Source organism: Chryseobacterium sp. (assembly GCF_045629545.1).
Lineage (GTDB): Bacteria > Bacteroidota > Bacteroidia > Flavobacteriales > Weeksellaceae > Chryseobacterium.
On the sequence record NZ_JAZQRK010000015.1, the window covers coordinates 1 to 57,671 of the forward strand.

The following is a 57,671-nucleotide window of genomic DNA, read 5'->3' on the forward strand; positions in this document are numbered from 1 at the left end:
ACGTTCTTTTAATGATTCAAGAGCTACTTTAGCCTTAAAGACTGAATCGAATTTACGTCTTCCTGTTTTCATAATTTTGGACTTGTTTAAAGTTAATATTTTTCAACTTAACTACTGGTCCAGTTTTGTAGGGGTATTATACATAAATATATATTTATACAAAAGTATGATAAGGTGTTGATGAACCCTTACGAGATTTGGAATCCATTTTGTTTTTATTTAAATGAGATCTAAACCATTCGTTAAAATGGTTAATAGTTTAAAGTTTGCTAAAACATACAATTTTGTAATAAAAGAAGGAAGAATCACCTTATTAAACCTCAATTTTAAGAATATTTTATAAGTTTTTCTGTTCAAGCATCTCGTTTGAGCAAGCGATTTTATTTATCTTTGCTATTCAAATTGAAGAATGAGTTTTTATTCTTTTATAATTTTTATATCAATGAAATTTAATCATAAATTTATCTTACTGCTTTTATTAGCAACTATTACCCTATATTCATGTGGTAAAATTACTCCAAAAGGCAATTTAGAAACAAAAGACATTACTGTAGAGGATTTTACGAGCTTAGAATTAGAAGGTAAATTTCGAGTATTCTATGCACGTGGTCCCAAAAATTTTGTTCAGATAGAAACCTATCCCAATATCGCCAAGAATCTTGATGTAGATGTGGATAATAAAATACTTTCCATTAAAGAAGATAGAAAAACACAAGGTGTAGATTTCTATAATGTTACCATTTATTCTAAATCTAATGTAGAGAAAATTTCGCTATCTGATTCTATAGAAATGAATATTTCTAGCGAAATAAAAACGGACAATTTTAGGCTCAACATGAAGAATAATACATCCTTTATGGGTTCTGTAAATACTAGAAAAGCTGAGATTGAAATGCTGAATAGAAGTAGAGCCAATTTTCTTGGAGAGACCAAAAATGCTTACATCAAAATATCGGATACGGCGAGCCTTATCGCGCCATATTGGAAAATTACTAACTTAGATTTGGATTCTAAAAATGGAAACTACGCAGAAGTTAACGTTAAAGATTCGTTGAAGGGTAAAATAATTAATACTGCAAAGTTGTTGTATTACAATGATCCCATTCGTCTCTTCAAAGCGGAAAAATCTACAAAAATTGATCAAAAAAATCTAAACTAGAATTCAAATATTTTTTGGATCTATATACAATTTAATAAAAACACTACACTATATGACTACATTAGAAAAAGCTCAACTTTGGCTGAGCGATACATTCGATAAAGAAACGCAAGACGCTGTACAAGCTTTGATAGACAGTAATTCTCCAGATTTGGAAGATTCTTTCTATAGAGAACTAGAATTTGGCACAGGAGGAATGCGTGGGATAATGGGTGTAGGAACTAATAGACTCAACAAATACACGCTAGGACAAGCTACACAAGGATTAGCTAACTATATGTTACAGCAATTTCCCGGTGAAGAAATTAAAGTAGCTATCGCATATGATGTAAGAAACAACTCAAAAGAATTTGGGAAATTGGTAGCTGATGTTTTAACGGCTAACGGAATCAAGGTTTTATTATTCAAAAATCACAGACCAACACCTGAATTATCATTTACAGTAAGAGATAAAAAATGCAACGGTGGTATTGTACTTACAGCGTCTCACAATCCGCCAGAATACAATGGTTACAAAGTTTATTGGAATGATGGAGCTCAGATTGTGCCACCGAATGACGAAGCCATCATCAAAGAAGTTTATTCTGTAAAGTTTGAGGAAATAAAATTCAACGGAAATGATGATTTAATCGAGTGGATTGGCGAAGAACAAGATGATGTTTATATCAACGCTTGTATAGAAAACTCTACATACCAAAATATCGGAAGAGAAAACCTAAATATTGTTTTTACATCTATTCATGGGACTACCTATACTACAGTTCCAAAAATCTTGGAAAAAGCTGGTTTCAAGAAAATAGATCTGGTGAAGGAACAAATGATTCCTAGTGGTAACTTCCCAACGGTAGATTCTCCAAACCCAGAAGAGCCAGCCGCGCTAGAAATGGCAATGGATCTAGCTAGAATTACCAATGCTGATATCGTTATTGGTACAGATCCAGACGGAGACAGATTGGGTATTGCAGTTAGAAATCTAGAAGGCGAGATTCAATTGCTAAACGGTAATCAATGTAATACAATTCTTACGTACTATATTCTAGACCAATGGAAAAAGCAAGGAAAAATTACTGGTAAAGAATTTATTGGTTCTACCATTGTAACTTCAGATATTTTCTTTGATATTGCCAAAAAGTTCGGTGTAGATTGCAAAGTAGGTCTTACAGGATTCAAATGGATTGGAAAAATGATTCGTGATTTTGAAGGAGAAGAGAAATTTGTTTGCGGTGGTGAAGAAAGTTTCGGATTTATGACAGGAGATTTTGTAAGAGATAAAGATTCTGGTGGAAGTATTGTTTTGGCTTGCGAAATTGCAGCTTGGTGTAAAGCCAATGGCAAAACAATGTACGAATACATGATTGAAATCTACCAAGAAACAGGAATGTACTACGAAGGTTTGATTAACTTGGTAAGAAAAGGAAGAGATGGCGCAGAAGAAATTCAGCAAATGATGAAAAACTTCCGTGAAAATCCTCCAAAAGAATTGGCTGGTTCATTAGTAGAAGAAGTTAAAGATTTCAAAGAGCAAACTTGTCTTAATGTTTTTAAAAATGAGAAAAACGTAATGGATGAAATTCCGAAATCTAACGTTCTTATCTATTATACTCAAGATGGCACAAAGGTCTGTGTACGACCTTCTGGAACAGAGCCAAAAATTAAATTTTATGTTTCTGTGAAGGATTCTATATCTTCACAAGCGGATTTTAAAGATAAATTAAGTGTTTTAGAAGCTAAAATTGCAGCTATTAAAACAAATTTACAACTGAATTAATATTCAGATATAATGATCAAACAAATTATAACAGTTTGCATGCTGTATATAGCTGTAGTTTCCTGTAAAAAGGAAACTACGGCTTCTGATATAAAACCAGTAAACGATTCTATTACGAAAATTAAAACACAAGAAGATCAGTATAAACCTGTTGATACTGCTTGTTCTTCTACACATAAAACTGAGGATTACATCAAATCTCTTCAATGGTATCAAAAAGATATTGAAAAGCAAGTTGCTCAAAATTCTCCTGAACAAAACAATCAATTATACGTAGATTATACGAAGATTCGTAGCAAATATATTGAGTGTTTAAGTGGAAATTTAGGTAAAATTTTAGATGAATACATCAATTACTATGATCCTGAAAGAAATGGCTATAAATTTCCTGAGAATATTAAAAAAGCAATAGGTGAACTTAAAACAGCAGATTTGAAATTTGTAGAAGTAGGTGAAGGTTACACCGAAATTTGGTCATTTCCTAAGCACTATTATTCTCTATTCAAAAATAAAGTTACTCCAGATTATAACACCTATCTCGAACAATTATCTAAAGAAAGTGAAAGTCTATATTCCGCAGATGCAGGAATCACAATTTCATGGAAAGAATTGGGAGATAGAGTTATTTTTTGGGAAGATTTTATTAAAAAGTATCCTAACAATTCTTTAGTGAATAAAGCTAAGGAAACTTATGATGATTATTTGTATGATTATCTATTTGGAATGGACAATACACCAACTTTCGAATATTCTACAGGTGTATTATATGATGAAAATAAAGAAGAATTTAAGAGAATAATTAAAAAATATCCTAACTCGAATGTAACCCAAAAAGCTAAAGAATTGATGAGTCTTTTGGAAGCAAAAGTTCCTCATGCAGACATTCGACAAAGACTGCATATTGCAAAAGAAAATTAAATAAATTTAAATAAAGTGAAAGTTTCAAAATTAGCAGCGAACCTTATTGGTTCGGAAATCGTAAAAATTGGTAATGAAGTAAATGATTTAAAGGCGAAGGGAGCAGAGATAGCCAATCTTACAATTGGGGATTTGAATTCTAATATATACCCGATACCTGCATTATTGAAGGAAGAAATACAGAAAGCCTATCAGAATAATTTGACAAATTATCCTCCTGCAAACGGACTTTTATCATTAAGAAATGAAGTCTCTAAAGACTTGAAAAAAAGATGGAATCTAGACTACGATGCCAATGATATTTTGATTACTGCTGGTTCTAGACCTTTAATCTATGCTGTTTACAAAACTATTGTTGACGCAGGCGATAAAGTAATCTATCCTACACCTTCTTGGAACAATAATCATTATGCTTACCTTACTTCTGCAGATGCTATCGAAGTAAGAACCAAACAAGAAAACAACTTCCTGCCTACAGCAGAAGATTTAAAACCTCATTTGTCTGGTGCAGTGATGGTTGCGCTTTGTTCTCCTCTTAATCCTACTGGAACAATGTTTACAGAAGAGCAATTAAGAGAAATTTGTGAATTGATTATCGCTGAAAACAAAAATAGAGGAGCAGATCAAAAACCTTTGTATCTAATGTACGATCAGATTTATTCTAATCTTACTTTTGGAGCAAAACATGTAGATCCAGTATCTCTATTTCCTGAAATGAGAGAATATACAATCTATATTGATGGTATTTCTAAATGTCTTGCAGCAACTGGAGTCAGAGTAGGTTGGGGATTCGGTCCTTCTCATATTATCGACAAAATGAAAGCACTTCTCACTCACGTTGGAGCTTGGGCACCAAAACCAGAGCAAGAAGCTACTGCAAAATATTTCCAAAATGCTGATGATGTAGATGCATTTATCACAGATTTCAAAGGAAAATTAGAAGAAAGCCTAAAAGTACTTCACGCAGGAATGCAAAATCTGAAGGAAAAAGGATTACCTGTAGATAGTATACAGCCAATGGGAGCTTTGTATCTTACCATTAAACTAGATTTTATTGGTAGAACAAAACCAGACGGAACTGTAATTAACGATTCTTCAGACTTGGTATTTTACTTAATTAATGAGGCTGGGGTAGCATTAGTACCATTCTCAGCATTTGGTGAAGAAAAATCTACACCTTGGTTCCGTGCTTCTGTAGGAGGACTTGCAACCAACGAAATTGATGCTATGATGCCAAAACTTGAAATAGCTCTACATAAATTGAAATAATTAAATTTTTATTTATAAATTTATACTAAGTTGATTCTTTTCTTAAGAATCAACTTTTTTTATGAAAAATTAAATCCAAACACACAAATGGAAAATTTAGAAAACGATTTAGAAAACAACAAAAAGCCAGAAATAGAAAATCAGATTGACGAAAATAATCACCTAGATGAAGTGGTAAAAGCAGATTCTAACATTGAAGAAAACAGTGAACCTATTTTTGAAGAGCCAAAAATTGTTGATACTCCAATAGAAGAAGTTAAACCAACTCCTATTTCAACTCCCGAAAAAAAGAAAAAAAACGGCTACAAAATAGCATTTTTTACGCTGGGTGGAATCGTTATTTTGGGGGCAGCGGGTTATTTTGGGTATCCTTATTTCAAAAAACCGGCAGTTGTGGCTACAGAAAATGTTTGTTTAGATAGTGATACCAAAATTTATGAAGCTTATAAAGATGCTGTAGTGATGGTAAAGCATCGTTATGCCTATTTCGCAAAGATAAATGGTAAAGAAATTCAACTTAATGTACCCGAAGCTACAGAACAAGTGCTCTACGGAACTGCTTTTTTTATTGATAAAAAAGGAAGTATGATATCTAATAGTCATGTTTTAAGACCTTGGACTAGCAATGAAGGAAATGAGGAAATATATACGAACATTTCTAATATGAGAAGAAAAATTGCTTCCATCCTTACCACAGATATACAACCAGACGGTTATGAAACTTTTATAGCATCCAATTGGGGGAATGCAAGTTCCGAATACTATGAGGAAGGAGGAGATTATCATGATGAAGGCAGCGAAGAAAACCATGGTGAAGATTTTGTAACCTCTGCAGATGCTACAGTAGATTCCACTGTTGTGAGTGTAGACGATATTGCAGCGTCTATACCGCACAAGAATTATGTTTCAGAGGATGATATAGAAGTGTATATGAAAACCGTTGATATTTCTGTGGCTCTACACAATTCTACAGACGAATGGTTGCCTTGTACAATAGGTAAATTATCAGAAGATCCAAGTGTAGACCTTGGCGTACTACAATTAGTAAGCAAAGAAACTCCAAACAGTGTTGTTAACATTATAGATTTGAAAAACGCAGTAGTCGATGATAGTTCTATTCAGCCTGGAGAAAAAGCAGTGATGATTGGTTATCCTTTGGGTGAAGATTTGGCACTGACGAGTTCTGGGGTAAAAGTGCAGTTGTACAACGGTCAAATCAGCAAAGAGACTGATGGTACAAAGATTCAGTATAGTGTAACTTCTACGAATGGAGCTAGTGGTTCGCCTATATTCAATCATTGTGGACAACTTATTGCAGTTAATTTTAGTGGAATTGAAAAAATACAAGGATATAATTTCGGAATTGTAACCAAAAAAATCAACTCTATTTATCCCTTTTTAGCTAGTAGAGTAGGTTTGCAGGAAGAAAAATTAACAGATAAAACACAATAGAATATGAATAAAATGGTTAACGCCTGCGCGCTCGTCTTATTTTCGGCAGCATATGCGCAGATTCCTACCTTAAAAATTGGGAATGAAAAAACGAATCCTGTAATTCTTCAAGAAGCAAAATTCGACACTAAAATATTAGGAAACCTTGCAACCACAACAGCAACCTATGTTTTTTACAATCCTAGCGATAGAATTTTGGAAGGTACACTTACTTTTCCACTACCTGAAGGGGTTTCGGTAAGTGGTTACGCTTTAGATATCAACGGAAAAATGCGAAATGCTGTTCCAGTGCCTAAGGAAAGAGCAAAAGAAGTCTTCGAAAGTATAGAAAGAAGAAATGTAGATCCCGGTATTATAGAAAAAGTGGAAGGTAATAACTTTAGAACAAGAATTTATCCGCTTCCAGAAAAAGGAACAAGAACAGTGCAGATTACGTATCATCAAGAATTGAAAAATACTTCATCAGATTATCAATACAATTTAAGCTTTGCAAATGCTACAAAAATTCCAAAATTTGCTTTAAAAGTTTGGATTAATGATGGTGCTAGCATTCCAAAGATTACAGAAAATCCTGATGGAAGTTTTGCTTTTCAAAAACAAGGAAAACAATGGGTTGCAGAAATCAACAAAGATAATTTTGCACCAAATGAAAGTTTAAAAATAACAATTCCAAAGGCAAAAGAAACTTCTAATGTAGTTTTGCAGAAGGCAACAGGCAATCAATTCTATTTTGCTACCAATTTGGCAACCGATTTTCCTATTAAAGAAAAACCAAAATCGCAGAAAATTGCCATTATTTGGGATAATTCTTTTAGTGGTTCAAAAAGAAATCGAGATAAAGAATTAGATTTCCTTAATGCTTATTTTCAAGACCATAAAAACGTGGCAGTTTCGCTTGTTTTGCTGAATAATACACTCGAAAAAGCAGAAGAATTCAATATTTCTAGTGGAGATTGGAGTAGTTTAAAATCAAAAATATTAAATTTAAAATACGACGGAGGAACAGATTTTGGTGCTCTAAAAGAAGTTGCGGGCGCAGAAGAATATTTATTATTTTCAGATGGAATTTCCAATTTTGGAGATCTTACCATGCGTTTCAAAAAACCTCTGAATAGCATTACCAGTACGCCAACTTCGGATTTTAATTTGCTTAAACTTTTATCTTCCCAATCTGGAGGTAATTTTATCAATCTCAACGAATCTGATACGCAATCAGCACTTAAAACTTATAAAAAGCTTCCCGTAAAATTTTTGGGTTTCAAAGAAAAAGTAGAGACCAAAGAGTTATATCCAAGCGTGGGTTCCGTTGTTTCTGAGCCTTTAAATATATTCGGTATTTCTGGTTCTAATCTAGGAAAACTAACTGCTATGTTCTCTGTTGGAAACAATAATTATGAGATTCCTGTAGATTTTAGCAATGCTTCACAAGTAGAAAATTGGCAAATTTCACAGTTTTGGGCGCAAAGAAAAATCAATGAATTAGAATTGAATTCCACTCAAAATCGTCAAGAAATCAAAAACTTAAGCGAACAATTTGGTGTTGTAAGTAAAAATACCAGTCTTATTGTTTTAGAAAACATTGATGATTATGTAAGATATAAAATCTCCCCACCACAAGAGCTTCAGGCAGATTATCAAAGAATTATTACTCTGAATAAAGGCAGAGCTTTAGAACAAAGAAGAAATCTTCTTTCCAAAGCATTCGATAAAACAAGAGAACTCAAAACTTGGTGGAACACAGATTTCAAGCCTGTAGAGAAAAAAGAATATCCAAAAGTGGTGAATCAGTCTGTATCAGAAGAAAGGAGTTCTGAAAGGATGAGCAACAAATCTGCTAGTGCATCAAGTGCTCCTATGGCTGATATGGCGATGGAAGTTTCTAGTGAGAAATCTATAGCAAGCAAACCTACTGGGAAAATTACTTTAGTTGATGTAGAAAGCAACGAGGAGTACATGAAAGATTTTCATAATCTTCAATCTGCGGAAGTTATTTATCAAAAATATTTAGAAAATCGTCCAAAACACGAGAAAGAAGTTTCTTACTATTTCGATATTTCCAAACTTCTTTTCAAAAAAGGCAACAAAGAGCTTTCTCTAAAGGTTCTAAGCACATTGGCAGAACTAGATTTGGAGAACGAAGAATTGTATAAAACTATTTATTACTTGCTAAAACAGCGCGGAAACTACGACAAAGAACTTTGGATTACACAAAAAATTCTAGAGTGGAGGCCGTTTGATGCGCAAAGTCATAGAGATTACGCATTGGCTTTGGTAGATAACAAAAAACCTCAAGAAGCGCTGAATATTTACAAATCTCTATTGTACCAAGAGTTTACAGACGAGATTTCTTCTAGAGATAACGGAATCGAGGAAATTCTGATCATGGAGATTAATAATATCCTCAAAATGAACAAAAATGTAGACGGAAGCAAGATAGACGATCGTTTGAAAGCCGATCTACCTGTAGATATTCGCGTTGTTATCAATTGGAACAAAGACAATACCGATATCGACCTATGGGTGACAGATCCTCGCGGCGAAGATTGTTCTTATAGTCAAAAATCCACTCAGATTGGCGGCAGATTGAGCAACGATTTTACGCAAGGATTCGGACCAGAGCAGTTTTTACTTAAAAATGCGGTGAAAGGTAAATACAAGATTAAAACCAATTTCTTTGGAGAAAGACAAAACCGCCTTTCGGGTCCTACCACGGTGATGGCGGAAGTATATCTTCATTATTCGGATGGCCGACAAGAACGCAAAATTGCCGTTTTCCAGAGTCAGAAAGAGAACAAACTAGAAAAAGACAGCAAAATTCTTATTGGAGAATTTGAGTTCTAGAAAAAATCCTATAAATTGCCGAAGTTTTGTACTTCGGCTTTTTTTATGGCAGACAATACCGCCTTCCGCTCCCAATCTTTTTTTTGTCGGCTTCGACTCCGTTCAGCCTACAGAAAAAAGGATTTCCGCTCAAGTCGGGCCGCATTTTCCACCTAAGTATCAATATTTAGTAACCCAAAGAATTTAAAACAATGAAAATTATAGCAGTAATTCCTGCAAGATATGAGGCAAGCCGTTTTCCAGGCAAATTGATGCAAATTTTAGGATATCAAACCGTCATTACCACAACGTATAAAAATGTGGTGGAAACAGGACTTTTCGACGAAGTTTTTGTAGCTACAGATTCAGAAATAATCTTTAAAGAAATAGAATCACATGGTGGTAAAGCCGTGATGACCGGACAACACGAAACGGGTAGCGATCGTATTGCAGAAGCAGTACAAAATATAGATTGCGATATTGTAATCAATGTGCAAGGTGACGAACCTTTCTTAAAACTAGAACCTCTAAAACAATTGATTCAGGTTTTTCATGAAGATCATAATCAAGAAATTTCTTTGGCTTCATTAAAGATTCAACTTACCGATAAAGAAGAAATAGAAAACCCTAATAATGTAAAAGTAATTACAGATAACAACGGATTTGCATTGTATTTCAGTCGTTCTGTAATTCCTTTCCATAGAGAAATTAATTATAATATTCAGTATTTTAAGCATATTGGCGTTTATGCTTTTAGAAAACATGCATTGCTTCAGTTTTCAAAACTCGAAATGAAACCTTTAGAAATTTCAGAAAAAATAGAATGCATCCGTTATTTAGAATATGGCATGAAAATTAAAATGATTGAAACCAATTTCGTTGGAGTAGGAATAGACACGCCTGAGGACTTGGAGAAAGCTAGAAAACTTTTGTAAAATCTATTATGCGATTTCGACGAAAGAGAAATTTCTTTTATTTGTAGAGATTCCTCAATACGCCTCGCTTCTTTCGGAATGACAATCGTTAATTTGTCATTTCGACGAAGGAGAAATCTCATTAATTTGTAGAGATTCCTCATTACGCTTCGCTACTTTCGGAATGACAATCGTTAATTTGTCATTCCGACGAAATAGAGATCTCATTTTTTCAAATGAAATATGGAAAGTTGTTAAAAATAACCCAACATCGTAGAAAATTAATATCCAAATCCTTTCTATTTGCCTTTAGATAGTATATTTTTTATGAATGTTAATCTAAAATAACTATATTTGAAATTATAAATTGTTTGAATGAAGAAATTAATCATACTATTTATCTTTCTTATTTCTTATATAATCCCTGCTCAGACGGCTAAAGAGATTATCGCTAAAAATATCGAACTTTCTGGTGGTCTTATCAATTGGAAACTTTTGAATTCTGTGCTATTGCAGGGAAAGGTGATATTAGGAGTGAAAGATGAATATCCTATCAAAATATATCAGCAAAGACCCAACCTTACAAAAACTGTGCTTACTATAGGAAGCAAAGAAACCGCAATAGAAGGTTTTGATGGAACCAAAGGTTACGCCATGAATTATGCAACCAACAAGTTGCAAGTATATCCAGATTATGTAGCCGAAAGCTTTGATAACGATTTTATAGATTGGGAAAACAAAGGTTTTGCTGCCCAATATTTGGGTAAGGAGAGAGTAGGTGAAATATATTGTCACAAAGTGGTTCTTACGAAAAACGTAAACAAGGTAACTTATTATTTTGATACCAAAACTTTTATGATCCTGAAAGAGGAGAAAAAAGATGATGTACTTACTTATTCAGATTACAAAAAAGTAGGTAACTTAGTGATGCCGTTCAGGATAGAATCTGCAAGTTCTAAGAGGGACGGAGATTATGTAATGTTACTCAATAAAATTGATATTAATAAGGCTTTTCCCAAGGAAATTTTTAAGTTTTAAGGCTTTTTAATATCAAAATAATACGTAGACTTATGAAAAATATAGGATTCGTGGTGCTCCTTTTTGTATTCTTTTTACAAAGTTGTTCCAATCAAAAAACAGAAATTTCAAAAGCTAATACTGTAGAAACTATGAATAATACAATTTACGACTATAAAGTAGAAGGTTTGGATGGTAAAGAAATCAACTTTGCCGATTTCAAAGCGAAAAAATTTCTGATCGTTAATACGGCTTCAGAATGTGGTTTTACGCCTCAGTATGCAGATTTAGAAAAATTATCTCAAGAATATAAAGATAAATTGGTAGTTATAGGTTTTCCTGCAAATAATTTTGGTGGACAAGAACCCGGAACTAATGTCGAAATTGGTGCCTTTTGCCAAAAAAATTATGGCGTTACTTTTCCTTTAGCCGCTAAAGTATCTGTGAAAGGAGATGATATTGCGCCTATTTTCAAGTATCTAACGGATAAAGACCTTAATGGTTATAAAAACACAAGCATTTTGTGGAATTTTACCAAGTTTTTGGTTGATGAAAACGGAAAGCTGATTGATACTTTTGTAAGTACTACAAAGCCAACAGATAACGCAATCACGAAACACTTAAAGTAAACTTTTATTTTAAAGATAATTATTCAGCTTTTTGAAAAATTTCAGATAACTGAATGATTTTGTAGCCATTAGATGGATCTTTTGAAGCTTTTATCATTGCTTTTGCCAATATTGAAGTTGGTAAAGGCTTTTGATTTTTAAGTAATCCTACACGATTTATTAATTTTAAAACTTTCAGTCCCAAAACTTCAGCAGTTCTCTTAGAATCTGTTCTATCCAACATGCCTGGACGGAAAATTGTGGTTTTGTCAAATTTAAGAAGTTTTACTGCATCTTCCAATGCTCCTTTTATTCTTGAATAGAAAACATTAGATTGACCATTGGCACCATAAGAGGAAACCAAAACATAATTTTCTACCAGATTTTGTTTCGCCATTTTTGCGAATTGATATTGATAATCAAAATCAACTTTCCTTTGTGCAGGTTTGCTTCCAGCGTCTTTTAAGGTAGTTCCGAGGCAAGAATAGGCAACATCACCTTTTACAAATTCTTTCCAATCTTCTGGATTATCAAAATTTACAATATGAGAAATAAGTTTTTCATGTTGAAAATTCAATGGCTTTCTTACAAAAACTATTACCTTTTCAAAATCATTATCATTCAATAAAAATTGAACTAAGTCTTTTCCGGTGGCGCCCGTAGCACCAATAATTAAAGCAATCATAAGAATTTGAAATTTATTTAAAAAGATGATTTCTGTGGTCTAAATGTACTACTTTTGAAATGATTACAAATTTAAATCAAAAAATAAGGTAATGGATGAAAATGATATCTTAGATTATGCACTGTCTAAAGTAGCTGTAATAGAGAGTTTTCCTTTTGATAATGAAACATTGGTGCTAAAAGTAGGTGGAAAAATGTTTTTTTTGATGGCATTAGAAAAACAACCACTCACTATTGCTGTGAAAACAGATCCAGATTGGAGTACAGAGCTGAGAGAGCAATACCATCAGATTTCGGGTGCCTATCATATGAACAAAACACATTGGAACTCCGTAGAAATAGAAGGTTTAAAGATAGATTTAGTAAAAAAACTGATTGATCATTCTTACGATTTGATATTCAAATCTTTAACGAAGAAAATGAGAGAGGAAATAACTTTTAATAACAATTAAAACTGAAATTCTTCCGTCAGCTTTTTATCCTCATCTAATCTTTCGATTAATTTTTCCAAACTTTCGAATTTTATCTCATCATGGAGGAAATCTCTGAATTTTACAGTAATATTTTGATCATAAAGATCTCCTTCAAATTCTAGAATATAAACTTCAACGGTTAATTTTTCTCCGTTAACGGTAGGATTGGTACCAACGCTCAGCATTCCTTTATAAAACTGATTGTCAACATAAACTTCTACAATATAAGCCCCTTTTTTAGGTAAAAGCTTAACATGGCCTGCTTCAATATTAGCGGTTGGATAACCAATAGTACGTCCTAGTTTTTTACCATGAGCCACTTTACCAGAGACAGAATAGGAATATCCTAACATTTCATTGGCATCTTTTATATTACCCAATAAAAGTGAATTTCTAATTTTTGTAGAACTGATATTATTTTCATGGATATTGATGGCTTCCATTTGTTCTACTTCAAAGTCTAATTCTTTTGATAATTTTTTTAGAAGTTCGAAATTTCCACTTTTATTTTTCCCGAAAGAATGATCGTATCCAATAATAAGGTACTTTACATTAAGTTTTTCAACCAAAATCTTGCGAATAAATTCTTCACCTGTAAGATTTCTAAAATTTTCATCAAATTCTTTAAGAAACAAGTTATCAATCCCATACAAATCGATGAGTTCTGTTTTCTCATCTATGGTATTAAGAAGTTTGAGATTTTCGTTAGGATTAAAAACAAATCTTGGATGTGGCCAAAAAGTAAGCAACGCAGTTTCCAAATTGTTTTTTGCTCCTTTTATAAGCAACTGATCTATAATATATTTGTGCCCAATATGTACGCCATCAAACATTCCTAAAGACATTGCTAAAGGCTTTAGTGAAGAATAGTCGGCGAAATTTTTGAAGATTTTCAAGATGAAAAAAATTTTAAATGCAAATATAAACTCTTTATAATGATGTTGGCGCTCTAGAATACTTTATTTTTTTACTACATAGGAATGGTGTAGTGTTTTATTTCTTACAATTTCTTTAAAGATTGATTTTTTGGTGAAAATTTCAGAATATTTAGGCTAAAAAAAAAAGTATAGTAAAATATTGGATAAGTTCCAAAATAGTAGGGTATTATATAAGAGGTGAAAATATGCATAAAGTATGATAAAAATCTTTTTTTTAACAATGGTAGGTTTGTTTAGATTCATTATATTTGCACCAAGAAAAAATTTAGCAATGGCAAACCAAATTAAAGGAAAAATTTCTCAAATTATTGGTCCTGTAATCGACGTAGTTTTTAATAATGTGGAAGCAATTCCAAGTATTTATGATGCGTTGGAAATTATTAAAGGAAACGGTGAAAAAGTAGTCTTAGAGGTAGAACAACATATTGGGCAAGATACAGTAAGATGTATCGCAATGGATGCTACAGATGGTCTTCAAAGAGGGCAAGAAGTAATTGGGTACGGTAATCCTATTACAATGCCAATCGGAGAGGCTGTCAACGGAAGACTATTCAACGTTGTTGGTGATGCTATCGACGGTCTTCAAAATATATCTAAAGAAGGTGGTCTACCAATTCACAGACCAGCTCCAAAATTTGATCAACTTTCAACTTCTGCAGAAGTTTTATTCACAGGTATTAAAGTAATTGACTTAGTAGAACCTTACGCAAAAGGAGGTAAAATTGGGCTGTTCGGTGGTGCTGGTGTAGGTAAAACAGTATTGATTCAGGAGTTGATTAACAATATTGCAAAAGGACATGGTGGTCTTTCTGTTTTTGCTGGTGTAGGTGAAAGAACGAGAGAAGGAAATGACCTTTTGAGAGAGATGTTAGAGTCAGGTATTATTAAATATGGTGACGATTTCATGCACTCTATGGAAAATGGAGGTTGGGATCTTTCAAAAGTAGATTTAGAAGCTATGAAAGAATCTAAGGCTGCATTCGTTTTCGGACAGATGAATGAGCCACCAGGAGCAAGAGCTAGAGTAGCACTTTCTGGTCTTACATTAGCTGAATATTATAGAGATGGTGGAGATAGCGGACAAGGTAGAGATGTACTTTTCTTCGTTGATAACATTTTCCGTTTTACACAAGCTGGTTCTGAGGTATCTGCACTATTAGGTCGTATGCCTTCAGCGGTAGGTTACCAACCAACACTAGCTTCTGAGATGGGAGCGATGCAGGAGAGAATTACTTCTACTAAAAACGGATCTATTACTTCAGTACAAGCGGTATATGTACCAGCGGATGATTTAACTGACCCTGCTCCGGCAACTACATTTGCTCACCTTGATGCAACTACAGTATTGGATAGAAAAATTGCTTCTCTAGGTATCTACCCAGCAGTAGATCCATTAGCATCAACGTCTAGAATCTTAGCACCAGAAATTATTGGTGAAGAACATTATAGTTGTGCACAAAGAGTAAAAGAAATCTTACAGAGATATAAAGCTCTTCAAGATATTATCGCAATCTTAGGTATGGAAGAACTTTCTGAAGAAGATAAATCAGTAGTTTACCGTGCTAGAAAAGTACAAAGATTCTTATCTCAACCTTTCCACGTTGCAGAACAGTTTACAGGTCTTAAAGGTTCATTAGTAGATATCAAAGATACTATCAAAGGATTCAATATGATTATGGATGGTGCTTTAGATCACTTACCAGAAGCTGCTTTCAACTTGAAAGGAACAATTGAGGAAGCTATTGAAGCTGGTGAAAAAATGTTAGCTGATAACGCTTAATAAGTTAGTTACAAGATTTTTAGACCTGAGATAAGAGACATTATTTGTCAAAAATCTTTTAATCTTCAATCTTTTAATCTTTTAATCTAAATTAAAATGAATATAAAAATTTTAACACCAGAATTCGTAATTTTCGAAGGAGATGTAGATTCTGTTTTGCTTCCAGGTAAAAATGGTGAATTTCATATTATGAATAACCACGCAGGAATCGTGTCTTCATTAGTCGGAGGTAAAGTAAAAGTATTTGTTAGTTCAATTAACGAAACATATGCTAAATATTTTACCAAAGAAGCAGACCAAGATTCGGTTTTTTCTTACGAAATTAAGAGTGGTGTAATAGAATTTAATAATAACAAAGGGATCATCCTTTGCGAATAATTAAATGAAAAGCTAAATATATTTTCAAAAAAGTGTAACTTTGGTTACACTTTTTTTTGTGCCTTACTCAAAAATTTTATCATATGACTTTAAGGTTGATTTTACTCTTTACATCTATTTCCCTATTTTTTAATGCTCAAAATATAAAAACACGTCGAGGAATTATTTCTTTAGACGGAATACATGTGGCTAAAATTTCAAATAAAGCAGGCGAGTACACTTTTTTTGACTTAAAGGAAACGCCCATTTATACAATGGAATTTGTAGATAAAGGTATAGTAGATTCAGTAAGAGATAGTTATGTAAAACTTAATAGAGTCTACAATAGAGAAAAAATATTGGATATTGATTATATATCGCCTTCTGCATTTTCTGGTGAGGAAAGTTCAGCAGTTTATACCTCCATAAAATCCTTAAAAATAATTGACGAAAGAGGCATAAATATTAAAAATTTGGATGAAATTTTTTCTTCAATGCCAAAAAGAAAGATGGATACCAAACTTAAAGATGCATACAGTATTAGAGCAAAAATAGATCAATTAGGAATTGAAGTGAATAATGTAGGTGAAATTCTCAGTAAAGGACAAAGAGTTGGGTACTTTAATAATTTGCCTGTGAGTTTTGGATCAGAAAGTACCATTACCGAAAAAACAATGCTCGATATAGAAATCTATGATGCAAATAGCAAATATATTGGCAAATACATTACAACAACCAAGCAACTGAAAACAGCTAACGGAAAAAGCTTCACATTATACAGAGAAATGTCGGGAAGAGCCTCAATACTAAAATTTCCAACCTACAGATCTCTCGTAGAAAGAGTGGTCATAATGGATCCTAATTTTATTAAAGGATAATTTTAAGCTATTAATTTCTCAAATTAATACTTAAGTCGTAGATATCATCTGATTTTTTTTATTAAATTTTAAAATTACGGTAAAAACAAACCTTTTAAAGTGTCTCTACAATTCAATATCCCTATACTTATATAAAAAATAATTTTTTAAGCGATTCTCAGCGATTAGAAAATTTGAAGCAGTATATTGGAATTTAATTATTATAAACACAAAATCACTCCATATTCCTTCAATTGTTGAATTGGCTTCGAGAACCAAAACAATTCAAAATCTTCAAGATTTTCTTCAAATGAATTTTTTAGAAATTGAAGATTATTTTTCTTTTCATTTTCTATAGAATTTTCTCCAAGCATTGTAATCAGCCAATCTGCTTTCTCTTTTTCCAATTCAATTTTCAGAATATTGGTTTTCAAGTGAAAAGTCAATTGAGTATATTCCCATGAGTTTTTCTTTTTAGTTTTTATAAAATCTTTAGCGACCACATTTTTATCCATCACAACAATTTTTGCATTGGGTTTGAAGGAAAACAAATTTTCCTCCAAAAGACAATCATGTATATAATCTGGATGTATAGAAGTTTTCGGAATTTTAAATTCAAACCAATTTTGAAGTGGCAATTCAAAATTGATACCGTGCATATAATTATAAAGAGATTTTTTCAAACCATAACTAAATAGATCATGATCAATGCCTGTCTTATCTATAAACTCGATATCATTATTCGCAAATGAAATATCTTGTTTCAATGGAGTAATTCCAAATTCTTCGGGATGTAATCCGACAGGTGAGTGTGCTGTCATTGCAAATTGATGCCAGAACGCACTTTGCAAAATTCCCATTTCAAACATTTGTCTTACCATCTCTAGAGAATCTATAGTTTCTTGAATGGTTTGTGTAGGATATCCAAACATCAAATAAGCATGCACCATAATTCCTGCCTCAGTAAAATTTCTAGTTACTTGGGCAACTTGTTCTACGGATACTCCTTTGTCAATCAATTTTAGCAAGCGATCACTCGCTACTTCCAAACCTCCCGATACAGCAATGCATCCTGAGACTCTCAATAAAAAGCAAAGATCTTTGGTGAAGCTTTTCTCAAATCTGATATTCGTCCACCAGGTAACAACCAAATTTCGTCTTAAAATTTCCAACGCAACTTCACGCATCAAAGCGGGTGGTGCAGCCTCATCTACAAAATGAAATCCAGTTTCTCCCGTAGAAGAAATCAGCTCTTCCATTCTGTCTACCAATATTTTAGCAGTTAGAGGTTCGTAGATTTTTATATAATCTAGAGAGATATCACAAAAAGTACATTTCCCCCAATAACATCCATGCGCCATGGTCAATTTATTCCAACGTCCATCACTCCACAAACTGTGCATAGGATTGGCCACTTCTATGACAGAAATATACTGGTCAAGCTTCAAATCTGAATAATCAGGTGTGCCCACTTCAGATTGTTTGTAATCTCTTTGTGTAGTATTATTAATGTAAGTAACTATATTGTCTTCTAAAATAAAAGTTCTTTTCGCTTCCGGAATTTTTTCTTCATGATTAAGAACACTTTTACAAAGTAATTCTAATGGTAATTCGCCATCATCCAAAGTGATAAAATCAAAGAATTCAAAAACTCGAGGATCTTTTAATTCTCTTAGTTCTGTATTCGGAAAACCTCCACCCATTGCTACTTTTACATTGGGAAAATTATTTTTGATATATTTGGCACAGCGAAATGCTGAGTACAAATTTCCTGGAAACGGTACAGAAAAACAAACCAATTTTGGTTTAATTTCTTCTATTTTCTGATGAAGTATTGATAATGTAATTTGATCTATAAAACTTTTATTATCAGAAAGTTTGCTATATAATTCTTCAAACGAATTTGCGCTTTTTCCTAATCTTTCAGCGTATCTACTAAAACCAAATTCTGCATCAATATTTTCAACAATGTAATCAGATAAATCTTCCAAATATAAAGTTGCCAAATGTTTTGCCTTATCTTGTAGACCCATGTTTCCATAGGCAAATTCTAGATCATCAATCTGGTTGAATCTCGATGATTCTGGTAAAAAATTCATGCTGCAAATTTGTCTTGCCAACGTCGGAATTTTACCTTGCAAAAACTCTATAACTGGATCTATTGTTTTGATATATTCATCACGCAATACAAATATTCTTTGAGAATTTTCTGATGTATCTTCAATTTCTAATTCTTTATTAAAAATTGTTTGAAGTCCAGTTTTAGAGAAAATATTAAGAATAACCTCAATGCCCAAATCCATCTGATAACTAGTGATACCTTTGGTTTTCAGAAATCCTTTGATATAGGCAGTGGCAGGATAAGGTGTATTAAGTTGTGTAAATGGTGGCGTGATAAGTAGTAGATCTTTCAAAAGATAATTTTTGCAAATTTATTTTAAAATATTTAAATTTTAAAGGGAAGATTATGTTTAAAAAAACCGCTAGAAATTTCTAACGGTTTATTATAATGTATGTTGAATAGAAATTACATTTGCTTGTAATCAATATGCATTTCTTTTTCTATTTCTTTGTAATGTCCTGATGTCAATTTATCTTGAATTGCAGCAAATGCTTCCAAAGTTTCGTTGATTTCAGAGTCTGTATGTGAAGCTGTAGGAATTAATCTCAACAAAATCATACCTTTTGGAATTACAGGATATACAACAACAGAGGTGAATATACCATAGTTTTCTCTTAAATCTTTTGCTAAAAGAGTAGCCTCAATAGTAGTACCTTGGATGAAAACTGGTGTAACACAAGTGTTGGTATTCCCTAAGTTGTAGCCCAATGATTTCAAACCATTTTGTAGTTTGTTAACATTTTCCCATAATTTGTCTTTAATCTCTGGTCGAGATCTTAGTAGTTCCAATCTTTTTAAACCTCCAATTACCATTGGCATGGTAAGAGATTTAGCAAAAATTTGAGAGCGAAGATTGTATTTCAAGAATCTAATGATCTCTTTGTCTCCTGCTAAAAATGCACCGAAACCTGCCATAGATTTTGCAAATGTAGAGAAGTAAACATCAATTTGATCTTGACATCCTTGTTCTTCACCTGCTCCAGCGCCTGTTTTACCAAGTGTACCAAATCCGTGAGCATCATCTACTAATAATCTGAAATTAAATCTAGACTTTAAATCACAAATTTCTTTAAGCTTACCTTGCATTCCTCTCATTCCGAAAACTCCTTCAGTAATTACAAGAATACCTCCACCATTTTCTTCCGCTACTTTTGTAGCTCTCATCAAGTTTTTTTCTAAACTTTCGATATCATTATGCTTATAGGTAAAGCTTTTACCCATATGAAGGCGAACCCCATCAATAATACAAGCATGAGAATCTGCATCGTATACTATTACATCATGTCTCGTCACTAAGGCATCAATGGTAGATACCATTCCTTGATAACCAAAATTAAGTAAGTATGCTGAATCTTTTTGTGTAAATTCTGCTAATTCTTTCTCTAATTGTTGGTGTTGCTCGGTTTCGCCAGACATTGCTCTTGCTCCCATAGGGTAGAACATACCGTATTCTGCAGCCGCTTTTGCATCTGCTTCTAATACTTCTGGATGATTACATAATCCTAGGTAATCGTTTGCGCTCCAGAAAATTACTTTTTTACCTTGAAAAAGCATTCTTGGACCAATAGGACCTTCTAGTTTTGGGAAAACAAAATAGCCTTCTGCATAATCTGCAAATTGTCCTAGAGGACCAGGATTTTGTTTTATACGGTCAAAAATATCTAACATGAATAGAAAATTTAAGTGGTAAATTTGGTTAATCTCTCATCAAAACTCTTTATATTATAAAAGAAATTGATGTAGAGAATTTATTTTATTTAATAATCTCCGTCTTGAAGACTTCGTCGTAATTGTGTACGCAATTATTTACAAAACCTTGCTGAGCCATCCATTGGTCGCTATACACTTTCGTGATATAACGAGAACCGTGATCGGGATAGATTAAGACAACTACGTCGTTGTCGGAAAACTCATGAGACTGTGCATACTGGGTTAATCCCTGAGTTACAGCTCCAGTAGTATAACCACCCATAATAGCTTCTTTCAAAGCAATTTCGCGTGTTTTGTATGCGGCCATTTCGTCATTCACTCTTACAAATTCATCTACTTTATCGAACAAAAGTGCTCCCGGAATAAGATTTTTACCCATACCTTCTATTTGGTAAGGATGTATATCCTCTTTGTGAATTTCTCCAGTTTCGTGGAAGCTCTTCAAAATAGATCCGTCTGCATCTACACCAACAATTTTGATGTTTGGATTCTTCTCTTTCAAAAATTTTGCAGAACCCGAAAGCGTTCCGCCTGTACCTGTGCAAGCAAATAGATGGGTAACTTTACCTTCCGTCTGTTCCCAAATTTCTGGACCAGTGGTATGGTAATGCGCATCAATATTCAGCTCATTAAAATACTGATTGATGTATACCGAATTTGGAGTTTCAGAAGCTACTCTTTTCGCAACTTCATAATATGATTTGGGATCATCCGCTGGTACATTCGCAGGACACACATATACTGTAGCGCCAAGAGCTTTCAGGTAGGCAATTTTTTCTGCTTTGGTTTTATCACTTACTGCAAGAATACATTTATATCCTTTTATGATACATACCATTGCTATAGAAAAACCTGTATTTCCAGATGTAGTTTCTACTACAACAGATCCTTCTTTTAACAATCCTTTCTTCTCTGCGTTTTCAATTATATGAAGTGCGATTCTATCTTTAGTGGAATGTCCAGGATTATATGATTCAATCTTGGCGTAAACAGTAGCAGGAATATCTTTAGTTACCTTGTTTAATCTCACCAAAGGAGTGTTTCCTATTAAGCCAAGAATATTATCGTAAACATTACTCATTATTTGTTATTTTTCAATAAAAATCTGACTGCAAAAATACAAAAAAAAAATAAATTTTTTGGCATTAAATCGAATTATAAGCCTTTCTGCAAGAATTATATTTTTTAGGATTTTTTGCAACAGCCTTGAATACCTTTCAAAAAGTACGCCATTTTTAAATTTTGTTAAAAAGGATTTAAAATCATCTAAAAACATTAATTTCGCAATAATTGATTTTATACTATGAAAAACTGGACTTTTAGGCAATGGAATACCCTCCTCGGATGGGGTGTTTTTATTATTGCATTTTTCACGTACTTATCAACAATGGAACCCAACTTGAGTTTTTGGGATTGTGGTGAGTATATTGCCTCTGCTGTAAAATTGGAAGTAACCCACGCACCTGGAGCAGCGTTGTTCCAAATTGTTGGTGCTGTTGCGGGAATTTTTGCAATGGGCAAAGGTGAAAATTATTCTGTAGTCATTAATGCAATGTCTGCATTATTCAGCGCATTTACAATTTTGTTTTTGTTCTGGACGATTACTCATTTTGTAAGAAGACTTTTAAATAAAGACTTCGAAAATGTTACTAAGCATCAAGCTATATCTATTCTCTTTTCAGGAGTTATAGGATCGCTATGCTTTACCTTCTCGGATTCATTTTGGTTTTCTGCAGTAGAAGGTGAAGTATATTCTATGGCTTCATTGTTTATTGCGATTTTGGTTTGGCTAATCACCAAATGGGAAAATGAATATAATTCATCGGATAATGAAAGATGGATCATCCTCATATTTTTCATTGTGGGACTTTCCGTGGGTGTACATATGATGTGTATGTTGGCAATACCAGCTGTATGTCTAGTATATTATACTAGAAACTATTCTTTTACATGGAAAAATTTTATTTGGGCTAATATTATTACACTAGGAATTCTAATCTTGGTTTTCAAGATTGTATTTCCAGTTATTATGACTTTATTTGGAAAGCTAGAAATTTTCTTCGTGAATGGATTAGGATTACCTTTCCACTCTGGTACTATTGCTGGTTTTGTACTATTGATAGCATTCTGTTATTTTATTTTAAAATATGCAAGAGCCTCTCATAAAAAAATATATCAAACAGCTACACTATCAATTGTATTTATGATGATAGGATTTTCTTGCTGGATGGTAATTCCTATTAGAGCTAATGCTAATCCTCCAATGAACTTGAATGATCCTGATAACGCAATCGGGATGTTGGATTATTATAATAGAGTGCAGTATGGTGATTGGCCCACTATATATGGACAAAATTATACAGCTTTTTTAGATAATTCTGGGATTCAGAAAAATGAAGATGGTAGTTTTAAAACTACAAAAACTGGAGAGATTTTTGAAAAAGACGAGAAAACAGGAACATACAGGAAAACGGGAGATCGTTTTAACTATGTATTTAACCAATCTCATGTAAGCTTAATGCCAAGGATGTTCAGCGAAGATAAAGATGTTATGGCAAACTATATTTCTATGTATGGTGCGCCAGATTTCCAATTTAACTATGCCAATGAGCAAGCTGCTAATGATCCTCAAGCTAAGGAAATTTTTGAAGAATTAAGAGCAAAATTTGAGGATAAAACAATAACAGTTCAAGATTATCTTAAAGTAAAACCTTATGAGATCATCACAGTACAAAGACCAACATTAGGGCAAAACTTAGATTATTTTATCAGTTTTCAAAACGGATATTATTTTTTACGTTATCTAATGTGGAATTTCGTAGGGAGACAAAATAATTTAGAAGGTAACAGCGAAATCACAAAAGGAAATTGGATTTCTGGTATAACATTTATTGATAATGCTCTTCTTGGAAATCAGGATGCTATGCCTGCAAAGTTCAAAAATGAAAGTACAGTTGCTTTTTTCTTCTTACCCTTGTTATTAGGATTAGTTGGATGCTACTTCCAATTTATGAGAGATTTTGGAAGATTTTATGCTATTTTATCATTATTTATTCTAACGAGTGTGGGTATTGTATTCTACACTGGTATGAAACCATTTGAGGTGAGAGAAAGAGATTATGCATTAGTAGGTGCATTCTACGCCTTCGCCATTTGGATTGGACTAGGAGCAGGAGCTATACTTTGGTTCTTACAATCTAAAGTGAAATCTAATGCAGCAAATATTGGTTTCGGTATCATACTAATGGGAATTCCTTTGATGATGGGTTTCCAAAATTATAATGTACATGATAGAAGCGAGAGGTATACCGCTTATGACTACGCACAATCTGTGCTAAGATCTTTACCAAAAGATGATATACTATTCGTGTATGGTGATAATGATACTTACCCTGTTTGGGGATTGCAGGAAACAGAGCAGTTCAGAGATGATGTAAAAGTAGTGAACTTTACGTTGCTATCTACCCCTTGGAATATAGATCAGGTAAAAAGAAAAACATACAACGCTAAAGCTGTCCCTGGATTACTAACACATGAGGATTATAGAGATGGTAGTAATGACCAAATCTACCTTATGAAGAAAGAAGAATGGCAAGGTATATTGGCAAATTTAAAAGAAGCAGGAGCACCTGAATCTCTTACCAAAGCGTTCGAAAAATATGCAGTTCAAGATTCTATGACTATGAAGGACGCAATGAATTTCCTTAAAATGAAGTCTCCAGAAAAAGACGAAATTTTAAAGATGATTTTCGGAGAGGCTAGATATGAAAAGTATAACTTCTTACCTGTGAACAAATTTATTTTACCCGTAAATAAGGAAAATGCAGTAAAATCTGGTATTATTTCTGCGGCAGATTTGCCAAATACAGTAAACCATATCACCATCAATTACGCATCATCTACTCTATACAAAAGCAACTTAATGATGTTCGATATTTTAGCAAATTTCGATTGGAAACGTCCGATCAACTTCTCTTCAGGTGGTGTATACGACAGCGAAAATATTTTCTTCTTAGACGAGTATCTTCAGATGGATGGTTTCAGCTACAGATTGGTTCCTATCCACACGCCAACAACTGAGGATGGAGAACTAGGAAGAGTAGATGCGAATTCTCTTTACAACGTAGTGAAAAACTTCAAATGGGGGAACTTCAAAAATCTAAATGTTCATTTCGATGAAACTGCAACTTCTAATATTATTGGATATAGAGGATCTGCAAGTAGAGCTGCTGTTGCCTTAGCTATGAGTGGGCAAAAAGCGAAAGCATTAGAGATTTTAGATTTAGCTTCAAAAGAAATTCCTGCTTCTAAATACAACGATCCAAGATCTCTAAGCTCTATGGTGAATGCATACATCGTAGCAGGCGAAGAAAAGAAAGGACTAGAATTGGCGGAAGTTCTTAAGAAAGGAGTTTTCGATGAGTACGACTATTATCTTTCTTTATCTAAATCTGATCAAAGATTTTTGGGAAGACAAATGAGAACAAAACCAATGGAATATTCTCTAGTTGTAAGTAGTGTAATAGATGCTTATAAGACTTTAGGACAAAATGAAAAAGCATACTCATACTTGCTGAAATCGATAGAGCCAATTGACAAAAAATTCAATGTTTTTGTACAAGATCTAAAACAAATGGGAAAACAAAAAGCGATGAAAGAGTCTGAAAATGTACAGACCATCACGCCATTCTACCAATATTTGTTTGATATTATGAAACCATTTGATTCTACATATGCTAGAGAAAAAGAAGATCAAATAACCAATGCGATTATAGGAACAACAAAATAATAAATAACATAATTTTTTAAAAAAACGGGACTTCGGTTCCGTTTTTTTTTGTTTATATAATCTAAAGAATGAACATCTCTATTTTTAAAAAATATTGAAGTTGATAATTGCAAATATTAAAATTATATTTGTGGTTGAAAAAAAACACATGATGCTTGTATCTCAAAACAAAAATATCCCTCTATATGCTGCTATATTAGCCATAATTTCCAAACTCTATTTTTTGCTGACTCATCACATTCAAGAAGATGCATTTATTACATGGAGAGTAGCACAAAACTTAATGGATTATGGAATAATAGGTTTCAATGGTGAAACAAAGATATCAGCATCTACTACGCATCTTTATGTATTTATTTCGTACTTCTTTAATTTGATTTTTGGTAAAGAAAATTTTATAGAGCCAATACTTATTTTTAATACCATTTTATTCACCATTGGAAGCGTACTTTTATCTCATTTAGTACTTAAAAATCCTTGGCATAAGGCTTTATTTATCTTTTTATTTGGCTTATTGCCGCCATCAATTAAGATTTCAATTTTAGGAATGGAATATGGAATATTGTTCTTTTTGGAGATGGCTTTGTTGTATTATGGTTTCAAAAAAGAGATAAAATGGACGCTGCTTATTCTTCCTATTTTAATATTATTTACAAGAATTGATACTGTAATATTTTTGGGTATTGTATTTTTAGTTGATACTATTTGGAACAAAAAAATAAGATGGGACTATGTTCTTGGAGGCGTATTAGGTGTTTCTACAGCCGTAGCATTCAATTGGTTTTACTTTGGCGAATTGGTAAATAATACCATTGTAGCGAAGAAGGTAACTTATGATAACAACTATACATTCGAACAGAATTTACAATATTTCAACCTCAACTATGGTAACTTTTGGGGAATGCTAAAAATACCTGCAGACTTCAATCCAATTACAATTTTTGTTGCAATTTTCGAGCTTTTATGTTTTATTTATTTACTAAAACAAAGGCAAAGAAGAAACTATTTTCTTTGGATAATCTTCTTGTTTGCATGGGCAAAACAGATTATTTTCCTATCACAAAAAAGCTTATTCGATTGGTATTATTGGGTGCCACAGATCTTATTATTTGTGCCAGTTTTAGTATTTGTAATAGAGCAAAAAGTAAAGAGAAATTGGTGGCTTGCAGCACTTATAGTATTCTATGTTTTGCCAATGTTGGCTTTCCAAACGGTACATTCTATAGCCACAGGAAATGGCGAATGGAACTATAGACGATCTATTGGTTTGTATTTGGATGCTTATGAAAAGGATAAAAAACAATGGATTTTACTAGAACCTGCAGGGTATATTCCTTATTTTTCTGGATTAAAAACCATAGATGAAGTAGGTTTGGTGGACAAGCAAGTACAAAGTGAAATTGCGAAAGACAAACCAAATTACTGGGTAAATACCGTTAAAAACAGAAAGCCAAAATATTTACTTTCCTATAAAGATTTGTTTGCAGGAAAAAATGCAGAGTATTACCAAACACACTACAAACTACTTCAAGAATTCCGTGTGAAAGATCATTTGAAAAGTGACTATCCCATTTTGGAGAAAATATATCATTTGAAACCTTCTGGAAGTGACTACAATTTGTATGTGAAAATAAAATAAAAAAATATACCTTATAAGATAAATTACTTATAAGGTATATTTTTGCTCTAAAACGAACATTTTAATAATTCAAAAACTCTAAAATCATGAAATATTGTGCATTTCTCCGAGGCGTAAATGTAAAGGGAACTTCAATGAAAATGGCAGAAGTTTGTTTAGTTTTTGAAAAGCTGGGTTTGCTGCAAGTGAGTTCGGTTTTGGCTACGGGAAATATTATTTTTTCTTCTGATTTAAATGACGAATTTTTAAAACAACATATTGAAAAAGCAATGTCTGAAAATTTCAACTATGAATGCTTTTTATTCTTGAAAAATGAAAAAGAAGTTGATTCTATCTGTAGAAACAATCCGTTTTTAGAAGACAAAAATTATCATACCTATGTCATAGTTGCAAATGGTAGTATAGAAAATACGCTTTGGGATGAGTTTAATAAATCTGAAAATACTAGGGACGAAGACGCTAAGATTGTGAATGATGTTCTTTATTGGAAAGTAAAGAAAGGAAATACATTAGACTCTCAATTTGGAAAAATTTTAGCCAAAAAGAAATTCAAAGATCAATTCACGAGTAGAAATTTCAATACAATTGAAAAGGTATTTACGAAGATTAGGTAATGAACGTCATAGATTGTTTTTAATCTATTTTTATCTCCGAAAGCTGGGATATTGTTTTATTTTGTAAAAGTTTATAAGTATTTTTACTGAACTTTTTTAATTCAAATAAAATGATTCAGTATTTAGATAATATTCAACACAAAGATTCAAAAAATTTCTTCCTTATCGCAGGTCCATGCATTATAGAAGGTGAAGATATGGCATTGAGAATTGCCGAAAAAGTTTTGGAACTTACTAATAAATACAATATTCCGTATATTTTCAAAGGAAGTTTCAAAAAAGCAAATAGAAGTAGAGTAGATTCCTTCACCACTATTGGAGAGGAAAAATCTCTAGAAATTTTAAGAAAAGTAGGAGAAACATTTAATATTCCTACAACAACAGACATTCATGAAAATGAACATGCAGCATTGGCGGCTCAGTATGTAGATGTTTTGCAAATCCCAGCCTTTTTAGTTCGTCAGACAGATTTACTTATTGCAGCAGCTAAAACAGGCAAGTGCGTTTCTTTGAAGAAAGGTCAGTTTTTGTCTCCAGAATCTATGAAATTTGCCGTACAAAAAGTAACAGATTCTAACAATCCGAAAGTTGCAATTATAGAAAGAGGAAATTCTTTCGGATACACAGACCTTATCGTAGATTACAGAGGTATTCCTACGATGAGAGAATATGCTCCAGTCATTTTGGATGTAACGCATTCTCTACAACAGCCCAACCAAAGTTCGGGTGTTACTGGAGGCAGACCAGATCTTATAGAAACTGTGGCAAAGGCAGGAATTGCTGTAGGTGCAGATGGTATTTTTATAGAAACGCATCCTACACCAGAAACCGCTTTATCTGATGGGGCAAATATGCTAAGATTGGATTTATTAGAAGATTTGTTACAAAAATTAACAAGAGTAAGAGAATCTATATTGTAATTGTTAAAAAATCGTTATTTTTAGAATTCTAAATTCAAACTTTTGAAAAAACTAGTTTTACCACTGAGCCTTATGGTTCCCATGTTAGTATTTTCTCAAACAAAAAAAAGAGATACAACCAGAACAACATATATTGAGGAAGTCATTTTCCAGAAAAAAGGAACAGGGAAAACCACTGATCTTACCAATGTGAAAATTTCGGCAAAAGATGCTAAAAACGTTGCCAGTATTTCTGGAGGCATAGAAGGAATAATTAAAACCTTACCTTCCGTAAACTCCAATACCGAGCTTTCTTCACAATATATGGTGCGCGGTGGTAACTATGACGAAAATCTTATCTACATTAACGATATAGAAATATACAGACCTTTCTTGATAAGAAATTCTCAGCAGGAAGGTCTTTCTATTATTAATCCTGATATGGTTTCTACGGTTAATTTTTCGGCAGGAGGTTTTGAAGCCAAATATGGAGATAAAATGTCTTCGGCGCTTAATATTTATTATCGTGAGCCTGAAAAAACGGAGGTTTCTGGAGAAGCAAGTTTAGTTGGAGGAAGATTAACAGCTGGTTTAGCTTCTAAGAATCAAAAACTTACTGCTTTATTTTCGGGTAGATACCGAAATACCAATTTGGTGCTGAATACACTCAATGAAGACACAGACTTCAACCCTACTTATTACGATTTTCAAACGTATCTCAATTATCATATCTCTCCCAAATTCAACTTGTCTTTTATAGGATATTATTCTAAAAATGAGTACGAAATGATTCCAAAGGAGAGAAGTGTAAACTTTGGCTCTTTGCAAAGACCTATTAATCTTAATGTTTTCTATTCTGGGAAAGAAGATGATAGCTATAAGAATATGATGGGTACAGTCTCAATGAATTATAAACCGTCTGATCACTGGAAATTTACACTTGATGCATTCGCTTATCAAAATAGAGAAAAAGAATATTATACTGTTTCTTCTAGCTACATTTTACAAACATTTGATCCAGTAACAGAAGCTCCTATAACCTCCTATGATGTAGGAGGACAAATAGAACACGCCAGGAACGACCTTTTTGTAAGAACGTATGGAACGCAGTTTAGAACAAAATTTTCTCCCAACGTAAATACCGATATTGAAGTGGGATTTAAATTTGAAAAAGAAAATCTAAGTGATCTTACCAACGAATGGAAACTAATAGATTCTTCGGGCTATAGCATTCCTCATAATGCAGCAGTTTTGGATCCTAGAAATCCTGGCGACCTCAAATTATACTACAGCATCAATGGTGCAAACAAAATAGAACCAACCAGATTATCGGCGTATGCACAATATTCGCAAAAGTTTTTTTGGGGTGCAAGTAAAATCTTTGTAAATGCTGGTGCTAGAGTTTCGCACTGGAGTTTTAATAAAGAGACTTTATTTTCGCCAAGAGTACAATTTGCTATAAAACCAGATTGGAATACTGATATGCTTTTCAGGATTGCGGGTGGTGTGTATTATCAATCTCCTTTCTATAAAGAAATAAAAGACTTGGATGGTAATTTTAATTCTAATATAAAATCTCAACGATCTATACAAGCTATTATAGGAAACGATTTCGAGTTTGAATTTGAAGATCGACCTTTCAAACTGACTACAGAGCTTTATTACAAGAAATTGGATAATCTAATTCCTTATTATATGGACAATGTAAGAATACGATATTCTGGTAAAAATAATGCTACAGGTTACGCTTATGGTATCGATACGCGTTTGTTTGGAGAATTTGTACCCGGAATAGATTCTTGGTTGTCTGCAAGTTATGCTAGAGTTTTTGAAAACATAGACGATAAAGGAAATATCCCACGTCCTACAGATCAACGATTGAGATTTGCTATGTTCTACCAAGATTATATGCCTCGATTTCCTTCTATGCGTGTAAATCTTACATTAACGTATGCAATGGGATTACCAAACGGAGCACCTGTTTTCACAGATCCTTATCAGTATCAGAAAACTTTGCCTTCTTATAAAAGAGTAGATATTGGTTTGTCTAAAGTTTTTATTGATCGTAAAGACAATAAAAAAACTTACGGTTTTTGGGGTAATTTTGATGAATTGACATTAGGTGTACAAGTTTTCAATGCATTTAATATTAATAATACCGTATCCAACCAATGGATTTCTGATGCCAATACCAACTATATGTATCCAGTACCAGTACGTCTTACTGGGAGGTTTTTTAACGTGAAATTAGAATTTAAAATCAAGTAAATGTAAGTTTAAATCATTACTTAAATGAAAAAATATTTTTTAGCCTTCGTACTATTTGCAAGTATTACGGCAAATGCTCAATCTAAAGTGAATGCTAATTTTGGTAAATTGTATCAAAATTATATCTCAATAAAATCCTCATTGGTTGCCGATGACGCAAAAAAAACATCAATGGAAGCTACTCAATTCTTGAAGACGATAACGGCTATAAAATCGACATCGATTTCTGATAAAAGTAAAAAATCTCTAGAGTTGTCGGCAAAATCTATTTCTGCTGCAAAAAATATTGCAGAGCAAAGGAAATCATTTTATAAACTTTCAGATTTGATGATAGAAGTTGCCAACGAAAATTCGGTTTCAGATAAAACTATTTTTGTACAATTTTGTCCTATGGCAAAGGGAAGTTGGCTAAGTAACGAGAAGCAAATTGCAAATCCTTACTACGGGAAATCTATGCTTACCTGTGGTTCTGTGAAATCTGAAATTAAATAATTATTTAAAGTTTTTAAACTCAGTGAGCAAATTGTTTTGCTGATTAATAAATGCATTCAAACAGCTCAGCTGAACGGGGTGAGAATTTTGGTATTCTTCTAATTCGGGTGTGTTTTTCTGATTTTGAAAGCAAGATAGTCATCATTTATTTTTATTGAATTCTCGGAGATTTGTAATTTTAATTTTTCAAATTTCAGAATCCTTTCTTTGAATTTATTTTCGCTATTTTCACAAACTCAAGAGTTTCATTTTTAAGTAAAGAATCTTATATAAGCTACGTCTCAGCATTGGCTGTAGCATAATATGATTTATATTTATTGCTGGGTTTACTATCTGCATTACCAGCTTTTTCGGATTATGCTTGAAGTTAACTGATTTTTTGATCGAAGTTTTCTAATTTCTTATTTGTTTTTATTATTTCATTATATATTTGAACTCTCATATTTTCAAACCTTCCACCCATTTTACTTGTATAGTTATCGTTGGTATTTTCTACCGCATTTTTTAAAAATAAAGGTTTTGTATCGTTTTTATCTTTACAGGCGAATACCGTTAATCCACAAAGCAATAGAATTATTTTTTTCATTTTGTTCTTTATTGAATAAGTTGAATATCAGATTTTTTTGTTACAAAAATTTAGATAAAATATTACAATACTTTTTTTAAATGGTCTAAAGCTTGAATAATTAATTCATCACTTTTTGCAAAGCTGAACCTAATATAATTTGTAGTTTTTTTATTTTGATAGAATGCAGATAGAGGCAAACACGAAACCTTCTTTTCAACAGTAAGCCATTTAGAAAAATCTACATCAGAGAGATTTTTAGAATAAGACTCAAAATTTACCAATTGGTAAAATGACCCTTCTGTTTTTTTTTCTACCAGCAAAGGAGTATCTGAAAGCATTTCGCAAAATAAATCCCTTTTTTTTTGCATTTGCAGATTACTCACTGATGGATTAAATTCTTCCAAATACTTGGCAATAGCATATTGACATGGAGCATTGGAGCTGTAAGAAATATATTGTTGCTTGCTCCGAAATGCTTCCAACAACTGTTTTGTAGAGAGAAGGTAGCTCACTTTCCAACCCGTAGCATGAAACATTTTACCAAATGAAAATATGCTAAAAGTTCTTTTTTTGAGTTCAGGATGACAAAATGCACTGTAATGTTCTCGGTCATCATAACAATAAATATCATAAATTTCTTCTGAAATAATATAAATTTCTTGCTCCTTTATCAGTTCGTACAGAGTATTCCAATCTTTGGCACTCCACATTTTCCCTGTAGGATTTTGCGGCGAATTAATAATAATAGCTTTGGTTTTTTCTGTAATACAATTTTTGAGCAAATCCCAAAGAATAGTAAAATCATTATCAAGTTCGCAATAGATTGGTATCCCACCATTGATCACTATTGATGGAGCATAAGTGTAATAGCATGGCTGTATTACAATTACTTCATCTCCCAGATTAAGTATAGTCTGCAATGTGGTGTATAATGCAAAGGTAGAACAAGGCACAATATTCACTTCATCTTGAGTTAATAGAATTGGAAAATATCTAGCAGCATTGTACTTTATGATGTTGTCAATCAGTAATATATTTCCAGCTAAGGATTCGTAAGAATGGGTATTTTGATCTACTGCTTCCTTCAAAAAATATTTGAGACGGCTGTCAATATCAAAGTTGGGGAGACCCAATGCTAGATCATAACTTTGGTGTAAAGTTGCCAATGCCGACATCTCCGTGAAATATGAATAGTTATGAAATTGATATTTATTTTGCATCTTATTTATCAAATATAAAGATAGAAAAGCATTTGCATTACATTTATTTTCATTATTTTTAGAGAAATAATTTAGGAATGAAAAAATTTCTTTTGCCCTTAGTGGTGCTCGCCATGCTGAGTAGTTGTGAGACGACGAAAGTAGTTACAAAATCGAATTCTAACGATGTTAATACCAATTCTACCAACGTGGATAAAGGTTTCATAGCCGCCTATAATTCTATTCGACTAGAAAGCCTTAAAAAAAATCTCTATGTCATTGCTTCAGATGAAATGGGAGGCAGAGATACAGGAAGCCCTGGCCAGAAAAAGGCTGGAGAATATATGATCAATTTTTACAAAAATATTGGTGTTTCTTATCCAAGGGCTCTTGGTTCATACTATCAAAAAGTTCCTTCAGATTTTATGAAAAAAAGAGGCGGTGGAAATCTACCTGATTCTGAAAATATTTTAGCTTTTATAGAAGGTTCAGAAAAGCCAGAAGAAATTATTGTTATCTCTGGTCACTATGATCATGTAGGTACAAAAAATGGCGTAGTATACAATGGGGCAGATGATGATGGAAGTGGAACGGTAGCAGTAATGGAAATTGCAAAAGCCTTCCAAAACGCTAAAAAAGCAGGCAATGGTCCTAAACGATCTATATTATTTCTTCATGTAACGGGCGAAGAACATGGTTTATTCGGATCCGATTATTATACTAGTAATCCTGTATTTCCTTTGGCAAATACGGTTGTAGATCTTAATATCGATATGATAGGTAGAGATGATGCAGTAAACAGAGGAAAGCAATATGTCTATGTAATTGGATCTGAAATGCTAAGTTCGGAGCTTAAAGTCATCAACGAAGGTGCAAACAAAAAAACAGTTAATCTAGAACTTAATTATAAATATGACGATCCGAATGATCCTGATAAATTATACTACAGATCGGATCATTATAACTTTGCTAAAAACAATGTTCCTGTGGCATTTTTCTTCGACGGTATCCATGAAGATTATCACAAACCATCTGATAAACCAGAAAAAATAGACTACCCATTGTTACAAAAAAGAACGCAATTGGTTTTTGCTACTGCTTGGGAAATTGCCAACCGTGAGGCAAGAATTGCTGTGGACAAGAAATAGTAGATTTCCTTTGTTCATAGAAATAATGTATTGATTAACAATAAATTAGATGATTTAATAGATTAAATAATAATAGTATAATTTAAGTTAAAAGTGAGTTATTTATGGATAACTCGCTTTTATTTTTGTCTTTATATAGTTTTTGCTTTCTCATTGGATGTTAAAATTTTCTTTACTTCCTCCTCGTCTTCTTTTTCAAAATCGGAATATTATTCTTCATTTTAATTTATATATTCTTTGAGAAATTTTCCAACTTCAACTTTAAAAGTATCGATGGACCCGTATATTTTCTACGCCTCAACTAGATTTCTGGAGGTTATTGGGAGACTCACTTATATTGAAGATTGTGTAAGAGTTTTTTTAAGTGGAGGAAAATTTTTAAAGAAATAGATAATAGAATCTTTAGATCTTACGTCGGTTTTCACATAGTTTTTTGCTACCTCTTTTGTTCCTTGATTGATGGTGTCTTTAAAGAAATGAGTCGCTACAGAAAATACTTCTACACCATTTCCTATACTTGTTCCCGAAATTTTCAAACGTTTTTATAAGCTATAAAGCCTATTTTTTTTTACTTCATAATCATTAGTTTTCAGCCTTCAAAATAAAAGATTATGGAATAATGAAGAAGTTTTTCTTCGCTAATATCTGTAAGTTTTTAATTATTAATTGTCTTGGAGTTTTATATCTAATTTAAAAGATTTTTTTTTTGAAATTGATAGGAATATGTTATTTTTAAATTTATTTTAAAGGAATTCACTTCAATGCACACAAAAGCACAGCCAATAAAAGCTGCGCTGAATTAAAATATAAGTTGATTTTACTTTTTTGCTTGACTCAGCTTTTCTGCCATATATTTTGCTGTATGCGAAACTTTATTTTTTGCTAAATCTTCTGGTGTACCTGCAAATACCACTTCTCCGCCGTATTTTCCAGCTTCTGGTCCAATATCAATAATGTAATCCGCCGTCTTCATAATATCGGGCTGATGCTCGATAACAATCACCGAATGTCCAAGTTCAATGAGGGCTTGCAAGGAAACCAATAATTTTTGGATGTCATGAAAATGTAGGCCTGTAGAAGGCTCATCAAAAATAAATAACGTCTTATCTGTTTTTACGCCTTTTACCAAGAAAGAAGCCAATTTTATACGTTGCGCTTCACCACCAGAAAGTGTAGAAGAGCTTTGTCCCAACTGCAAATAGCCAAGACCAACGTCTTGTAATGGCTTAAGTTTGGTAACAATTTTTTCTTCTTTATTTTCTTTAAAAAAATCTAATGCCACATCTACGGTCATATGTAGAATGTCCGAAATGCTTTTTTCATCAAAACGAACTTCCAATATTTCAGATTTGAAACGAGAGCCTTTGCAATGTTCGCATTCCAATTCTATATCCGCCATAAATTGCATAGATACATTGATCACGCCTTCGCCTTTGCACTCGTCACAACGTCCTCCATCTACATTGAAAGAAAAGTGTTTGGGCCTATAACCCATCATTTTGGCCATCTTTTGCTTAGAAAACAATTCCCTAATGTCATCGTAAGCTTTCAGATAAGTAACAGGATTCGAACGAGAGGATTTTCCAATAGGATTTTGGTCTATCAACTCTATATTTTTTATCAGTTTGGTTGGAAACTCTACAGAATCGTAATCACCCTTTTTACCAGCCATTCCCAATTGAATTTGGATGTCGTTGGTAAGTATTTCTTTCATTAATGTTGATTTACCACTTCCTGAAACTCCAGAAACTACTACCAGACTTTCTAGTGGGATATCTACATCTATATTTTTAAGATTATTTTGTCTAGCTCCTTTTATGCGAATCCATTCTTTACCTTTTCTTCTTTTTTTCGGAATTTCAATTTCCAATCTTCCAGTAAGATACTTTGATGTAAGTGTATCTGCATCTTTTAGTTCATGATAATCTCCAGCAAAAACCAATTCGCCACCGAGATATCCCGCTTCTGGTCCTATATCTATAATATAATCAGCAGCTTTCATCACGTCTTCATCGTGTTCTACTACGATTACGGTATTACCCAGATCCCTGAGATTTATGAGTACTTCAATTAGGTTTTCTGTATCTCTAGAGTGCAAACCTATAGATGGTTCATCTAAAATATAAATAGAACCTACGAGCGAGCTTCCCAAGCTTGTTGCGAGATTTATTCTTTGGCTCTCTCCTCCAGACAGCGTATTAGAAGTTCTATTAATAGTAAGATATCCTAGACCTACTTTTAGCAAAAATTCTATACGCGTTGTGATTTCGTATAATAATCTTTTAGCAACTTCTTGATCGTGCTTAGAGAGTTTAAAGTTTTTAATTTTCGGTAGCAATTCGTCCAAAGGAAGTTCTATCATAGATTGGATATTGTGTCCATCTATTTTAACCCAAGAAGATTCTTCTCGCAACCTCAATCCTTCACATATAGGGCAAACAGTTTTGCCTCGAAATCTGGACAACATTACACGATACTGAATTTTGTAAAGATTTTCTTCAAGCATGACAAAAAAATTATTCAGAGAAGGGAAATTTTTGCTTCCATCACCTTTCCAAATCAGATTTTTCTGCTCCTTAGTAAGTTGGTGATAAGGTTTGTGGATTGGGAAATCTTTAGTTTTCTTGATGAAATCTTTTTTCCACTCGCTCATGGTTTCTCCTCGCCATGAGACAACAGCATCTTCAAAAATTGAAAGTGCCTTGTTGGGAACGACCAAATCCTCGTCTATACCCATTATCTTACCATATCCTTCACAAGTAGGACATGCACCATAGGGATTATTAAAGCTGAAAAAATGAACGTTTGGCTCTAAGAATTCTCTACCATCCAATTCAAATTTATTACTAAATTCTTTAGTGGTATTAGTTTCGATATCCTTTAGGTAGCAATATCCTTGTCCTTCGTAGAACGCCATTTGGATAGAGTCGGCAAGCCTCTGCAAGAAATTTTCATCCTCTTCATAGGCAAATCTATCGATCACAAGATTGATCAACAAATCCTTATCTGGTACAAAACCAAAACTTTCCAAATCTTCTATCCCTGCTACATTCCCACTAATTTCTAATCGGGTGAATCCTGCTAATTTTAGAACATTTAAGTTTTCTTGAAAATTATCTCTATCGTAAGTTAGCGGAGACATAAGCATGAAGATTGTATTTTTGCCTGCTGCTTTGATGTAATCTATGACGTCTGATACACTATCTTTTCTTACTTCTTCTCCAGATATCGGCGAATAGGTTTTACCAATTCGGGCAAACAATAACTTTATATAATCGTAGATTTCTGTAGAAGTTCCTACAGTAGATCTCGGATTAGACGATATAACCTTTTGTTGGATGGCAATAGATGGTGCCAAACCTTTAATGTCGTCTACTTTTGGCTTTTCTAGTTTGCCCAGAAATTGCCTTGCATAAGAACTTAGACTTTCTACATAGCGTCTTTGTCCTTCGGCGTAAATGGTATCAAATGCTAAAGAAGATTTTCCACTCCCCGAAACTCCTGTGATCACTATCAATTTGTTCTTCGGAAGCAATACATCAATGTGTTTCAGATTGTTAAGATGCGCGTTTTTTACAAAAATCTGGCTTTTTATATCTATTTTTATCGTTGGTGTCATAGTAAAATTGAGACCTCAAAATTACGAAATTTTAGGCTAAAAAAGTAACGATTTTTAATCTAAAATATTTTGATCATGAGTCAAAGATATTCATACAATCAAGCTAAATTAGATGTAGAATATTTACATTTTCTAGACATCAGTATCATGAAATGGACTTTTTTTAGTTTATGCTTAAGATAATAAATCCATATCCTAATGTTTTCTTGTTTTTTGAAAAATATTTTGCTAAACTTGCAGTATAAATAGGTAATGATATGAAAACATTTTGGAAACATTTTATTACACATTTAATGAAAAAAAGATGAAGTAACATTGTTATACTTCCCAAAAGACACATTTTTTTTGTGTCTTTTTTATTGATAACACTCATATTTTTCATCTCTAAAACTCTTGTAATTTTAGCATACTATAGGCAGTATTTCATTCATTAAAAAACAAGGGTTAATTATGATAAGTAAATATTGGTGTACGATATTTTTTTCGCAAGTAGTACTTATTCAAGCTCAAGAAAATATTTCTAATATAGGCTCTGTAGCTATTCAAATTAAATTTTCGTATACTCCTTACAAAAATGCCAATCAAAATATTATGGTCGTTACCAAAAAAGACTTGTAAATTTTCCGTCAAAAAGTATTGACGATCGTACTTTAGCAAATTACGGGTATGAATATTAGAAAGAGACGTGGTAATGGCGTACAAAAGTGAGGTAAACTTCCGAATTAGTTTTTCAGAGCGGGTATTACCACATCTCAATGGTAAGATAATGAACGATTCTCAGACGGGATATAATTTTCTTCATTTAACAATAAATCTAGATAACGTAGAACGTTGCGGATTCATAAAAGGACCTGCATAAAGGAGATTTGGACATAATGCATATGCCGGCGCATCGATATAATAACAAATTCTCATCTCGGACAGAATATTAATTTTGAGGTAGGAGACTACTTTTCATATGGTATAGGATTGCATGCAGATTTTGGGAATGATCAATTATCTCAATCTTTTCAAACTAATATTTCCGCATCAGAAGGGTAGAGATACAACACAGATTTTCAAATTAGAAAAGACTTTTATCAAAGCCAATTTTCTATTAAAAAAGGGAGTACAAATCTGCAATCTGGTATTTTCGAAAAGAAATTCGATGCCAATTGTTTTTTATTCTTATCCCAATGCAATAGATCAGTACTAAGAATTGCAGGCTTCCATAGTAAGTATAGCGCATCAGCAGTTTAATCTTAATATGTATTGGCTAAGAGGGTAAGATATGTATTTATGCAAGAGAGAAAAGCCTGACATCTATAGAAATATGTATATTGGGAATAATGTAGGTGGAGAAATAACAACAGTTATTTTTCTAACTGGGCAGTCACTGGGCTGGGTGTACACTCAGGAGAGATTTTATGACTAATACGAATTTGGGCGATAGAGAACGGTTTGTATCATAACTATTCTTTGCACATAATTTGAATATTTTCTATAAGACAATAATCATTACACCAGATATTTCTTGGGCTAAATATTCTAATGCAGGATATTTTTTCTATCCTGATTTGACTATTGGGGGACCTCATAAAATATACGGTAACAGATCGAAGGTTTATCGTGTTCATACATTTGCTGATCTATATTATAGCAGTATAACAGAACAAGGCAATGAAAATTTGCAACCCGAAAATGCAATTTCTTAGGAATTAGGATATCAATTTAAAAATAATAGCTGGCATGAAAAACACAGCGGGTTTTTTCTAACTTCTAAAAATTCTATAGATTGGATGAAGCTTTTATTGGATGATTCTATATGGTATGAAAAAGTATAGGAATTATAGAAGTAAAAGGAGTAGAAGTTGAAATATCGCATAACGCAAAAAATCGGCTGAAATATACTTTGTGATATTCTTATCTGGACAATCTTGTTAACAATAATAACAACCAAGTTTCTAGGTATGTATTAGATGATAGTAAGCATCAATTTGTAGGGTAGGTTCATATTCAATTTATTCAAAATTTTACCAATGGATTGGTATACTAATTCATTGAAAAGACTAAACTTAGGCAGTTAATATGTGGTTGAGAAAAAATATCTTACAAAGCAAATTTTTTTTCTATACATACTTTGATTAATAATTTGACATATACTCAATTTGAAAAAACTTTAGAGATTCCTAAGACGAAAAGATGGTTTCTTATTGGCATCAACTACAATGTTAATGTTAAGTAAACTTAATATTGCCTAATTGTTAAATCTATTATTTTTGTCAAAATTTTTTCATGAAACTTATATTAGGTTTAAGCTTATTAGCAGGGATGATGGTAGTAAAAGCTCAAGAGCATATTTCGAGTTTTAATTCCCTTACACTTACTTATAAATTCCATCCTAAATTCTTTATCAATGTAGAGGGACAATTGAGGGGCATTGAGGATTATACATATCCAGATTACTATGAGGTCAAAGGAGGATTGGGATATTACCTCACATCAAATCACAAACCATTTATAGGTATTGGGAGATATGCTACTTATAAAGATCACAGTATTAGCAAAGAAGAATTTCGTGTTTGGATACAAGATGTTATAGATTTTAAAAAAGGAATAGTAAAATTTGAAAATCGTTTTAGGGTAGAAAAATCTTGGTTTCATGATCCTCAAAACAATGAAGACTCTCAAAGAATGCGATATCGATACCGATTGAATATCACTGTGCCTCTAAATGCGAAAAGTGTAGAACCGGGTACTATATTTACTAATGTATATGACGAAGTTTTTTTTGTAAGCCCAATGAAACCCACATTTGCTAGAAATAGAGTATATGGTGGTTTGGGTTATCAAATAGATGATAATTTCGGTGTTGCAGGCGGCTATCTGTGGCAAAGAGAATTCGAAGCTAAAGGTAATAAAAATTTACATTTCGTTTATTTCGCACTCAATATAAATATTGATGGAACGAAAAATGAAACAAAAACATTTGATTTTCCTGGTGCCGATTAAATTGTAAAATATTCTTACAAGGTTGAAAAAATAATTTTAGTATTTTTCTGATAAGTAGCGATAGGCTTTAAGGTATTTGTTGAATCTTGTGATGTCTTTTGGGGAGAGCTCTCTATTAACACGTCTTATATCCATATTATCACGAAGATCATTCAATTTTACAGCAACTGCCAATGGAGATCTTTCTGTTCGTTTTACGAAATCGTCATAATTCTCGTCTGGATTATATTTGGTAAGGCAACTGATTGCGTATAGAATATGTTCTGGGAATCCCTCACTTCTCAAGAATTCTAAGCTGAATTCTACTGGATGATCTTCTACTACATCATGCAAAACTCCAACAATTTTTTCGTCCATTGTTTTACCATATTCCATTACTCGCATTACGTGTGCGATATAGGGTGCGTGGTATTTATCTTTTTGTCCTTTGTGTGCCTTGTCAGCTATTTTTATTGCTTTGTACAAAAGCTCTTCCTTCGTCATAATAAGAATATATAGTACAAAAGTAAAAAAATGCCATTATATAATATGGCATTCTTACGTTTTATTTATTGTATGATTTTTAGTAATTCTCTTGTTCTACGGAAGAATCTCCAGCAATTCTTTTCATATATTCTATGCCAGATTGTAGACTTTGTTTCGTTTTAAAATAAGGACTTTTTCCAATTATTTCTCCACAATTGGATTTCAGGTAAAAATGAAATTGATCTGATGAATTGCTTTTAACTTCAAATTTGTTTTCATCCAAAGAACTGTTTTTTGCTGACTGTACAGCATTTTTACAGCAAATTGTAGAGGGGTATATTTCACTAGTTAGTATTGTTTCACCATATTTATCTTTAAAACTAAAAAGATATTCACCTTCTTTTCTTCTAGAAATAATAAATGTACTCATCGTTTGTATTGCGTGTTTGTGTGTTTTTTTTAGCGAATAACTATCTTCTCACATTATCTTTCTTAAGCTAATAACTATAGAAAATTTTCAAAAGTAACCTCAAATATTATAGTTGGGATTTGAACTACAGTATTCATTGCAGAATTTATTGATTAAGAATTTATACAGAAAATTCTTATTAGTTTAGACTTTAAAATTAAAATTTACGTAATCCGAAATATAATCGTGGATAGTAGAAAGTATCACAAAAGCTTCTATTTTGCAAGAAGCTTTTACGATATGTTTTTAAATTATTTAATACTATTTTGAAAATTAGAATAAAAGAGAGTATATTCTACTTTTAAGATAATCTGAAACATAATCATCGCATTTTAGCAATAATTTTTTTCTGTTTTTCAACTCAGAAATCAAATGCAAAATTTTGTCTTGTCTTTGGGATTCATTTATAGCATCCTTCAATTTATCAGCTTCTACTTCATCATAGAGCATAATGTATAGAGATTCTATCAATTCTCCAATTTTGTCTTCAGATAGATTGCCATTGTCTATAGATTGTAGAGCAATATCTAAAGAATCCCAATTAGAGACAAAAGGCTGATCATCCTGCTCGAGAAATACATAAGATTCTACGTCTTTCTTAACTAAAAATTGATTTTCAAGATTTAATAACTCACTTTTTGTGTTACTTTTGAATGATTTTGATGTGTTTTCCATAATTTTTTTGTGTTTTTTTAATTAAAATTGTCATTTGTTGAAGTGTGTTTTCGAAATAATTTGTAAACGCAATTTCAAATGCTATTACGTTATACCTTATAATCATTAAATTTATGAAAAAAATATATAATTGTATGTATTTTTACGGTAATAAATTTAAAAATAATTTTGCATAAAATAGGGTCTCCTTATCCTATGAGTGTCATTATTGATATTTTTGCTTCAAATAGTTTGCCACTAAACATGCTAAAATTACAATTGCGAAAGTTGTTCTTTTATCTTTATAAAATGACGAAAAATATTCATGAAAATTCATGCATTTTTTTGAATTTGCCAAAAAAAATCACAGACTTTTCATCTGTGAACTATACTGTACATAAAATTGTCTTTTACTTGTACATAAAATTCTTGACAGCAATGGCAACTTTGGATCCATCCATAGCTGCTGAGATAATTCCGCCAGCGTATCCTGCACCTTCTGCACAAGGATATAATCCAGCTATTTGTATATGCTCCAAGGTTTCTTTATTTCTAGGAATTCTTACAGGTGATGATGTTCTAGATTCTGTAGCAACTACATTAGCATACTCCGTATAATATCCTGGCATTTTTCTGCCGAAAGATTGAAAACCTCTTTGTAATGAAAGATATACTTCTATAGGTAATACGTCACTCAGTAAACCTGATGTAAGTCCTGGTAGATAAGAGCAATCATTGAGTGTTGTTGATAATTTACTAGAGACAAAATCTGTCATTCTTTGTGCAGGAGCTTTCAAGCTTCCTCCACCAACTTTCCAAGCTTTTTGTTCTACCATCTGTTGAAACTGCATACCTGCTAAAGGGCCTGTGAAACCATATTTTGCAAAATCTGTTTCGTCTACAGTTACCACCATACCAGAATTAGCAAATTGTCCGTCTCTCTTAGAGGGAGACCATCCATTTACTACCAATTCTCCTTCGTCTGTGGAAGCGGGAGCAATGATACCACCCGGACACATACAAAATGAGAATACACCTCTGCCTGCTTCCTGAGACACTAATGAATAAGATGCGGGAGGTAAAAACTCATTTCTTTTTGTGCCTATAGGACAATGGTATTGCGATGCATCTATAAGTTCTTGTTGATGTTCTATTCTCACCCCGAGAGCAAATGACTTAGCTTCTATGAGAATCTTTTTTTTATCTAATAATCTGAATATATCTCTTGCAGAATGCCCCGTAGCCAAAATCAGAGATTTTGTCTTGATGATGGTATCATAATTTGTTTCTATGCCTTTTATGGTATTACCTTCAAGAATTATATCAGTCAATTTGGTGTCGAATAATACTTCTCCCCCGCATTCTATGATTGCTTCCCGCATATTTGCAATAATTCCGGGAAGTTTATTGGTGCCAATATGCGGATGGGCTTCTTGAAGGATACGTTCTGTAGCACCGAAATACACAAACCATTGCAAGGATTTCAAAATATTTCCGCGCTTAGTAGAACGTGTGTACAATTTTCCATCCGAATAAGTTCCTGCACCACCTTCACCATAACAATAGTTGGATTCTGGATTTACTTTTCCTTCCTTGTTCATTGCAGCAAGATCTCTACGCCTATCTCTTACATTTTTTCCTCTTTCTAGGATTATGGGTTTTAATCCTTGTTCTATCAATTCTAAAGCAGCAAATAAGCCTGCAGGCCCAGCACCCGCAATATACACTTCTTGTGCATTGGCTACATTTTGCAAGTTGGGACTAAATTTGAAGGCATCATAAAAATCTTCGCCTATAAAAACGTTAGCTTGCAGTTGGTTTACGATATTTCTACTTCTAGCATCCAAAGATCTTCTAACAATCTGGTAGGCGTTGATGTTTTCTGGTTTTGTTTTTGCTGCATCTGCAAGACGCTTGATAAGGATTTTCTCGTTCGCAGCTTCGTTTGGGGACAAGCGTATGGTGACGTTTTGAGGCATAGATAGTGTCTAAAAATTATATTTTGCAAATTTAAATTAAATCAATAAATAATACGATCATTATTGTAATGATATATTGCCTATATTTTGATAATTACCTTCATCGAATGACGACACGTACAAACATAATAGTAAGATCTATTCGCTATTGCGTAATACAATAAAAACCTATAGTTTTGCACTAAACCTTCTATTGGGAATTATGAAGGGATAGATTTTTCAGATTATTTAAACTCTCGTTCGCTAGAGCGAGAAGACACTATATATTAATTTAAATAATGACTAAAAAATCTTTGCACAATTTCCACATTCCCGTGATGGGACTTTCTTATACAATCGATAGCCCAATTCGTTTGGCACAGTTTGGTATCACTTCAGTGGTTTCTATTATTGATGATGAAATTATTGAAAAGATGAAAAACTTTTACAATAAAAAATTTAATTTAAACTATCAAGATATTTCTACTAAAGTGGAAGATTATCGTGCTAAAAGAATTACAGATTATCTGGATATGATGGATGAAATTGTCCATCAGAAATTTTCTTCATTTAAGACAGAAATTTCCAAAAATAGAGAAGCTCTAAAGAATTTTATCAGTATTTTACCCAATACTTCTGAGATTAAACTAGGGCTGCAGCAAATTTCGGAACAGGGTGATCTATTTGGTTGTCAGATAAAACATTTTATTGAAAAGAATCTCGTTCCAGGAAGTATTGATGTTAATATAATGACAAAAGTGGATAAGGATAATTACAAAAAATCCGAGCAGTTACCAATTATTTACAACGATGCGCACGCTTCTCTTCGAGGTTTTGCTAAAAGCAGAATCGCCTCATCAATGGTACTTTCGGCGGGTATGAATCCTAGGTTGTACAGTTATATAGAAGAGTTTGATGATTTTTTTCCTAATGAATTTGGCGAAATTAAAAAGAAAATAATCCTAAAAGTTAGTGATTTCCGTTCTGCAATGATACAAGGTAATTTTCTTGCTAAAAAAGGACTTTGGGTTTCAGAATACCGTGTAGAGTCAGGGCTAAATTGTGGTGGACATGCTTTTGCTACAGAAGGTTTGTTGCTTGGACCAATCATGGAAGAATTTAAACAAAAAAAACAGGAACTGATAGAATCTGCACACCAACTGATGATTTCATCTCTAGAGCAAAAGGGAAAAATTATTCCTACCGACTACTTAGAAATGAAAATTACTGTTCAAGGTGGTGTTGGTACTGCAAATGAACACGCATTTTTATTAGAAAATTATCAAGCAGATAGTGTTGGTTGGGGTTCTCCATTTTTATTGGTGCCAGAAGCAACTTCAATGGATAATGAAACAAGAAATTTACTTGCACAATCTAAGGAACAAGATTTTTATTTAAGTAATCTATCTCCACTTGGTATACCATTTAATACAGTTCGAGGAACTTCTAATGATAGAATTCGGCAAGAAAATGCAGATAAGAATAAATTTGGAAGCTCTTGCCCTAAAAAATTATTGGCTTTAAGTAAGGAATACTCTGAGCAAGGATTATGTACTGCTTCAAAGAAATATCAAGACATTAAGAGAAACGAATTAGAAATTCAAAAAAATAAGTTGTCAACAGAAAAGTATAATACCGAGTATCATAAAATTACTGAGAAAGCATGCTTATGTGTAGGTTTGGTAAATGCATGTTATATAGAAAATAATATTGAAGTAAAGGGAGAAAGGCAAGGCGTAGTAGTTTGTCCTGGGCCCAATTTAGCCTATTTTGATAAAGAAGTATCATTGGCTAGCATGGTAAAACATATCTATGGGAACGAAAATGTGCTTTCTGAGGAGAATAGGCCAAATATGTTTATTAATGAATTGAGAATGTATGTAACCCATCTTCAAAAAGAAATAATAAATCTCTCTGGAAATCCATCAGCTGCACAAATAAAAAAGTGGAATTTGTTTAAGAATAACCTTTTAGAGGGTATCGGATATTACAAAAATCTATTTAATAATTCATCTTATTTTAGAGACGAGTTGCATTATATAAACGGACAGCTTTTACATCATCAGCTAACAGTTGAACAGATAGAAATTCCGATTTTAACAAAATAAAAATATAAACACTACTCATATTTTGGGTAGTGTTTATATATAGCCGCTATTATTAATGTGTTTTTACGTTATTTTTAAACTTTGATAATAAAAATAAATTATTATCTACTTGGATATAAAATCAAATACAACGAGAGAGAGAAGGTCTGGAAACTCCTGATGTTTTAAACGGGACATTAAAAGTACTTCCAAAGTTCAACAGAAATATTTCGGAAGTAGACTGGAGAACTTCCATACAGGAAAATGATCCTTTAAAAAGATACGGCTATGTCTATGACGGACTCAGCATGCAAAAAGCTGGTTTTTATCAAAAAGAAGAAATTGAAAGTTCTAAAGAATACTATGAGAAGATGGAATATGATATCAATGGTAATAGTAGAAGACTGAAAAGATCGGAGCAATTATTACTGGGAAGTACAACTGCATTAGCTATTGACAATCTGAAATATGATTACACTGGAAACAGACTTACAAAAGCTACCGATGAGCAGCAGAATCCTTCAGGATATCCTTATTTTTCGACAACGCAAATTATCAAATATGATAACAATGCTTTGACGGGAAACGGAAATATGACTGATGACAAAGATAAAAATATTTCTAATATCAAGTATAATTATTTTAATCTTTCAACATTTGTTGATGCGGTAACTGGAGGAGGGTTTCCATATTTGGATCAAGAAGGACAAAAGCATAATTATAAATATCGAGCGGATGGTATTAAATATTATACTAGAGTTGACGATGTAAGCCCATACATGCAGAAATATTCAATAAATGAATATTTAGATGGATTTCAATATCAGCAAAGATATACCAAAATGAATACGGCGCAGAATCCGTCTGATACAGGAATGGTTTTGAAGTTTTATCCAACAAGTGAGGGATATTTTGATTTTGATAAAAATAAGTATATTTACAATTATACAGACCATTTAGGAAATGTAAGGTTGAGCTACTTTTATAACGGTAGTGGTGTAGAAGTTCTTGATGAAAACAATTACTATCCATTTGGCTTAAGACATAGTGGGTATAATATACTTGCTGGAAACTCAAGCTATCATTATAAGTACAACGGCAAAGAACTCCAAGAGACGGGGATGTATGATTATGGGGCGAGATTTTATATGCCCGATATCGGGAGATGGGGTGTTGTGGATCCGCTGGCGGAGAAATATTTTAATATTTCACCTTTTAACTATACTGCAAACAATCCTATTCTTTATATAGATCCTGATGGAATGCAATTAGATTTAAGTAATATAATGAAGAAAGGTAATGAAGAACAGTATAAAGCTTTTGTCTTTTTCGCTAAAACAAAAGAGGGACAATCTTTTTTATCCAAATATATGTAGAAAGGGCAAAAAGTTGAATATGGAGGGAAAACTATTTTTGAAGCTAAAGCTAATGATGAATTCCATGATAAAGGTATAGATTTATCTTATGGAGTAATGACTGATGATAATACAGGAAGTGAAACGGGAGGAAAAATGAAAGGTGATAGAGCAAATGTGGACATTTTAATTTCAAGAAAAGCATTCGGTGATTCAGGAAGCTAATTTTTTAATACATTAGAGCATATTGTGCATGAATCCTTTTTGCATGCTGATCTTAATGCATTGGATTTAGATGATGACGGCTATAAAAATTCAAGTAGTATTCCCAAAGCATATAGACAATATGATACATGGTCTTCACAACATGGTCAACACTATTACATGCAGGTAGAATATCTAAAAGACCCAACTAATAATAAAGTAAATACTTATACAAAAGAAGGGTTCAATATTTTGAAACAAGCAAATCAAGCTTTAAAACTTAAGTTGGGAGACTCTCAGATTAAACAAAATATGTGGAATTTTAATGGATCATATATTAATGTTGCAAAAGATGGAAAGCTTATTCATCGTGATACAGAAAAAAAATAAAGTATGAAAATCATAAATATTTTATTTATTTGTATTATAACCATGATCATTTCATGTCAGTCAAATACAAATGAATACATAGAAATAACAACTGGTATTCCAATGAATCCAAATCAGCCAAGAATTGGAATAATTGTAAATGGCAATGATTCTGTTTATATGTGTAAAGAAATAATTAATGGAGGTGGTTTCTCGAAACTTACTTCCTATAAATATTATGCAGGAAAAGAAAAAATTAATTTTAACAAATATAAAAAAGAAGTAAAACTGTTATTTGGTGACACTATTATTTTCAATTTTCCACAAGATGGTGAAATGGAAAAATTAAAATTTTTCATCGATAATAAAAATCATGAAAGATTTTTTACAACATCCATATTAAATGATAAACAAAACAAAATTTTTTACAGTATGAAGGAATTAATGAAAAAAAATAATTTTGTAGAAATTCCCTATCATAAATTTTCTAGAGATTTGCTGGATTCTAAAATTCCTGACCCACCACCTCTGCCAAAATAGTTGTACCAGTATAAGTACAACGGCAAAGAACTCCAAGAGACGGGAATGTATGATTATGGCGCAAGATTTTATATGCCCGCTATTGGTAGATGGGGTGTAGTTAATTCGCTAGCTGAGAAAATGACTCGTCATAGTCCTTATAATTATGCGTTTAATAACCCGATTATGTTTATTGATCCTGATGGGAGAGCACCTGAAACGGATTATAAGTTATTAAGAAATGGAGAAGTACAACGTGTAAATCTATTAGATGACAATGAGAAAGATAGATCTGATACACTCTTAGCAACTGATAGCAGAGGGAATATAGATAAAAATAGAAGTATAACTGTTGCAAAAGATAAACCAAGTGACGGTTCTATTATCAGTGGATTAAGTGAAGGAGTAAGCCTAAGTCCTAGAATATTTGGACAATCTACAACTCCATATTTTTCAGAAGGTTTTAATCAAAATCTTAACGAAGCTTTCAATGTTTATAATTTTTTAGATAATAATACTAATAGTGGAATTGAATTTTCTTTAGCGAATTATAACGTTGATGGGCAGGATAATTTTCAAATTGCAACTATGCATGATATAGATGGTTCTCACATTAAGTCGAATAGATTTTCGAATGATAATTTGATTTGGTCGGTTCATAATCATGATGGATCAAAAGGTTTAGATTACAAAAATATTGGAAATCAATGGGGATGGGATAAAATTAGCATGAATGAAATCTTTAGAAATTACGCGAGTAAGGAATTAGGTTTTCCTAGATTTTTTACAGTTAATGACAATAATAGAATGATTGAGATAACCCGAACAGGTCAGAATACGAGTAGTACTCAACCATTTAATGCTCAATTTTTAAAATCACTTAAAAGAGTTTATGGTAGCAAAAAGTCTAAATAAAATAGGTTTTATACTAATAATATTATTCCTTTCTTCCTGTAAAAAGGAAAAAGAAATTTTATCTTCTCCTAAAAAATTTCAAACATTGGAAGAAAAGATTTATGATAAAGCTGATTCATTTATAGATTCTGCAAATTGTAAAAAGGACAGAGTTGTAGCAATTAGGTATCAAAAATACAATGAAAAGGAATTTATACAAATATCAGCTCAAGATATTTTTATTACCGACTCATTATTTATGCTTAAAGAGCGTAAAAATCATATTATAGTCTTATATAACAGAGAATTTTTCGAAAAAATTCTGAAATATAGTGATGATGAAAATAAAAGAGTTATTAAAAAAAACTCCCAATTAGACTTATATAAAAATAATTATACTAGTACAGGAATCCCTTGCTTTTATATGTACGAACTTATTAAAGGAAAACTAGTTCAGATTCCTACCAATAGTTATTATTATAATAATTTATTTGCTGATCCCCCTATGCAAAAAGCGATGCCTCCACTACCGCAAAGAGAATGATAGTTTATTTAATCAATATAAGTACAACGGCAAAGAACTCCAAGAGACGGGAATGTATGATTATGGCGCAAGATTTTATATGCCCGCTATTGGGAGATGGGGTGTCGTGGATCCGTTGGCGGAGAAGATGAGAAGATGGTCGCCATACAGTTATAGTTTCAATAATCCTATTCGATACACCGACCCAGATGGAAGAGCCCCAAAAGATATTATTATCCTAACTGCAAATGGGTCTTTCAAAGCATCAAAAGATATACTTTATAAAACTACTGAAGGTAAAAGAATATGGGATAAGTATGGAACCAGTAAGACAGACGATATTTATATTAATTCCAAAAATTTCGGCACAAGTTCTTCCACTGTAGCAGAGGCTATTAATGATGTCAAATCTATGGGGCTTGCAAAGGATGGCAAGGTTTCAATTCCTGAAGGGTATGCAAATTCCTCAGAATTCAATAATTTAGATATATCTAAATCAGGAGATAAAAAAGTTCATTTGGTATCTTTAAATGAAAACTATTTTAAAGAAGAAGCAAGTGATTCAAGGTATAATGCAACTCGTACAGATGATGAAGGTAACTCGAAAACAGTTGGATATAGTAATTATGATTTGGCAGAAGCAATTTATCACGAAGTGAAATCTCATATAGAAGACTCTACAGGTGGAGATGATGGAGACCACGTTAAATATGGAGCTGATGGTTTTAAACTTATTGCGCCACGTGCATCGGGTTCTCCTTCGGAAACCATTGTTAATCAGCTTGTACAAGTAAGAGAAGATGCAAAAAAAGAGAAAAAATGACAAATAGAATTAAACAAACAGCATTTTTATATATCCTACTTCTATCTTTAACCAATATAGTAAAAGGTCAAATTTTAGAGTTTTACAATCCTATTGTTGTAACTTATAAATCAGCTGTATTAAATAATGAAAAAGTTAATTTAGGAATATTTGATTATTTTAAGCAAGATACTTCCAAAATGAAATATGAATATTTAAAATATGATTCCGACAAAGAAGGCTTATACAAATATGATGATACAAATAAAGATTTTCAAAAAATAATCTGTTTGAAATCCGAGAATCTTAAATCTCAGAAAAAAATAAAATTAGGAATATTTGACGAATTTAATTTGGCAAAAGAAAATTCTAAAAGTTTTATAGCTTCCTCACCACATGGGAAATATCCTTCCCATCATAAAATAATTAATTCTATTGAGATACTTCAAAAAACAAAGAAAACATTAATATTAAGAATTAATTATCAAGATGAGTTTGAATGGAAGTATTTTGGAATATTAGTACTAACGGATTATAAGTATGAAAACATAGAGGATGACGAATAACAATCTCAATCTATGAATAACCAAAAACCCACCGCAATTGCGGTGGGTTTTTGGTTTACAAAGCCGCTGCATTTTTAGCAAAAAAATCTTTAAATTTTTTGATAGTAAGCATTTTATCAATGATCTTAAAGACGGTGCTCCTATCTAATTTACCCTCATTTCACTGGACCAAAAATTAGTATTTCTTAGTTGAATTTTTAAGTTGCTTTGGTGTACTTACTAAAATACCATACTTAAGCTTTTCTATAAAACACTATTTACCAATGGCATATAACGAAATTTAAATACCCTATATTATTTAATTAGTCAATTTAAATAATAAACTAGCTCTGCATTTTGGAAGAATTTTTAATTGAAAAATATGCCGAAATGTAAACCTAGTTTTTGCTGAATAGAAATAAACTCTTTCATACAATGAGAGCAAAAAACCAAAAATTAGTACAGGGCTTTGATCCCTGCACTAATCATCATTATAAGTTTTCTAGATATTTTTTTGCTCTTTTAGATTTTGTGAAAGCTTACTCAAAGAGGAGAAAATAAGTATATTCAACCTTAATTATTAAGAGATTTAAAAATCACTCATCCCAACCACGCTTGGCAGATCGATATCACCAATATCCCGATGAAAAATGGATTTATGTATATGACTGCAATTATTGATGTATACATCAAATATATTGTGGGATGGGGTTTGAGTAATAGTTTGGAAGCTTCAGAATCTTTAAAAGTGTTGCAACAAGCAGTAGAAATTCATGGAAAACCAGCGATTATGAATTCGGATCAAGGATCTCAATTCACATGTTTTGAGTATATTAATTATCTGAAAGAAAATGATATAAAAATCTCTATGGACGGCAAAGGAAGAGCGCTAGATAATATTTTTATTGAAAGATTTTGGCGAACACTAAAATATCAATACATTTATCTCAATCCAAAAGATAACGGACTCGATCTTTATTTAGGAATAAAACAATGGCTAGAAAAATACTATTATCGAAATCATCAAGGAATAAAAAATAAACCACAAAATAAATACACCAAAACATCCTAAAATTCAACTAAGAAATACTAATTTTTGGTCTAGTGAAACGAGGGCAACTAATAAAGCCAATGCAGATTTAACAAATTGGAATAAATTAAACATCAGTGAAAATTCGGATACGGTAATTGTAACACCAACCGATTGTAAATAAAAAAACAAACCAATGAAAAATATAATTTTTATTTTTGCTTTATTTTCTAGTATTTCATTATTTAAATCTCAAAGTATTACTATTGATATCAATGATTCTGAACTTAATAAACCAACTGGCTATTATAGAAAAGATATTCACAATATTTTAAATCAATTTGAAGGAACTTTTCTTTACACCAACGGAAATACAAGTCTAAAAATAATTCTTGTAAAAAAAATAAAACAATATAACAGCAGTTATTATGAAGATTTAATCATTGGGGAATATCAATATATTGTAAATGGAGTGGAAAAATCGAATACATTATCCAATTTAGATGTTGTTTATAATAATCAATATGCAAAACATGCGATTGCAGGAGTATCGACAATTGATAATAATTTTAGAGGTTGGAAATGTCTACAATGTAATTCTAATGAACAAAGATTAGATTCAAAAATAATTGATCGAATTACTGACAGACATGCAACCATTTACATGAGAAAAACAGTTGTAAATGGTCAAGAGGTATTGCAAGTAAAAGTAACAGATATTCTACCAGATTTTGAAAATATGAATCCTCCTGATTTTTCATTACCTAAAGGAGAATTTACACTCATAAAACAATAATTTTTTAATTTATTTTATGATATGTCCCGTCCTAAAAATTCGATACATTTATCTCAATCCAAAAGATAACGGACTTGATCTTTATTTAGGAATAAAACAGTGGCTAGAAAAATACTATTATCGAAATCATCAAGGAATAAAAAATAAACCACAAAATAAATACACCAAAACAGCCTAAAATTCAGCTAAGAAATACTAATTTTTGGTTTAGTGAAACGAGGGTAACTTATTGTATTCTTATCATTTTTAATTAAAAAATATTTTTCATATTTGCATTTCTAATTAAATATCTGTTTTATATTTACGCAATTAATACAGGTCAAAGGATTTGATAATTTATCCAGAGTACCGTAATTCAAATCAGAACTTCAACACCACCCAATAACCTATTAATATGCCTAGAAAAACTGTCCAAGGACCTATACGAGATCGTGAGAAAACCAAACAAAAGCTACTGAGTGCAGTAGGAAAAATTATAAAAACAAAAGGCTACTCAGGACTATTGGTGAGCAAAATTGCTGATGTTGCGGGTTTCGATAAAAAACTCATCTACGAGTACTTTGGATCTGCGGAAAATCTAATTGAAGAATATATTAAATCTCAAGATTATTGGAGCAATATAGATGTAGATCCCAATGATAATTTTGATGATAAAGGTGAAAAATTTGTAAAAAATGTATTAAAAAATCAATTTGACGGTATTCACAAAAATAAAGAATTACAACGAATTATCGTTTGGGAACTTTCGGAAAGTAAACCGATTCTAAAAAAATTATTAGAAGAAAGAGAGGAGAAAGGCGAACGTTTTTTTGCACATATTACAGATCCACATTTTGAAAATGAAGCTCGTACTTATAGAGCGATCGTAGCACTCTTGGTAGGAGGGATACATCATCTCAATTTATACACCTTACACAATGGAACCACATTTTGCGGTATTGATCTAAAGTCTGCAGAAGGTAGGAAAGATATTGCTAAAGCAATTGATACGTTAGTAGAATTGACTTACAAATCTAAAGAACTCGTAGAGTAAATTTCAGCAACAATCATAAATTTGAAGAGTTTATACTTTTTAAATTAAAGTATATTTCATACTTTTGAGGTATGGAAAATTTCATCGTATCTGCAAGAAAATATCGTCCACAACAGTTTGATGCTGTCGTGGGCCAATCTCACATTACAGATACCTTAGAACATGCTATTGAGGAAAATCAGCTTGCTCAGGCATTGCTTTTTTGTGGACCTCGTGGAGTCGGAAAAACCACTTGTGCTAGAATATTAGCCAGAAAAATTAATGAAAAAGATGGCTCTATGTCAGAAGATGGCTTCGCATATAACATACATGAATTGGATGCAGCCTCTAATAACTCTGTGGATGACATCAGAGATTTGATAGATCAGGTTCGTTTTGCGCCTCAAGTTGGTCAGTACAAAGTATATATTATTGATGAAGTCCATATGTTATCTTCAGCAGCATTCAATGCTTTCCTTAAAACTTTAGAAGAGCCACCAGCACACGCGATTTTCATTCTTGCTACTACAGAAAAGCATAGAATTATTCCTACTATTTTATCCAGATGTCAGATCTACGATTTCAAAAGGATTACTATTTTAGATATACAAAAACACCTTATGGGCATTGCTGAAAAAGAGCAAATTGCTTATGAGGAAGATGCTTTATACCTTATCGCACAGAAAGCAGATGGCGCACTTCGTGATGCACTATCAATATTCGATCGTCTTTCTACATTTTCACAAAAAAATATTACGCTAGCCAAAGCTGCAGAAGTTTTGAACATATTAGATTATGACGAATACTTAAAAATAGTAGATTTAGCCATAGAAAATAAAATTCCGGAAGTTCTCTTAGCTTTCAATGATATTGTGAAAAAAGGATTTGATCCTCACTTGTTTATTGCAGGTTTGGGGAGTCACTTTAGAAATTTGATGATGGCTCAAAACTCTACAACGATAGAGTTGATCGAAGTTGGAGAGAAAACAAAAATAAAATTTATTGATCAAGCTAAAGTTTGGAGTCCACAACTCATCATAGATGCTATAGAAATCTGTAACCATGCAGATATTAATTATAAGAATTCTAAAAATCCGAGACTTACAGTGGAGATTGCACTGATGCAACTTACTTCACTCAGCGCTGCTGGGGAGATTGCAAAAAAAAAAAGTTTATAATACTAGCTCCGTTTCTTGAGGAAGAACAAAACGTAAAACCAATTGTAAAAAACGAAATTACTGAGGATATATTATCTATCCAATCAAACTCCGCTGAGATAAAATCAGAAGATTCTACACAAAAGATAGCTGCGAAACCATTATCAAAACCCAAAATTTCTACAGGATTTAGCATTAAGTCTTTTATCAATAAAGAAGATAAAAAAGAAGAGAAGGAATCCGTAACTCCAAAAAAAAATAATTCCCTAGCAGAAAATCATTTTACCGAAACAGATTTGCAAGCAGAGTGGAACCTGTTTCTTAGACAGCTTCGCCATAAGGATGTTTTTATATTTAATGCTATCAAGACTTTTAAATTGGTTAAAATCCATGAGAAAGGAATTCGTGTGATGTATCCATCAGATTCTGCAAAAGTTGAGTTTGATAAAATTAGTAATGATTTTTTCAATCATTTTAAAACAAAAGTGAATAATCATTCTATCCTTATAGAATATTTGAGAGATCAAGAAAATTTAAAGGTTGAAATTGTTACCAAGAAGAAAATTTTTGAAACTTTTGTTAGTTTAAATCCTAATCTTAAAGATCTTGACGATTTGCTAAGCTTTGATTTATCATAAATATTTTCAAATAAGTTATTGTTGATAACTCTGTTAATTCTAGTCTTATAAATTTTTTTTTGTTCAGCAAATAGTAGCAACTTATTTAATGGTTTTTATTTGATTTTTGAATGAATATTTATCGCTTAAAAATAGTTTAGATTTATTTTTTTTATATATTTGTTTAAAATTAAACATAAAAAAAACAGACAATTCTATAATGGGTCATTTTTCTATGCCATATTTGTCTTCTCACAATAACCTTTTGGTTTTAAATGCTGCTCGTATTTCAAGCAGTGTTGTTGGTTTTACGTATCCTTATTTTAGAAATTTCTATTGCGATTACCGATTTTATTGGTATAGATAGATCAATTTCTTTCTCAAAAAAAACTAGGGAAATACTATTTTTCTTCCTTTTCCTTACTTATTACTCTGTGTACATTTATTTTTTTGAAAAGAACTATAATCTCATTATAAAAAGGGAGAATAATAAATTATATTTTCAAATTAATTAAAATAAATCATCAGATGAACCTAATAGATTTAAAAAACGATTGGATTAAAGAATATTCTTTACCCATGATGATTGCAGGACCTTGTAGCGCGGAGAGCGAATCTCAAATGCTAGAAACTGCAAGAAGAATAAAAGAAACCAATGTGCAAGTTCCCATCTATAGAGCAGGGATTTGGAAACCTAGAACAAAGCCTAATGGCTTTGAAGGAGTAGGTGTTATCGGACTAAATTGGTTGAAAAACGTTAAGCAAGAATATGGTTTTAAAACAGCCACGGAAGTCGCCAATGTTCATCATGTAGATGCTGCATTAAAGGCTGATATAGATATCCTATGGATTGGTGCACGCTCCACGGTAAATCCTTTTACCGTACAAGAAATAGCAGAAGCACTGAGAGGAACACAGAAGACGGTGCTTGTGAAAAATCCTGTAAATCCAGATTTAGCCTTATGGATAGGTGCACTAGAAAGGCTTATAGGGCAAGGTATCTATAATTTGGGGGTTATTCATAGAGGTTTTTCTACCTACCAGAAAACGAAATATAGAAATAACCCAAATTGGCAAATCGCACTTGATTTTAAGAGTCAATTTCCAAATATACCAATGTTAATCGATCCTTCACATATTTGT

50 protein-coding genes and 2 pseudogenes (1 of these 52 running past the window's edge) are annotated in these 57,671 nt (G+C 32.3%); 39 read left to right on the forward strand and 13 right to left on the reverse strand.

Annotated elements, in window-relative coordinates:
• Positions 1-442: 442 nt before the first annotated feature.
• From ACKI42_RS03360 to ACKI42_RS03400, 9 genes are all read left to right on the forward strand, one after another.
• Positions 443-1,159, forward strand: a complete 717-nt coding sequence (locus ACKI42_RS03360; RefSeq protein ID WP_407402448.1) for a GIN domain-containing protein — start codon at positions 443-445, stop codon at positions 1,157-1,159.
• A gap of 52 nt (positions 1,160-1,211) precedes the next feature.
• Positions 1,212-2,927, forward strand: coding sequence for a phospho-sugar mutase (locus ACKI42_RS03365; protein WP_407402450.1), 1,716 nt, complete (start codon positions 1,212-1,214; stop codon positions 2,925-2,927).
• A 39-nt stretch (positions 2,928-2,966) separates the two neighbouring features.
• On the forward strand, positions 2,967-3,845 hold the full coding sequence (locus ACKI42_RS03370; protein ID WP_407402452.1) for a hypothetical protein: 879 nt from the start codon (positions 2,967-2,969) through the stop codon (positions 3,843-3,845).
• Positions 3,846-3,860: 15 nt separating this feature from the next.
• Positions 3,861-5,114 (forward strand): pyridoxal phosphate-dependent aminotransferase, encoded by a 1,254-nt coding sequence (locus ACKI42_RS03375; RefSeq protein ID WP_407402454.1) that lies wholly within the window; start codon positions 3,861-3,863, stop codon positions 5,112-5,114.
• A gap of 87 nt (positions 5,115-5,201) precedes the next feature.
• Positions 5,202-6,566 (forward strand): serine protease, encoded by a 1,365-nt coding sequence (locus ACKI42_RS03380; protein ID WP_407402456.1) that lies wholly within the window; start codon positions 5,202-5,204, stop codon positions 6,564-6,566.
• A 3-nt stretch (positions 6,567-6,569) separates the two neighbouring features.
• Positions 6,570-9,407, forward strand: a complete 2,838-nt coding sequence (locus ACKI42_RS03385; protein ID WP_407402458.1) for a VIT domain-containing protein — start codon at positions 6,570-6,572, stop codon at positions 9,405-9,407.
• 191 nt (positions 9,408-9,598) lie between these two features.
• A complete protein-coding gene (gene kdsB / locus ACKI42_RS03390; protein WP_407402460.1) occupies positions 9,599-10,321 on the forward strand; it encodes a 3-deoxy-manno-octulosonate cytidylyltransferase in 723 nt (240 codons plus the stop codon).
• A gap of 354 nt (positions 10,322-10,675) precedes the next feature.
• Positions 10,676-11,338, forward strand: a complete 663-nt coding sequence (locus ACKI42_RS03395; RefSeq protein WP_407402462.1) for a histidine kinase — start codon at positions 10,676-10,678, stop codon at positions 11,336-11,338.
• A 32-nt stretch (positions 11,339-11,370) separates the two neighbouring features.
• Positions 11,371-11,946: a glutathione peroxidase gene (locus tag ACKI42_RS03400; protein ID WP_407402464.1), complete on the forward strand. Its 576-nt coding sequence runs from the start codon at positions 11,371-11,373 to the stop codon at positions 11,944-11,946.
• Between the two features lie 19 nt (positions 11,947-11,965).
• On the opposite strand, the gene ACKI42_RS03405 is transcribed toward ACKI42_RS03400, so the two are convergent.
• Entirely contained in the window at positions 11,966-12,610 is a 645-nt protein-coding gene (locus ACKI42_RS03405; protein WP_407402466.1) for an NAD(P)H-binding protein, read from the reverse strand.
• Positions 12,611-12,701: 91 nt separating this feature from the next.
• Between ACKI42_RS03405 and ACKI42_RS03410 the strand changes: the two genes are divergently transcribed.
• Positions 12,702-13,061 (forward strand): MmcQ/YjbR family DNA-binding protein, encoded by a 360-nt coding sequence (locus tag ACKI42_RS03410; protein ID WP_407402468.1) that lies wholly within the window; start codon positions 12,702-12,704, stop codon positions 13,059-13,061.
• Here ACKI42_RS03410 and ACKI42_RS03415 read toward each other — a convergent pair.
• A complete protein-coding gene (locus ACKI42_RS03415; protein ID WP_407402470.1) occupies positions 13,058-13,978 on the reverse strand; it encodes a bifunctional riboflavin kinase/FAD synthetase in 921 nt (306 codons plus the stop codon). The two genes, ACKI42_RS03410 and ACKI42_RS03415, sit on opposite strands and share 4 nt — an antisense overlap.
• Positions 13,979-14,291: 313 nt before the next feature.
• On the opposite strand from ACKI42_RS03415, the gene atpD reads away from it, so the two are divergent.
• From atpD to ACKI42_RS03430, 3 genes are all read left to right on the forward strand, one after another.
• Positions 14,292-15,800 carry a F0F1 ATP synthase subunit beta gene (atpD, locus tag ACKI42_RS03420; RefSeq protein WP_407402647.1) on the forward strand — a complete coding sequence of 503 codons (1,509 nt, stop codon included), beginning with the start codon at positions 14,292-14,294 and terminating at the stop codon, positions 15,798-15,800.
• Between the two features lie 96 nt (positions 15,801-15,896).
• The gene (locus ACKI42_RS03425) at positions 15,897-16,178 is read left to right on the forward strand and encodes a FoF1 ATP synthase subunit delta/epsilon (RefSeq protein WP_407402472.1); all 282 of its coding nucleotides are present in this window, start codon (positions 15,897-15,899) and stop codon (positions 16,176-16,178) included.
• An 83-nt stretch (positions 16,179-16,261) separates the two neighbouring features.
• The gene (locus ACKI42_RS03430; protein ID WP_407402474.1) at positions 16,262-17,035 is read left to right on the forward strand and encodes a hypothetical protein; all 774 of its coding nucleotides are present in this window, start codon (positions 16,262-16,264) and stop codon (positions 17,033-17,035) included.
• Positions 17,036-17,235: 200 nt separating this feature from the next.
• Here the strand turns inward: ACKI42_RS03430 and ACKI42_RS03435 are convergent, their stop codons facing one another.
• The 3 genes from ACKI42_RS03435 to ACKI42_RS03445 all read right to left on the reverse strand — a co-directional run bounded on the left by ACKI42_RS03435 (position 17,236) and on the right by ACKI42_RS03445 (position 21,927).
• Positions 17,236-19,428: a B12-binding domain-containing radical SAM protein gene (locus ACKI42_RS03435; RefSeq protein ID WP_407402476.1), complete on the reverse strand. Its 2,193-nt coding sequence runs from the start codon at positions 19,426-19,428 to the stop codon at positions 17,236-17,238.
• 113 nt (positions 19,429-19,541) lie between these two features.
• Positions 19,542-20,804, reverse strand: coding sequence for an aminotransferase class I/II-fold pyridoxal phosphate-dependent enzyme (locus ACKI42_RS03440; protein ID WP_407402478.1), 1,263 nt, complete (start codon positions 20,802-20,804; stop codon positions 19,542-19,544).
• 85 nt (positions 20,805-20,889) lie between these two features.
• A complete protein-coding gene (locus tag ACKI42_RS03445) occupies positions 20,890-21,927 on the reverse strand; it encodes a PLP-dependent cysteine synthase family protein (protein WP_407402480.1) in 1,038 nt (345 codons plus the stop codon).
• A gap of 222 nt (positions 21,928-22,149) precedes the next feature.
• Here ACKI42_RS03445 and ACKI42_RS03450 point away from each other — a divergent pair, with 222 nt between their 5' ends.
• From ACKI42_RS03450 to ACKI42_RS03475, 6 genes are all read left to right on the forward strand, one after another.
• Entirely contained in the window at positions 22,150-25,635 is a 3,486-nt protein-coding gene (locus ACKI42_RS03450; RefSeq protein WP_407402482.1) for a DUF2723 domain-containing protein, read from the forward strand.
• Positions 25,636-25,783: 148 nt separating this feature from the next.
• Complete coding sequence (locus ACKI42_RS03455; RefSeq protein WP_407402484.1) at positions 25,784-27,274, forward strand: hypothetical protein; 1,491 nt, start codon at positions 25,784-25,786, stop codon at positions 27,272-27,274.
• 86 nt (positions 27,275-27,360) lie between these two features.
• The gene (locus tag ACKI42_RS03460; protein ID WP_407402486.1) at positions 27,361-27,888 is read left to right on the forward strand and encodes a DUF1697 domain-containing protein; all 528 of its coding nucleotides are present in this window, start codon (positions 27,361-27,363) and stop codon (positions 27,886-27,888) included.
• Positions 27,889-27,998: 110 nt separating this feature from the next.
• Positions 27,999-28,808 carry a 3-deoxy-8-phosphooctulonate synthase gene (gene kdsA / locus ACKI42_RS03465; RefSeq protein ID WP_407402488.1) on the forward strand — a complete coding sequence of 270 codons (810 nt, stop codon included), beginning with the start codon at positions 27,999-28,001 and terminating at the stop codon, positions 28,806-28,808.
• A gap of 42 nt (positions 28,809-28,850) precedes the next feature.
• Entirely contained in the window at positions 28,851-31,055 is a 2,205-nt protein-coding gene (locus tag ACKI42_RS03470) for a TonB-dependent receptor plug domain-containing protein (protein WP_407402490.1), read from the forward strand.
• A gap of 24 nt (positions 31,056-31,079) precedes the next feature.
• Entirely contained in the window at positions 31,080-31,547 is a 468-nt protein-coding gene (locus tag ACKI42_RS03475) for a DUF3347 domain-containing protein (RefSeq protein WP_407402492.1), read from the forward strand.
• 367 nt (positions 31,548-31,914) lie between these two features.
• On the opposite strand, the gene ACKI42_RS03480 is transcribed toward ACKI42_RS03475, so the two are convergent.
• Together ACKI42_RS03480 and ACKI42_RS03485 are read right to left on the reverse strand one after the other, a co-directional pair.
• Positions 31,915-32,133, reverse strand: a complete 219-nt coding sequence (locus ACKI42_RS03480; RefSeq protein ID WP_407402494.1) for a hypothetical protein — start codon at positions 32,131-32,133, stop codon at positions 31,915-31,917.
• A gap of 62 nt (positions 32,134-32,195) precedes the next feature.
• Positions 32,196-33,335, reverse strand: a complete 1,140-nt coding sequence (locus tag ACKI42_RS03485; protein WP_407402496.1) for an aminotransferase class I/II-fold pyridoxal phosphate-dependent enzyme — start codon at positions 33,333-33,335, stop codon at positions 32,196-32,198.
• Between the two features lie 77 nt (positions 33,336-33,412).
• Between ACKI42_RS03485 and ACKI42_RS03490 the strand changes: the two genes are divergently transcribed.
• Entirely contained in the window at positions 33,413-34,462 is a 1,050-nt protein-coding gene (locus ACKI42_RS03490) for a M28 family metallopeptidase (protein WP_407402498.1), read from the forward strand.
• Between the two features lie 332 nt (positions 34,463-34,794).
• Here ACKI42_RS03490 and ACKI42_RS03495 read toward each other — a convergent pair whose 3' ends face one another.
• Positions 34,795-34,998, reverse strand: a complete 204-nt coding sequence (locus ACKI42_RS03495; protein WP_407402500.1) for a hypothetical protein — start codon at positions 34,996-34,998, stop codon at positions 34,795-34,797.
• Between the two features lie 281 nt (positions 34,999-35,279).
• Positions 35,280-38,081: an excinuclease ABC subunit UvrA gene (gene uvrA / locus ACKI42_RS03500; RefSeq protein ID WP_407402502.1), complete on the reverse strand. Its 2,802-nt coding sequence runs from the start codon at positions 38,079-38,081 to the stop codon at positions 35,280-35,282.
• Positions 38,082-38,531: 450 nt separating this feature from the next.
• Between uvrA and ACKI42_RS03505 the strand changes: the two genes are divergently transcribed.
• The 4 genes from ACKI42_RS03505 (at position 38,532) to ACKI42_RS03520 (ending at position 41,072) form a co-directional block, all read left to right on the forward strand.
• Positions 38,532-38,699 carry a hypothetical protein gene (locus tag ACKI42_RS03505; RefSeq protein WP_407402504.1) on the forward strand — a complete coding sequence of 56 codons (168 nt, stop codon included), beginning with the start codon at positions 38,532-38,534 and terminating at the stop codon, positions 38,697-38,699.
• 73 nt (positions 38,700-38,772) lie between these two features.
• Complete coding sequence (locus ACKI42_RS03510; RefSeq protein WP_407402506.1) at positions 38,773-38,940, forward strand: hypothetical protein; 168 nt, start codon at positions 38,773-38,775, stop codon at positions 38,938-38,940.
• A gap of 610 nt (positions 38,941-39,550) precedes the next feature.
• Entirely contained in the window at positions 39,551-39,775 is a 225-nt protein-coding gene (locus tag ACKI42_RS03515) for a hypothetical protein (protein WP_407402508.1), read from the forward strand.
• 580 nt (positions 39,776-40,355) lie between these two features.
• Positions 40,356-41,072 carry a DUF2490 domain-containing protein gene (locus ACKI42_RS03520; RefSeq protein WP_407402510.1) on the forward strand — a complete coding sequence of 239 codons (717 nt, stop codon included), beginning with the start codon at positions 40,356-40,358 and terminating at the stop codon, positions 41,070-41,072.
• Between the two features lie 36 nt (positions 41,073-41,108).
• Here ACKI42_RS03520 and ACKI42_RS03525 read toward each other — a convergent pair whose 3' ends face one another.
• The 4 genes from ACKI42_RS03525 to ACKI42_RS03540 all read right to left on the reverse strand — a co-directional run bounded on the left by ACKI42_RS03525 (position 41,109) and on the right by ACKI42_RS03540 (position 44,639).
• Entirely contained in the window at positions 41,109-41,555 is a 447-nt protein-coding gene (locus ACKI42_RS03525; RefSeq protein ID WP_407402512.1) for a phosphohydrolase, read from the reverse strand.
• 79 nt (positions 41,556-41,634) lie between these two features.
• Positions 41,635-41,967, reverse strand: a complete 333-nt coding sequence (locus tag ACKI42_RS03530; protein ID WP_407402514.1) for a YegP family protein — start codon at positions 41,965-41,967, stop codon at positions 41,635-41,637.
• Between the two features lie 312 nt (positions 41,968-42,279).
• The gene (locus ACKI42_RS03535) at positions 42,280-42,681 is read right to left on the reverse strand and encodes a hypothetical protein (RefSeq protein ID WP_407402516.1); all 402 of its coding nucleotides are present in this window, start codon (positions 42,679-42,681) and stop codon (positions 42,280-42,282) included.
• Positions 42,682-43,070: 389 nt separating this feature from the next.
• Positions 43,071-44,639: an NAD(P)/FAD-dependent oxidoreductase gene (locus ACKI42_RS03540; protein ID WP_407402518.1), complete on the reverse strand. Its 1,569-nt coding sequence runs from the start codon at positions 44,637-44,639 to the stop codon at positions 43,071-43,073.
• A 278-nt stretch (positions 44,640-44,917) separates the two neighbouring features.
• On the opposite strand from ACKI42_RS03540, the gene ACKI42_RS03545 reads away from it, so the two are divergent.
• The 15 genes and pseudogenes from ACKI42_RS03545 to ACKI42_RS03615 form a co-directional block, all read left to right on the forward strand.
• The gene (locus tag ACKI42_RS03545) at positions 44,918-46,726 is read left to right on the forward strand and encodes a hypothetical protein (protein ID WP_407402520.1); all 1,809 of its coding nucleotides are present in this window, start codon (positions 44,918-44,920) and stop codon (positions 46,724-46,726) included.
• A gap of 287 nt (positions 46,727-47,013) precedes the next feature.
• Positions 47,014-48,081, forward strand: a complete 1,068-nt coding sequence (locus tag ACKI42_RS03550; protein ID WP_407402522.1) for an RHS repeat domain-containing protein — start codon at positions 47,014-47,016, stop codon at positions 48,079-48,081.
• Between the two features lie 228 nt (positions 48,082-48,309).
• A complete protein-coding gene (locus tag ACKI42_RS03555; RefSeq protein WP_407402524.1) occupies positions 48,310-48,654 on the forward strand; it encodes a hypothetical protein in 345 nt (114 codons plus the stop codon).
• A gap of 3 nt (positions 48,655-48,657) precedes the next feature.
• Positions 48,658-49,173, forward strand: a complete 516-nt coding sequence (locus ACKI42_RS03560; RefSeq protein WP_407402526.1) for a hypothetical protein — start codon at positions 48,658-48,660, stop codon at positions 49,171-49,173.
• 3 nt (positions 49,174-49,176) lie between these two features.
• Positions 49,177-49,363: pseudogene (locus ACKI42_RS03565) on the forward strand (RHS repeat-associated core domain-containing protein); the annotation flags it as partial.
• Positions 49,339-50,067, forward strand: a complete 729-nt coding sequence (locus ACKI42_RS03570) for a JAB-like toxin 1 domain-containing protein (protein WP_407402649.1) — start codon at positions 49,339-49,341, stop codon at positions 50,065-50,067. The pseudogene ACKI42_RS03565 and the gene ACKI42_RS03570, both read left to right, overlap by 25 nt.
• Entirely contained in the window at positions 50,045-50,590 is a 546-nt protein-coding gene (locus ACKI42_RS03575; protein WP_407402528.1) for a hypothetical protein, read from the forward strand. The genes ACKI42_RS03570 and ACKI42_RS03575 overlap by 23 nt, the downstream gene beginning before the upstream one ends.
• Positions 50,591-50,594: 4 nt before the next feature.
• Positions 50,595-50,786, forward strand: a pseudogene (locus tag ACKI42_RS03580) (RHS repeat-associated core domain-containing protein); the annotation flags it as partial.
• A 602-nt stretch (positions 50,787-51,388) separates the two neighbouring features.
• Positions 51,389-51,937 carry a hypothetical protein gene (locus ACKI42_RS03585; RefSeq protein ID WP_407402530.1) on the forward strand — a complete coding sequence of 183 codons (549 nt, stop codon included), beginning with the start codon at positions 51,389-51,391 and terminating at the stop codon, positions 51,935-51,937.
• A gap of 574 nt (positions 51,938-52,511) precedes the next feature.
• On the forward strand, positions 52,512-52,988 hold the full coding sequence (locus tag ACKI42_RS03590; protein ID WP_407402651.1) for a transposase: 477 nt from the start codon (positions 52,512-52,514) through the stop codon (positions 52,986-52,988).
• 154 nt (positions 52,989-53,142) lie between these two features.
• Positions 53,143-53,742: a DUF6705 family protein gene (locus ACKI42_RS03595; RefSeq protein ID WP_407402532.1), complete on the forward strand. Its 600-nt coding sequence runs from the start codon at positions 53,143-53,145 to the stop codon at positions 53,740-53,742.
• 394 nt (positions 53,743-54,136) lie between these two features.
• A complete protein-coding gene (locus ACKI42_RS03600) occupies positions 54,137-54,775 on the forward strand; it encodes a TetR/AcrR family transcriptional regulator (RefSeq protein ID WP_407402534.1) in 639 nt (212 codons plus the stop codon).
• A 71-nt stretch (positions 54,776-54,846) separates the two neighbouring features.
• Positions 54,847-55,932 (forward strand): DNA polymerase III subunit gamma/tau, encoded by a 1,086-nt coding sequence (gene dnaX, locus ACKI42_RS03605; protein WP_407402536.1) that lies wholly within the window; start codon positions 54,847-54,849, stop codon positions 55,930-55,932.
• Between the two features lie 356 nt (positions 55,933-56,288).
• Positions 56,289-56,549, forward strand: a complete 261-nt coding sequence (locus tag ACKI42_RS03610) for a hypothetical protein (protein WP_407402538.1) — start codon at positions 56,289-56,291, stop codon at positions 56,547-56,549.
• Between the two features lie 507 nt (positions 56,550-57,056).
• Positions 57,057-57,671 carry the 5' portion of a chorismate mutase gene (locus ACKI42_RS03615; RefSeq protein ID WP_407402540.1) on the forward strand. 465 nt of this gene lie beyond the right edge of the window, so the window shows 615 of its 1,080 coding nt (coding positions 1-615); its start codon is at positions 57,057-57,059; its stop codon lies beyond the right edge, outside the window.

Coding starts and splice junctions, on each gene's coding strand:
- ACKI42_RS03550 (WP_407402522.1), top strand. CDS start 47,014: ATGCAAAAAGCTGGTTTTTATCAAAAAGAAGAAATTGAAAGTTCTAAA.
- kdsA (WP_407402488.1), top strand. CDS start 27,999: ATGATTCAGTATTTAGATAATATTCAACACAAAGATTCAAAAAATTTC.
- ACKI42_RS03380 (WP_407402456.1), top strand. CDS start 5,202: ATGGAAAATTTAGAAAACGATTTAGAAAACAACAAAAAGCCAGAAATA.
- ACKI42_RS03425 (WP_407402472.1), top strand. CDS start 15,897: ATGAATATAAAAATTTTAACACCAGAATTCGTAATTTTCGAAGGAGAT.
- dnaX (WP_407402536.1), top strand. CDS start 54,847: ATGGAAAATTTCATCGTATCTGCAAGAAAATATCGTCCACAACAGTTT.
- kdsB (WP_407402460.1), top strand. CDS start 9,599: ATGAAAATTATAGCAGTAATTCCTGCAAGATATGAGGCAAGCCGTTTT.
- ACKI42_RS03430 (WP_407402474.1), top strand. CDS start 16,262: ATGACTTTAAGGTTGATTTTACTCTTTACATCTATTTCCCTATTTTTT.
- atpD (WP_407402647.1), top strand. CDS start 14,292: ATGGCAAACCAAATTAAAGGAAAAATTTCTCAAATTATTGGTCCTGTA.
- ACKI42_RS03405 (WP_407402466.1), bottom strand. CDS start 12,610: ATGATTGCTTTAATTATTGGTGCTACGGGCGCCACCGGAAAAGACTTA.
- ACKI42_RS03475 (WP_407402492.1), top strand. CDS start 31,080: ATGAAAAAATATTTTTTAGCCTTCGTACTATTTGCAAGTATTACGGCA.
- ACKI42_RS03505 (WP_407402504.1), top strand. CDS start 38,532: ATGATAAGTAAATATTGGTGTACGATATTTTTTTCGCAAGTAGTACTT.
- ACKI42_RS03540 (WP_407402518.1), bottom strand. CDS start 44,639: ATGCCTCAAAACGTCACCATACGCTTGTCCCCAAACGAAGCTGCGAAC.
- ACKI42_RS03595 (WP_407402532.1), top strand. CDS start 53,143: ATGAAAAATATAATTTTTATTTTTGCTTTATTTTCTAGTATTTCATTA.
- ACKI42_RS03385 (WP_407402458.1), top strand. CDS start 6,570: ATGAATAAAATGGTTAACGCCTGCGCGCTCGTCTTATTTTCGGCAGCA.
- ACKI42_RS03450 (WP_407402482.1), top strand. CDS start 22,150: ATGAAAAACTGGACTTTTAGGCAATGGAATACCCTCCTCGGATGGGGT.
- ACKI42_RS03490 (WP_407402498.1), top strand. CDS start 33,413: ATGAAAAAATTTCTTTTGCCCTTAGTGGTGCTCGCCATGCTGAGTAGT.
- ACKI42_RS03410 (WP_407402468.1), top strand. CDS start 12,702: ATGGATGAAAATGATATCTTAGATTATGCACTGTCTAAAGTAGCTGTA.
- ACKI42_RS03525 (WP_407402512.1), bottom strand. CDS start 41,555: ATGACGAAGGAAGAGCTTTTGTACAAAGCAATAAAAATAGCTGACAAG.
- ACKI42_RS03535 (WP_407402516.1), bottom strand. CDS start 42,681: ATGGAAAACACATCAAAATCATTCAAAAGTAACACAAAAAGTGAGTTA.
- ACKI42_RS03365 (WP_407402450.1), top strand. CDS start 1,212: ATGACTACATTAGAAAAAGCTCAACTTTGGCTGAGCGATACATTCGAT.
- ACKI42_RS03455 (WP_407402484.1), top strand. CDS start 25,784: ATGATGCTTGTATCTCAAAACAAAAATATCCCTCTATATGCTGCTATA.
- ACKI42_RS03520 (WP_407402510.1), top strand. CDS start 40,356: ATGAAACTTATATTAGGTTTAAGCTTATTAGCAGGGATGATGGTAGTA.
- ACKI42_RS03480 (WP_407402494.1), bottom strand. CDS start 32,133: ATGAAAAAAATAATTCTATTGCTTTGTGGATTAACGGTATTCGCCTGT.
- ACKI42_RS03445 (WP_407402480.1), bottom strand. CDS start 21,927: ATGAGTAATGTTTACGATAATATTCTTGGCTTAATAGGAAACACTCCT.
- ACKI42_RS03575 (WP_407402528.1), top strand. CDS start 50,045: ATGGTAGCAAAAAGTCTAAATAAAATAGGTTTTATACTAATAATATTA.
- ACKI42_RS03570 (WP_407402649.1), top strand. CDS start 49,339: ATGTTTATTGATCCTGATGGGAGAGCACCTGAAACGGATTATAAGTTA.
- ACKI42_RS03400 (WP_407402464.1), top strand. CDS start 11,371: ATGAAAAATATAGGATTCGTGGTGCTCCTTTTTGTATTCTTTTTACAA.
- ACKI42_RS03460 (WP_407402486.1), top strand. CDS start 27,361: ATGAAATATTGTGCATTTCTCCGAGGCGTAAATGTAAAGGGAACTTCA.
- ACKI42_RS03370 (WP_407402452.1), top strand. CDS start 2,967: ATGCTGTATATAGCTGTAGTTTCCTGTAAAAAGGAAACTACGGCTTCT.
- ACKI42_RS03545 (WP_407402520.1), top strand. CDS start 44,918: ATGACTAAAAAATCTTTGCACAATTTCCACATTCCCGTGATGGGACTT.
- ACKI42_RS03510 (WP_407402506.1), top strand. CDS start 38,773: ATGGCGTACAAAAGTGAGGTAAACTTCCGAATTAGTTTTTCAGAGCGG.
- uvrA (WP_407402502.1), bottom strand. CDS start 38,081: ATGACACCAACGATAAAAATAGATATAAAAAGCCAGATTTTTGTAAAA.
- ACKI42_RS03600 (WP_407402534.1), top strand. CDS start 54,137: ATGCCTAGAAAAACTGTCCAAGGACCTATACGAGATCGTGAGAAAACC.
- ACKI42_RS03560 (WP_407402526.1), top strand. CDS start 48,658: ATGAAAATCATAAATATTTTATTTATTTGTATTATAACCATGATCATT.
- ACKI42_RS03585 (WP_407402530.1), top strand. CDS start 51,389: ATGACAAATAGAATTAAACAAACAGCATTTTTATATATCCTACTTCTA.
- ACKI42_RS03530 (WP_407402514.1), bottom strand. CDS start 41,967: ATGAGTACATTTATTATTTCTAGAAGAAAAGAAGGTGAATATCTTTTT.
- ACKI42_RS03395 (WP_407402462.1), top strand. CDS start 10,676: ATGAAGAAATTAATCATACTATTTATCTTTCTTATTTCTTATATAATC.
- ACKI42_RS03485 (WP_407402496.1), bottom strand. CDS start 33,335: ATGCAAAATAAATATCAATTTCATAACTATTCATATTTCACGGAGATG.
- ACKI42_RS03440 (WP_407402478.1), bottom strand. CDS start 20,804: ATGTTAGATATTTTTGACCGTATAAAACAAAATCCTGGTCCTCTAGGA.
- ACKI42_RS03360 (WP_407402448.1), top strand. CDS start 443: ATGAAATTTAATCATAAATTTATCTTACTGCTTTTATTAGCAACTATT.